Genomic DNA, 57,201 nt, shown 5'->3' on the forward strand with positions numbered 1-57,201 from the left:
CGTGTGCTGACTGGTTCTACAAAGGCTGATCTTGTATCATTATCCACCCAGAGACAAGCGTAAGAACATAGTTCACCATTAGGATTCTGTATCATAACCTCAAATTGTTCATCAAACATAGGCGCCCTGGCGCGATTTTTATTTGCCTCCGTACAGGCTGTATTTTCTATTCCTTCCTGATCCGGATTAAATCCCCAGTGGGAAATATTCGTCTTCAGGACGATATCTTTAATTTCTGTTCCATAAACAAATCGGAATCCTTCCGGCAATGTGGGTTCCTGGATGTCTGTCATTGCGTGTTCCATTAAGTGTACATCACAGTCTGATCTTTCAAACTGTTGCGATTGTAAAATATCTATCAGTTCCCGCTGTACGTCACAAACCCAGAAGGTATGTTCCCTTCTGCCATGTTCCTCCACAAACATATTGTTTTTCGTCCATTCCACCATCTGAGGGTATAAAAACTCATACCCCTTTTTAACGTAAAAGAAATTTTCTCCTTTCCTCTCACCAACACAGAGTCCGACAATCGCACCGTCTTCTTCCCAAAGATGGACACACGGATGCCATGGTTCGCTACCCATACAGATATACATGGTGTTCAATCTGTATTCCATGTCTTCAAAACGCTGCGCTTTCCATCCCGGATAATGAGGGTCTGTCTCATACTCTCTGCGCAGAAATGAAAGGACTTTATCATAATCCTGTTCCTTCTGATAATTTCTGTCAATAATTTTCATCTCTCATAACCTTCCTTATCTAAACATTATCTAAACATAAGTTGTAATCCATCCGCATATACAGCCTTCTTTTATATATAAACCATGCTTTGCAGTTTAGATCATAAAAGCCAGGGCTATTGCCAAATAAGAATATTTTGTATTTCGTTCAAGCAATATGTATATCTCTCCAAAAAGTATTGAAAACAGCATTGTAAAGATTCCTGTTTTGATACTGCCTTTACTCAGAATATGGACCATCCCCCAGGTACAGCACAGGAGCAGACCGCCCCACGGAACCGGACTCCTTTTCCTCATAAGGCTTTCCGCAAACTTCTGACCATATACCACGATCAAAAGCACCAGCATAACCTCAAAAATATAGTAGATATACTGAAAGGAAAAGAGGAGCAAATCCTTACTCCGCCATTCCCCTATCACCTTTAAGACTCCCCAGTCAAAAGCATTTGCCGTTATACAGGCGAACACAAGAACTCCGCTTAAAAGAATCCCCTTTCTTGACGGTCTTGTATTTGAAATAACTTGAAAATCTAATTTCGTCCTTCCACATCTCACAAGCATGTAGGTTATGGTCCCCCAGCACAGGATCGTCATCAGCCAATGGATAATGCTTTGCCCTGCCGTATAACTGCTAATGCTGATCTTGCCAAATAGCGCAGGTTCCACCAGGCCGATCAATACGATCTCTGCCCCCAGGCCCGCAAATGCATATAATGCATACCAAAAATATTCCCAGACAGATCTCTCCTTTTTCATCTCTCTTTCCCTCCTAAATTGAATTTCAAAATGAGACAGCATTGCTTTTCCCCATGATTCACAATTTAACACCCGCCTGAGCTAAAAAAGCCGTTCCTGCGTTGTACATCATGTCAATTATCTCTTTTTTATCGGCCTTCAACACACCTGACGCAATAAAAGAAGCCAAACCGTGCGTGTATACAATAAGATTCTGCAGATACAGACCTGCACACTCTTTATCAATATTAAAATTATCAGCCAGCTTATCAATAATAGCACGATTATCCGGGTCCATTGTCAGCGCTTCCAGCCCTCCCATCTGGTACCCACTGTGGTCTCCCATGAATAGAAACTTAAATAAATTAGGCTCATCAAAAGCAATCTCTATATATGCCCTGCCCATTTCTTTAAAAGCCTCCCTGCCATCAGGCGCAGAAGGGGTCAGTTTTTCAAATGCGTAAGACAAAGCGAAATCCGCCAATTCCTTTCGGAATCCCTCCATATTTCCAAAGTGCCGGGAAATCGGCTGCGTGGAACAGTGTAACTCCTCCGCCAGCGCTTTAATATTTAAGGCAGAATATCCGTCACGAATCAGCATCGTCAGTGCTGCATTTAAAATCATTTCTTTTGGTATCTTTGGACTACTTGGCATATCTATCTCCTCACATAATACAGTAAATACATTTATAATAAATTAGTTTACAATAAACTTATTTACATTATATCTTACACTCATGTTCCTGTCAACATCTATATAAACAATCCATTTTACTGCAATCGTTTCAATTTTATGCTTTAGCTGCGGATGATGACCAGCATTACATACCCTTCCCTGCATCACCAAACACCTGGCTTGCGGAAGCAAACCTTTAAGTTTGTCACCTGCTGCCGTCCTTTGCCCGTTTAGGTCTCTAACTAAAAAAACGCCGCTTGCCATATGCCTTTCGGCTGACAAACGACTTTTTTCCACTAAATGCCTTTCGCAAATGGCAAGCTCTCTGTATGGCCAGGATATTTACTGGCTTTTGTGTTTCAATATCGTAACTATTCAGCAGGTCTGTGCATTCACTGCGCTGACCGTAAGAAAGTGTACCACGGCCAAGCTAAAATCCCATCGCCAAAGGTGATTTTGCATAGATTTTTGCCTGTAACTGTGAGGATACTGAACCGTTACTCAATATCATATATATCCCATCACATCTTTAATATTACCCACTCCGATCAAAGCGATTTTAAATTTTCCCTGCAATCCTTCCAGGTTTGCTTTAGGCATTATGCAGGTTGTAAATCCCATTTTTTCCGCCTCTTTCACCCTCTGCTGTGCCTGACTGACTCCCCGCACTTCGCCGGACAGACCCACTTCACCAAAAATCAGGGTATCCGGGTCCACGGTTCTATTCCTATAGCTGGATATAATGGCAGCCACAATGCCCAGATCAATAGCCGGTTCCCCCAGCTTCATACCGCCCGCAAGGTTGACGTACGCATCACAGTTTCCCAGTGCCAGGCCTGCACGCTTTTCCAAAACTGCCATAAGTAAATTAACCCGGTTATAATCAATACCGACAGAGGTTCTCCTCGGCAAACCAAAATTTGTCTTTGTGACCAAAGCCTGGATCTCAATCAAAATCGGGCGTGTCCCCTCTAATGAACACACCACCACAGTCCCTGACGCATCCGTGGGGCGGCCGTTTAACATAACCTGGGAGGGGTTTTTTACCTCCACAAGCCCGCACTCCTGCATCTCAAATACACCAATCTCATTGGTGGAGCCAAAACGGTTCTTCACACTTCTGAGAATTCTGTAGGACGCATGTCTGTCCCCCTCAAAATACAGTACCGTATCCACCATATGTTCCAGTACACGGGGGCCTGCCACACTTCCATCCTTGGTCACATGGCCCACTATGAAGACCGATATTCCCATTCCTTTTGCGATCTTCATCAAGATACCTGTGGATTCCCGGACCTGGGAAACACTGCCCGGTGCTGAGGACACCTCCTCATTATACATGGTCTGGATAGAGTCGATAATGACCGCCTCCGGCTTTTCATTTTCTATTGTTGTGCTGATGATCTCCAGGTTCGTCTCGCAGAGAAGGCGCAGATTTTCATTGAACTCCCCGATACGCTGCGCCCGCATTTTAATCTGCTGCAGGGATTCCTCTCCTGATATATATAGGATTTTATGGCCTGCATCAGAAAGCAGTTTACATACCTGCAGAAGAAGGGTGGATTTTCCAATCCCGGGATCACCCCCGACCAGCACCATGGAGCCCTGGACCACACCGCCGCCCAGGACCCGGTCTAATTCCTCCATACTGGTCTTGATCCGGTTATCCTCCCTGATATCTATTTGAGAGAGCATCATAGGTTTGCCTGCACGGCCGCCCGCTGCACTTCCTGCTGCCTGTCCTGGGCCTTTTTTGGCACCCTGGGAAACAGTCTCCTCCACAAATGAATTCCACTCCCGGCATCCGGGACACTGCCCCATCCATTTTGCAGATTCATATCCACAGTTCTGACAGAAAAATACTGTCTTTTTCGCCTTTGCCATATGTTTGTCCTTTCCTTTGCAAAGATAAAACGGGCCGGAGCACCACACTCCGACCCGCTGCTTTTAGCTAAACCACTGCCTGCCCGGCTGCATCCTTGCTTACAGCTTCTTAATATTTACAGATACCTGCTCGGACTGCTCAAGCTCAACGCTGAAGGACAGCTTGCCGCCCAGATTCGTCTTCATCTGACCTGCATTTACTTCATCTATGGTAATCGCATATTCTGTATCTTCTTCCAGTTCTACGGTAATCTGCGCATCCTTTGGGCCTTCCACCACAAAGCTCATGCCGTCCTCCACTACATCAAGATCCAGAACTGCAGTCCCCGGAACAGACTCATACACAAACATACCGTTGCGCTCCAGCTTTGTAATTTCATTATATGTCTTTACTTTATACATGTCTCCGTCATGCTCAAAGTCGGAAAGTTTGGATTTTGCCGCCAATTCATAATTTCCAAAGCTGATCTTACCGTTTTCCTCTGTTCGTATTAACTCTTTTACTACTGACATCTCAATGTCCTCCCACTTATGTCTTTCACCGGGGCCGGAAAGACTTCCTGGCCTTCCGGTGTCTTTGGTTATATTTCTCAATGGAAACCTTATATGCATGTTACCATAATTCGTAATCTTTTTCTAGTCATTCGAGGGATTTACCACAAATTTTATTCCCTGTTTAGAAATTCCGAGAGTGACTTCATCCCCCTCCTTGATCTTCCCTTCCAGGATCTCCTCCGCCATGGCATCCTCGATCTTACTTTGGATCGCCCGTTTCAGCGGCCTTGCCCCGTATTTTGGATCAAACCCTTCTTTGGCTATGAGTTCTTTCACGCTGTCACGCACCTTTAAGTTAATGTTCATCTGGTCCTTGCAGCGTTTGATCAGGTCCTTCATCAGGATTCCGACTATCTTCTTGATCTCCTCTTTGTTGAGGGTGTGGAAGACAATGATCTCATCGATCCGGTTCAGGAATTCCGGCTTAAACATACGTTTTACCTCTTCCATGACCCCTTCCTTCATCCTCTTATAATCCTGCTTTTCATCTTCCACGGCCCCGAATCCCAGCTTTTTAGGAGCTATAATGGCCTGTGCGCCGGCATTGGAGGTCATGATGATAATGGTCTCCTTGAAATCCACTTTTCTTCCCTGTGCATCTGTAATATGCCCGTCATCCAACACCTGGAGCAGGATATTGAACACATCGGGATGTGCCTTCTCGATCTCATCAAAAAGGATCACGCTGTAAGGGTTCCTGCGTACCTTTTCACTGAACTGGCCGCCCTCCTCATACCCCACATATCCCGGCGGTGAACCGATCAGTTTGGATACACTGTGCTTTTCCATATACTCGGACATATCCACCCGTATCATGGACTGCTCGCTGCCGAATACAGCCTCCGCCAGCGCTTTGGAAAGTTCTGTCTTACCCACACCTGTAGGTCCTAACAGCAGGAAGGAACCAATGGGGCGTTTGGGGTCTTTGAGTCCCACACGTCCCCTCTTGACCGCTTTTGCCACTGCGGATACCGCTTCTTCCTGGCCCACGACACGTTTGTGAAGGATCTGTTCCAGGCGTGCAAGGCGTTTGGACTCTCCCTCAGCCAGTTTCTTCACAGGTATTTTTGTCCATTCGGAAACCACCTCTGCAATGTCCTCTGCCTTTACCACCAGTTTTTTGCTGCGGCACTGTTTCTCATAACGCTCACGGGCTTTCGTAAGCTCTCCCTCAGCTTTTTCCTGCTCTGCCTGAAGTTCCTTCGCCAAATCAAAATCCTGGGATTTTACGGCCTCCTCCTTGGCTGCATAAATGCGGCGGAGATGGTTCTCCGTCTGCACAATGCCTTCCGGTGTCTTATAACCTGCCAGCTGTACCTTGGATGCTGCTTCATCCAGAAGATCGATCGCCTTATCCGGCAGAAATCTGTCGTTGATGTACCGGATCCCCATGGTTACGGCTGCCTCTATGGCTGACTCCTCGATCACTGCCCCGTGATGTTTTTCATAGTAAGGCGCAAGGCCTTTTAATATTTCCACTGCTTCCTCTTTGGAGGGTTCTTCTACCATGACAGGCTGGAATCTACGCTCCAGTGCCGCATCTTTTTCTATATATTTTCTGTATTCATCTATGGTTGTAGCACCGATAAGCTGGATCTCTCCTCTGGAGAGAGATGGCTTCAGGATATTGGACGCATCCAGAGCGCCCTCCGCACCGCCTGCACCGATAATGGTGTGCAGTTCATCTATGAACAGAAGGATACCCTTGTTGTTCATGACTTCCTGTACCACTTTTTTAATCCTCTCTTCAAACTCGCCTCTGTATTTGCTGCCTGCTACCATGCCGGACAAATCCAGGACCACCACACGCTTATCCAGCATATTCTCCGGTACAAGCCCCCACACAATCCTCTGTGCAAGCCCTTCCGTGATGGCCGTCTTGCCAACTCCCGGCTCACCGATCAGACAGGGATTATTCTTACTTCTTCTGCTCAGGATCTGGATGATACGTGAGATTTCCTTCTCCCTGCCGATAACAGGGTCCAGTTTTCCATCCGCTGCCATTTTGGTAAGGTCGCGGCTGTACTGGTCCAGAGTGGGGGTCTGGCTTCCTGTGGACGCTTTCATCAGATTGCCGCTCTGCAGGTCCTCCTTGGGAATCATCTTATCTTTTCCCATGGCTTTCAGCACATCCAGATAAAGCTGCTGTATGTTGATTCCCAGCGTATGGAGAAGTCTGGTCCCCACGCAGTCATATTCTTTGAGCATGGCGATCAGGATATGTTCTGTGCCTATGACACCGCCGCCTAGATTACCTGACTCCTCTCTGGCTTTATCTAAGACCCTCTGGGCCCTCGGTGTATATCCCTGGGGATTTTCCAGCACCACATCCCCCTGTGGGGCAATCAGTTTATCAATCAACGCCAGCAGTTTTTTTTCTTCCACACCGGCTTCTGCCAGGACCAGCCCTGCTGTCCCCGACGTTTCTTTCAGCAGCCCCGCGAGCAGGTGCTCTGTGCCCACATAATTATGGCTGCGTCCCTCGGCAGTTTTCTCAGCGGCTTTCAGCGCACTTACTGCCTGCTTTGAATAACGTTCTTTCATGCAAGTCTCCTTAACTACTCATATTCTTCATAGATTTCATCTATCAGCTGATGGACCTCTGCTCTGGAAATATTCCGGCAGCTTCCTTTTGCCAAAAGAACTCTCAGTTCTTCTTTCATCTCTTCCAGGGCACGTATCTTATCCGCATCTATGGAAATAACGGCGCCTCTCCTCCTGTCGATCGTGACAAAGCCTTCCTGCTTTAAAACAGAATAGGCTTTATTTACCGTATGCATATTAATGCCTATGGTGTCAGCCAGCTGTCTCACAGAAGGAAGATTTTCACCCTCCTGAAGCTTGGAGGTGGCAATTCCCAATATGATCTGATTACACAGTTGAATATAAATTGCTTCTTCACTGTTGAAATCAATTTCTATCAACATCCTTCCACCTGCTTTCTCTTTTGGAATTTGTTATATATAGGATAGCACAAATAAGCTATTTGTTCAAGTGTGTGGCAAAAAAAGGAAACGCCCGGCGTCTGCGGCGTTTCCTTTTCTTTGGTATCCATCAAATTCTTTTTATGCCTCGTCGATTGCTTTACCGATATCATTGCGCATGTATTTGTTGTCAAAGGAAATCCATTCGACTGCCTTATACGCATTGGTGCGGGCCTCTTTCAAGTCTGTTCCCTTTGCCGTCACACCCAGGACACGGCCTCCGTTTGTAACGATCCGGCCATCTTTGAAGGCAGTTCCCGCGTGGAATACATAGTAGCCGTCCTTGTCCTTAAAGGTCTCCAGACCCTTGATCGGAAATCCTTTTTCATAGGATACCGGGTATCCGTCAGAAGCCAGGACTACACAGACCGCCGCATTATCCTCAAACTGCAGGTCTATTTCGTCCAGTCTGCCGTCCACACATGCCTCAAACACTTCCACAATGTCATTTTTCAGTCTCGGGATCACCACCTGCGCTTCCGGGTCGCCAAAGCGCGCGTTATATTCCAAAACCTTTGGCCCTTTCTCCGTGAGCATAAGCCCAAAGAAAATAATTCCCTTAAACTCTCTTCCCTCTGAAGCCATGGCATCCACGGTTGCCTGATAAATGTATTTTTCACAGAAATCATCCACCTCTTTGGTGTAGAAAGGGCTTGGGGAGAAAGTTCCCATACCGCCGGTATTCAGGCCCTGGTCTCCGTCTTTTGCGCGTTTATGGTCCTGCGCGGAAGTCATAGTCTTAATTGTCTTTCCATCCACAAAGGAGAGCACAGAAACCTCACGGCCTGTCATGAATTCCTCCACGACCAGCATATTGCCTGCGGAACCGAATTTCTTGTCCAGCATGATGGTTTTAACACCTTCCTCGGCCTCCTCCAGGGTACTGCAGATTAAAACGCCTTTTCCAAGCGCAAGGCCATCTGCCTTCAGCACAATGGGGAACTCAGCCTTTTCGCGGAGATACGCCAAAGCTGCCTCTGCATCCTCAAAGTTCTCATAGGCTGCCGTGGGGATATTATATTTTTTCATCAGGTCTTTGGAAAATGCTTTGGAGCCTTCCAAAATAGCAGCATTTTTTCTCGGTCCGAATACACGCAGACCCTCTTTCTCAAAAACATCCACAACGCCCCCTACCAGCGGGTCATCCATGCCCACAACAGTAAGGTCAATGGCATTTTCCTTTGCAAATGCAGCAAGCTTTTCAAATTCCATGGCTTTTATATCCACACACTGGGCATACTCCGCGATTCCCGCATTCCCCGGTGCGCAGTAAATCTTATCCACTTTCGGGCTCTGTGCCACTTTCCATGCAATGGCATGCTCTCTTCCGCCGCTTCCGATAATTAATACTTTCATATTACGCCTCTTCCTTCCATTTATTCTTTCGTTTGTAACGGTTCAGTACCCTCACAGTTACAGGCAAAGATCCAGGCAGAATCGCCTTTGGCGATGGGATTTTTGCTTGGCTGTGGTACACTTTCTTACGGTCAGCGCAGTGAATGCGCAGACCTACTGAATCGTTACGTTCGTTTTTACAATACCGTCTTCCACTGTTATCCTGTCATTTGCGATCAGATCAATGGCTTGGGGCATGATGACCCACTCTGCTTCCTCCATCACTCTTAACTGAAGGATTTCCGGGGTATCCCCTTCTTTTACTTCCACTGCTTTCTGCAGGATGATCGGGCCGGTATCTGTGCCCTCATCCACAAAGTGTACGGTAGCTCCGGTCACTTTCGCCCCTCTTTTCAACACAGCCTCATGGACCTTGAGCCCGTAATAGCCGGTTCCGCAGAAGGCAGGGATCAGTGCCGGGTGGATGTTGATGATTTTATTGGGAAACGCTCTTACCATGATCTCCGGAATCACCACAAGGCAGCCCGCAAGCACGATCAGATCCGGGTCATAGGACTGCAGGGTTTCAAGAAGAGCCTGATTAAAAGCTGCCCTGTTCTCATAGTTTTTCGGGGATACGCAAACAGCGTCTATTCCACGTTTTTTCGCGCGTTCCAGCGCATAGGCGCCGGGGTTGTTGCTGATCACCACGGAAATCTCCGCATTCGTAATTGTTTTATTGTCAATGGCGTCTATTATGGCCTGCAGGTTTGTGCCGCCGCCGGACACCAGAACTGCCAGTCTCAGCATCGTGTACCCACCTTTCTCTTTCTCAATGAGCGGAAAGCCCGCAGACTGCCTGTATATGCAGGAATCTGCGGGAACTTATTATTGTAACTATTCAGTCAACTGAATGGTTGCCTTATATCGTACTACACTAATTTAACGTCTTTGTCACCAGCTTCGATGCGGCCGATGACATACGGCGTCTCACCTGCTGCCTTCACGGCTTCCATGGTCTTCTCCACGTCCGCCTCATCCACAGCCATCACCATGCCGATGCCCATGTTGTAAGTGTTGTACATCATTTTTGCGTCGATCTCACCTTTTTTTGCCATCAGAGTGAAGATCGGAGGAATGGGATAGCTGTCCTTCTCAATCACTGCACATACGCCGTCTTTCAGCATTCTCGGCACGTTCTCATAGAAGCCGCCGCCTGTAATATGGCTGCAGCCTTTGATGCGGACACCGGCTTCTTTTACGCTCCTCAATGCCTTTACATAGATCTTAGTGGGCGCGATCAGTGCCTCTCCCAGCGTTTTTCCAAGCTCATCATAGTAAGTGTCCAGAGACTCTTTTGTCATGTCAAACACTTTTCTGACAAGGGAAAATCCATTGCTGTGTACACCGGAGGACGCCATGCCTACAAGTACATCGCCGTCTTTTAACTCTTTGCCTGTGATCAGGTCTTTTTCGTCCACTACACCTACAGCAAATCCTGCCAGGTCATATTCGTCCTCCGGATAAAACCCGGGCATCTCTGCTGTCTCACCGCCGATAAGCGCTGCATTTGACTGCTCACAGCCTGCTGCCACGCCTTTGACGATCTCAGCAATCTTTTCCGGATAGTTCTTGCCGCAGGCAATGTAATCCAGGAAAAACAGAGGCTCTCCGCCTGCACATGCAATATCATTCACGCACATTGCCACACAGTCAATCCCTACTGTGTCATGCTTGTCCATGATAAAAGCCAGTTTCAGCTTGGTACCTACACCGTCTGTTCCTGATACCAGAGTCGGTTTCTCCATGTTCTTGAATGCATCCATGGAAAATGCACCGGAGAATCCACCGATATTGGTGAGCACTTCCGGTCTCATGGTCTTTTTAATGTGTTCCTTCATCAACTCTACTGATTTGTAGCCTGCTTCAATATCTACACCGGCATTCTTGTAATCCATTTTCATCCTCCAAAATTTTCTGTATTAATACTCTTTATATCCAACTTCCTGCAGTCTTGCGTCTTTTGCAACGACCTGGTCTTTCAGCTCTTCTTTGTAGTCTTTTAACTTCTGAAGAAGTGCCGGGTCCGAAGTTGCTAAAATCTTGGCTGCCAGAATACCGGCATTGGCTCCTCCGTTGATTGCAACTGTTGCAACCGGAATTCCGGACGGCATCTGTACGATGGAATACAGGGAGTCTCTTCCTCCTAATGATGTGGTGTGCATGGGGATACCGATGACCGGCATAGGGAAGATCGCTGCACACATGCCTGGAAGGTGAGCTGCCATTCCTGCACCTGCAATGATGACTTTGAAATCTTTTTCCTCCGCTGTCTTCGCATACTCAAAGAATACGTCCGGTTCTCTGTGGGCTGAGATGATCTTCATCTCATACTCGATTCCAAACTTTTCCAACATGTCTGCCGCTTTTTTCATAACAGGCATATCAGAGTCACTTCCCATAACAATTCCAACTTTTGCCATGACTTATCTCCTTTATAATTATCTCTATCCTCATTCCAAATCCAAAAAGCAAATTCAGAATGGGTGCCGCAGCTCTTCTGCTGCTTCTTCTTTACAGAACAATTTTACATAGAGTTCTAAACATTGTCAACCTCATATCTCATTTTTGATGGCAGCTTATGAAGAAAAATGGCAGTTTTTCACGGAAAAAGGAAGCCGTTTTTCTTCGGCTTCCCCAAATAATGTATGGTTCCTTTTACAATCTTGTCAGTGAGTAATAGCCGCACTGTCAAAATTCATCAAATCCCCATCATAAGTGACAGTAACGGTATTGCAAGCGCAGTGGCTATCATCCGTTTCCTCATAAAAATACTTCCTTTCTCCCGGTGTAATTCTGTATGATTACATATCCTTTACTATATTCTAACTAATTATAGCGTTTACAGAGCGCACCGGGCTAAAAAGTACATAATTGTCGGGATTTCTGACATAATCGTAATAAATCCTTTGCCCAAAAGCAAACCGCCGTACCATAACGGCACAGCGGCTGCAAATATTCTATGATTCTTCCAATACCCGGTTCAGTTCCTCTGTTCCCTTCAGTACGAACCGGCTGTCTTTTATGATCGGTATCAGACTTCCGTCTTTTTTCACAGCAGTGATCTCCCCCAGCTCCTCATAGGGGATGGTAATATCTGTATGGCATCCGAAATAGGCTCTGCTCGGGTCAATCCTTCTGAGGATAGACACTTCATTATCCCTGGCAATTATCTCTTTTCCGTCAGGATTATACACCGCCGTATCTTCAGACCAGCTGTAGCAGGTATCACCCACCGCAAAATGGGGGCCCATCTTCTCCGCAATGAGAATGGGCAGGATATCCTCAATATGATATTTCTTTGCCATCACATACGCCGTGGTGTTGGTGCCTATGGCAAATTCCCCCAGGGGCAGCATATCATGGTGGAACAGGATATTTTCTTTCATATAATCCCTGTTTTCCTCCTCCGTGGAAAAATTGCTGCAAATATAGTCTGATATTTTTCCATCCCGGAAAGTCATCTTCAAGTCCTTGTAGTACAGGCCGTCCAAATACACTCCCGACACGTGAAGCACGCCGTTGGTGCCCCCAAGGACAGGGCTTGTGAAGACCTCACCCACAGGAATGTTCACGTCTGCCACACAATTTTCAAAGTTTGTCTGCTTTTCCGGATCTTCCAGTTCGTGCAGACGCACCGTCATATCGGTCTGGTTAGACCCTCTGCCTTTTATCCTGACCTCACACCCTTCGTCCAGGGCATTGATAAGCTTCTGCTGGATATCCTGATAAAGATGATAGTCAAGAGTATTCAGGCGCACGGTTTCCCGGAATATATCCTTAAACCGTGGACCTATTTCGCACACCGGATATGCAATTATGGTGAAACTGCGCTCTTCCCCCTTGATATAGCGGTTCACGATCTGTCCTGCCTCATTGTCGTAACTCACTTGCAGTTTCTGCTGGTGCGGCGTCAGGGAGAAAGCTTCTTTCTTGCTGACAGGTGTAAAAGGTTTCTCACCGAAGGTCTCAATCACAGCCGGACCTCCGTGGGTATTGGCAAGCTCTTTCACCTGCTCATAGGCCACCTGCATGACCCGCAGCTTCCGCTGCACAAATTCCTGGTCCAGATAAAGGGCTGAGTCATCCTTATGGTCATAATCCAGCTGCTTGTTGGGGATTGCCCCGTAATAGCCGATCCTGTGGTGTTGTTTTTTGTTCACCGCATGGACCGCGCTCCGGTAGATCACAGGCTTTAACCCCATCTCTTCAAACTGGCAGACAGCCTCCTTTATCATGCGCTCAAAGCCAAGCTGATAGCGGATATTCACACTGTTCTTTTTGGAGATATCTTTTCTTCCGTTGATGAATCCAATTCTGTAGCCTTCCGTAAATGTGCGGGCCATAGCCTTTATTTCTTCTTCGGTAAGGTCATTCAGGTATTCTGCCATGGAAATCTCGTTCTCTGTCACGTATTCCCCATACTTATATAAATACCTTATATCCGTAAGGTCACTTCCGCAGATTATGCGCACAGCAAAGTCAAGAGAAGGGTCCACAGCTTCCCGGATTCTTCTCCCAACCATCTCCTCACTGTAATCACTCACATACCAGTACAGTGTATCTTTTATCTCCTGTGCCGGCACAGTGGGTTCCTCCAGCAGATTGTAAATCTGTACATACAGCTCCATGAGCACCGTCATATCAAAAAGACGGTCCTCATACGCATAGACCACGATCCCGCGCACCTCCGCTGCCAGAAAGGATAGGAGCCTGCCATAATCTTCTGAAAGCATACGCACCGCATAAGCCGGATTTGTATAGGATGACTCATAGGCACCGGGCAGTATACCTGCGTAAAGTTCTTCATTGTTTTTTTGCAGCTCCGAAAGGGCGGCATGTTCCAGCCACCCCTCCCTGATCTTCTCGTGAAGGGTCAGCACATAGTTCAGGTATGTAGTCATTTCTTTAAAAAAACCGCAAAACCGCTCCGGGACATCCATGTCCTGCTGCATCTCCCGGATCCTTCCTTTTACCAGTTCAAACCGTTCCTCCAAAAAAGTATCTCTACTCATCTTTCAGGTTTCCTTTATCCACATTTTTGTCAAGGATCCCGTTCACATACTCCATCAGTTTTTCAGAACCCTGAGCTGTTTTCGCGTTTCTTTTCATGACCTGTGATTTTTTTATTTCATGCTCTCTCCAGGACTTGCCGTCTGTGGCATCATTGAGCATCAGGGGCTGCACGCAGTCAAGAGAGTGGGCAAATTTTGCCTCCGGGGTCTCAAATGTCTCAAACTCCTCCCACAGATCCATCATTTTTTCCGCCTGGTCTCTTGGCAGAAGCCCGAAGATGCGGTTCGCCGCTTTGAGTTCACGCTCCCGCTTATCCATATGGCCGGCATCGTCATAGGCATAAGTATCCCCTGCGTCTATCTCTACAATATCATGGATCAGAACCATAAGCATGGTCCTGGCCACATCTATGGACTCATTGGCATGTTCTGACAAAAGGGCTGCCATCAGTGCCAGATGCCAGGAGTGCTCCGCATCGTTCTCCCTGCGGATCCCGTCTGATAAATAAGTCTGGCGGCGTACAAATTTACTCTTGTCCACCTCCAGCATAAATTCCATTTGTTTTTTCAGTCTATCTTCCATGTTATCCTCCTTATGAGATGTTACAGTCCACAGCTCTGCAAGACGCAGTTCTGTGATCGACAACTATGAGATCCCTACCAGAAAAAGTGCGATCCAAATGACCATCAGCACACCGTTGGCCACAGAGCCAACCTTGCTGTATAGAAATGCACGGTTCTGTTCGGAAAAACTTTTCAGTCCCAGAATAAACCCAAACACAGACAAACCGAGAGCCAGGATTCCAAGTGCTCCCAGATACATGCCTCCCTGTCCGTTCAGTGCAAGGGCACAGATGGCTGCTCCCAAAAACAGCAGGCCGGACACCAGCGCCAGGATAGAGGATTCCACTCCGCCTCTGGTATGTCTTTTTTTCGTAAATGAATATTTATAGCGTTTCTTTGCCATGCTGTTTCCTCCTGTTTTTTCTATATATAAAATGGCTGACAGCAAAAAGAATATATCCAAATGCCGCGCCAGTTGTATTCAAAATCATATCATCCACATCAAAGCATCCCAGCTTTGTGATAAGCTGTATGGTTTCCACGCAAAGGCTCAGTGCAAAACCGGAAAAAGTGATAAAAAAGAATCCCCTTGCATTTCTGCAAATGATGGGAAGGATCAGGCCAAAAGGAACAAAACCTACTACATTACCAAACAGATTAGATACCACTGCAAAAACTCCAAGCTGCTCTTTGTATATCCAAAATCTTCTGATTTCCTGAAACGGAGTCAAGTTGTAGTGGTATTCCCTCTGGGCAAACTCCACACCGCTGAACCGCTCCGCAAAAAACAGGAAATAAATAAGCGCGAGTATATAAATCAGGAACAAGACAGTTCCTGCCGCTTTAATTTTCCTTTTTGTTTTATTTTTCAATGTTCTAAACTCCTATTGCATAGTCTCTCCTATGTATGAAGAAGAGGGCCGCCTAAAAACGCCCTCTTCTCTATCCTTGATAACAGAAAGTGTGTTTCGCGCCCTTTCTATTGTTCTGGTGTTATTCTGTCCGGCTAGAATGTGATTTCACTTCTCTTTTTTAAAAGTCTGGTTCCGTTTATAATAAGCATAACTCCGCTTACAATACTTGTAACCATAACGACGATTCCCAGCACCAGAGAGGTAACTCCGGCACATGACATAGTCTTGTAAATCTTTTCGTTCATCCAGCACACTTCCTTCCGTCCCGACAAAGTCCGATGATTGTCTTATTCTTTTACGCCATATTTCTCATAATATGCATCAATGGCTGCTTTCATCTTATCATCAATGATAATACTTCCTTTGTACTCTTTGTTGTACAGATGCTCCACAACCTCCTCCATGGTTACAATGGCAGTTGTTGCAAGGCCGTACTTCTCTTCGATTTCTTTGAGTGCGCTCTTCTCGCCCTGTCCCCGCTCCATGCGGTCCACAGATACCACAAGGCCGATGGGGCTTACATTGCCCTGTGCCTTGATAATGGGAAGTGTCTCAGCGATGGAGGTCCCTGCGGTTGTCACGTCCTCGATGATGACTACCTTATCGCCGTCTGAAATGGGGCTTCCCAGAAGGATCCCCTTGTCCCCATGGTCCTTAACTTCCTTCCTGTTGGAACAGTAACGGATATCCTTACCGTAAAACTCACTGATCGCCATGGTCGCAGCCACCGTCAGCGGTATTCCTTTGTAAGCCGGTCCGAACAGTACATCAAAGTCAAGTCCGAACTTGTCTGCAATGGCTCTGGCATAGTATTCTCCCAGCTTGCGAAGCTGTGCTCCTGTTCTATAAAATCCGGTGTTTACGAAAAACGGGGTATTCCGTCCGCTCTTTGTGACGAAGTCTCCGAATTTCAGCACCTGGCAGTCCACCATAAATTCAATAAATTCCTGTTTGTACGCTTCCATCGAATTTCCTCCTAGTTTTCTCTTCCCGTTTATTCTACCACACCGATCAGGGATTGAATATCCTCAATTTTATTTTTCTTCATATAATCTTCAATCCCCTGCACAGTCTCCACCGTTGCATATGGGTTGGTGAAGTTGGCAGTTCCTATGGACACGGCTGTGGCACCGGCCAAAATGAATTCCAGGGCATCCTCCGCATTACAGATACCGCCCATACCGATAATGGGCAGTTTCACCGCGCGGGCCACCTGATAGACCATGCGGACAGCAACCGGTTTTAAACAAGGTCCCGACATACCGCCGGTCTTGTTTGCCAGAGCAAAGGTTCTCTTATTGATATCTATCTTCATGCCTGTCAGGGTATTGATCAGGGATAGCACATCCGCGCCGCCTGCCTGGGCTGCTCTTGCCATCTCCGTAATATCCGTAACATTCGGACTAAGCTTCATGATGATGGGCTGTTTGGCGTATTTCTTAACTTCTCTTGTGATCGCCTCCACTGCTTTGGGATCCTGTCCGAACGCAATGCCGCCCTCTTTTACATTAGGACAGGAAATATTGATCTCCAGCATATCCACTTCTTCATCAGCCAGGCGCTCCACTACTTCACAGTATTCCTCTGTGCTCTTGCCGCATACATTGACAATGATCTTTGTATCATATTTTTTCAGAAAAGGAATGTCTCTCCGGCAGAATACATCAATCCCGGGATTCTGCAGTCCAATGGCGTTTAACATTCCGCAGGAAGTCTCCGCGATACGCGGTGTGGGGTTTCCGGGCCAGGGCACACTGGCAACGCCTTTCGTCACAACAGCGCCCAGGCGGCTCAGATCTACAAACTCACTGTATTCCGCCCCGGAGCCAAAGGTTCCGGATGCTGTCATAACCGGATTTTTCAGTTCCACACCAGCCAGATTTACTTTTGTATTCATCAAAGCTCTACCTCCGTGCTCAAAAATACCGGGCCATCCTTGCAGATTCGTTTATTATGCACATGGGAATGCCCGTCCACTTCCTTTGACTGACAGACACATGCCAGACAGGCACCGATTCCGCATGCCATCTTCTCTTCAAGAGAAATGTAGCATGTTATATTCTTCTCCTCCGCATAAGCCTTTACCGCCCGCAGCATGGGAGTAGGACCGCAGGCAAGGATAACATCCGGTTCTATTTTGTTCTCACGGATCGCATCCATGACATTTCCCTTGGTGCCCACGCTTCCATCCTCTGTTGCAATAAAAAGCCTGCCCGCTGCCTCCAATTCTTTCTCAAGAAAGAGGTCCGCATTCCGGTAACCGGATATAATGGTAACGTCCGCGTCGGCCTCCTTTGCTGTCTGCAGCATAGGAGGCACACCGATACCTCCGCCTATCATAAGCACATGTTTTCCCTTGATCTCTTCCATAGAAAAACCATTTCCCAGAGGGCCCAAGATATCCAGGGTATCGCCTGCACAGGCGTTTGAAAACTCTTCTGTCCCCTTTCCCACGGTTCTGTATACGATCCTGAGGCTTCCCGCCTCCCTGTCTATCTCACACAGACTGATGGGACGGGGGAGCATCCTGCTTTTGTCATTGCTGTAGATTGAGATAAACTGTCCCGGTACGGAAACTGCGGCAATCTCATCAGCCGCAAGCCACATACTGTACACACCTTCTGCCAGCTTTTCCTGTTTTAACACTGTACTTGTTATCTTTGCTTTTGCCATGGTCCTCTCCTTATTTTGCAGCCTGCAGGGCGCCGTCGATATCTGCGATCATATCTTCCACTGCCTTGCGGGAAGCATCTGCAAAGTTAGCCTCGCCTATCTGTGCATATTTTTCCTGCTTATAGGCAGCGATAATGCCCCGGGAGGAATTGACGATAGCGCCCAGACCGTCTTCATTAAAGAAGTGCACCAGGTCTTTTCCCTGTCCGCCCTGCGCACCGTATCCCGGCACCAGGATATAGGCTTTCGGCATAATGCGGCGGAGGATTTTTCCCATCTCCGGATAAGTGGCGCCTACCACAGCGCCGATATAGCTGTAGGTGTCACCCATGCATTCCTGTCCCCACTCTGCCACCTTCTCGCCGACCAGTTCGTAGAGAGGCCTTCCGTTTACAAGCTGATCCTGGAACTCACCGCTGGAAGGATTGGAGGTCTTCACCAGAATGAAAAGGCCCTTTTTCTCTTTCTTACACACATCAATGAACGGATTCACTCCATCGGAACCCAGATAAGGATTCACTGTCACAAAATCTTCGTCAAACCCGGCATATTCCTTGCTGCCCACCTGTACTTTGCCGATATGTCCGGCAGCGTAAGCCGCAGATGTGGAACCGATATCACCACGTTTGATGTCTCCGATCACCACCAGGTCTTTTTCCTTGCAGTAATCCACTGTCTTTTTGAAAGCCATAAGACCCGGAATGCCAAACTGTTCATACATGGCGATCTGTGGTTTTACCGCAGGGATCAGATCATAAGTAGCATCCACGATTTCCTTGTTGAACTGCCAGATCGCTTCGGCTGCCCCTTCCAGCGTCTCTCCACATGCTTTGAATGCTGCCTCCTGGATGTGTTTTGGAATATAATTAAGCATAGGATCCAGACCCACCACAATAGGTGCATGGGTCTTTCTGATTTTCTCTGTAAGTTTATTGATCATGGTTTTTCCTCCGTATTTCTCTTATAGATAATTCTTTGTTATCTGGTCATGCCATCCTGGATATAGGCGATCCTGCCGTCACAGATCGTGGCTTTTACCAGACCTTTGACCTTGCGTCCGTGGAATGGGGTGTTCTTTCCCTTTGACAAAAATGTCATAGAGTCAATGACATATTCCGCATCCGGGTCGATGATGGTCACATCCGCCGCTTTCCCCTCTTCCAGGGAGCCTCTGTCCAGTCCAATGATCTTGGCCGGATTGTAGCTCATTTTCTCAGCCATCTGCATAGGGGTCAGGATCCCTTTGTCCACCAGTTCCGTGATGGTAAGGGCAACGGATGTCTCCAGCCCTACAATACCAAACGGTGCTCTGGTGATAGGCATGGTTTTCTCCTCGCGGCTGTGGGGCGCATGGTCGGTGCTGATCACGTCCATGATATCATTCTTCAGGCCGCAGATCAGTGCATCCCTGTCCTCCTTGGTGCGCAGGGGCGGGTTCATTTTATAGTTGGCATCATTGGGGTCCACATCGTCAGAGGTCAGTGTAAAGTGGTGCGGGCAGACCTCACCCGTCACTTTGATTCCCTCTTTTTTTGCAAGTTCCACCATGCGGACGCTCTCCTTGGTGGAGCAGTGGCACAGATGCAGTTTTGCCCCTGTCTCCTTTGCCAGAATGATATCTCTTGCCGCGATGATGTCCTCCACCGCATTGCTGATCCCCGGCAGTCCCATCTCTCTGGAATGCTCGTCCTCATTGACGCAGCCTTTACCCACAATATTCCGGTCCTCACAGTGGGCAAACACCGGGACATCGTATTTCGCTGCGATCCCCATGGCATTCTTATATAATCTGGCATTCATAACGGACTTGCCGTCCTCGCTGATGGCAGGCACTCCCTGCTCGATCATCTCCTCAATATCCGCCAGTTCTTCACCTGCCTGGCCTTTTGTTATGGCACCGATCTGCATCACATGGATGGGTGACAATTCTTTTGCTTTATTCTGCACGTATTTCACACGGTCCGCACTATCGATGACCGGCTTGGTGTTGGGCATGGCAAGAATGGTGGTAAATCCGCCCCTGGCCGCTGCCTTGGAGCCGGATACAATATCTTCTTTGTATGTCAGCCCCGGGTCACGCAGATGTACATGCAGGTCAATGAGACCGGGCATCACATAACAGCCCGTAGCATCAATGACCTTATCTGTCTTGTCCTTAGGCTTTAAGCCCTTGCCTGTCTTTTTAACCTTGCCGCCCTCTATATAGAGGTCGCTTATCTCGTCTGTTTTTGTTGCCGGATCGATGATACGTCCGTTCCTGATCAAAATATTCATAAATTCTTCCTCCGGGACTTTACATCTTTTGATTTTAATAGTAACATACACAATTTCTTTCGTCAATTATACATTTTTACTTGACTTTTTTTCGATTTGCGAATATACTGAATTTGTTAAAGGAATATTGGATATAAATAATTGAAAGTGCATTTAATAAGCTTCCGGTTATCGTGATGTTAAGCGGTTTTTAGAGATTGTATTATTTCTTATTTATAATACCCTCTCTAAAGACCGCTTATTTTTCATAAATAATGGGAACTTTCCACGAAGCGTACTTCCTGTTTTCTTTATCCAATCCTAATTTTTATTTTTTTATTTTATGGAGGTAACACTATGAACAAGGGAACTGTAAAATGGTTTAATGCAGAAAAAGGCTACGGATTCATCACAGGTGAAGACGGACAGGATGTATTCGTACACTTCTCCGCTATCAATGGAGATGGTTTTAAATCCCTGGAAGAAGGACAGGCTGTATCTTATGATTTAACTGAAGGCGCTCGTGGAATGCAGGCAGCTAACGTAGAAAAATTATAATTTCCGGATAAACTGTACGAAAAACGCGGCTGGACAGAAGATTCTGTCCAGCCGTTTTTTGTTCTAAATGGAAGCCCTGCCGGCTTCCCTCTATTTTTATTCCCTGCTGCATTTTTTATTCTCATACATATTCTTGTCTGCCTGCTCGATCAGCTCGTGCAGCCACTTATCCGACTCCCCGGCTTTCCTGCCTGTGGCAAGTCCCGCCGCAATGGAAATTTTCACTTCATGCTCAGAATTATATTTTTCCTGGGCTTCTTTTAAATTCTCCTCCCAGGTCCGGATGCTCTGCAGGTGTCTCAGCAGGATCAAGAACTCATCTCCTCCGATTCTATATATCTCCCCAAAACCGCAGAATGCCTCCTGCAGACATTTCGCGCACCCCTTGATCATCTCATCCCCGGCTTTGTGCCCCAGGGTATCGTTCACTTTCTTCAGACCGTTTAAATCTGCCATGACTGCTGACAGCTCCTGTCCCAAAGACATGGTCTCCTGCAGTTTTTGCAGGCGCATCTCATAAGCGGAACGGTTTCCCAGCTTTGTCATAACATCCATATACGCCAGTTCTTCCAAAATCCTGTCCCCGGTCCTGTCCTCCAAAATTTCATTGACCTGCCGTATGGTCATGCAGATCAGTGCGCACATGAATCCCAGAAGTCCCAGCTGATAATACATGGCATATCTGCTCCCCACCCCTGTATAAAAAGAAAGCAGGGATACGGCTGCCATAAACATTAAAAAAAACACGCCGATAAAAAAGATTTTAGCATACTGGGCTTTGCTGCTCCTAAGCTCCTTAGCCATATAGAGAACTAAACAAACAATGGCTGCCCCATAGAGCACATGGGTAACCGGCAGCATATTCATCAGCTTACATATCCCGGTCAGATACAGAAGGCTCTGCACCAGCACATTGCAGACCAGAATCGTCTTCATCCAGTCAAGCATGACTGACTTTCTGCCGCATACTTCACTGATGAAGGAGAGCATGGGAATCGGGAACATATAAAACGCATAAAAGGATATGAGACAGATAAACCGTGGCCAAGAGACAAAAAATATCATAATTCTGGAATCCGTGAGAATCCACAGGGCTGATACCAGAATAAAAACCCACGCATGAAACACGCTGGATACCCGGACCTCTTCCCTGACCCTCAAAAGCAGCCATAAAAGAAAAAGACCCGCGCTCAACACCAGAAGCACCAAACAAAAAATCATTTTGGGCTGTTCCTGCATCCAGATATGCAAAAGCAGACTCTCCCTGCTGTCCAAATAGATGACAGGTATCTGCCAATGCAAACTCTTATTATAGCGGCCAAGCCTGATCGCTATGTCTTTTCCGCAATCTTCTTTGTTAATCTTTATCATGCACAGTGTATTACCCATCATACTGCGGAATAATCCCGTCTGTTCTTCTGTATACCGGTATCTGCTCTCACCATCAATAAAAACCTCTACCTGCTGATAGTGGTTCAAAAATCCCAGATACTTCTCCTCCTCCAAAAAGTCCGGAACCGTCTGCTGCAGGATAAATTCCCCTCCGCTGATTTTGATCCTGGAAGGTACCTGGCATATCTGTTTTGTACCATCCTCCGCATTATAATACCAGCCTGTATCCCATTTATGGAGGCCGCTGTTTTTTTCCGGAAGGTTCTCAGGCCCTGCCTGCAGTGCTGTAAGAACAAGCAGTACTACCACGGGCACAGCCGTAAAAATCAAAATCCAGCGCCAAATACCTCTGATTCCCTTTTCTCTCACCAGCATCCCTCCATCTAAACGCCCAAACACTACTGCGTATCTTCTCATATCATGAAAAAAGGAAATGCATCTCTGCATTTCCAATCCTGCTTTCCCTGTATGCTTATTCAGCCTCTTCTCCTGCAGAGAGCTCCTGGAGATAATCTGTCATGGCTGTAACATTCATTTCAGTTGTAACAGCCTCTCCCTCTGTGTCCTCTTTCGTTGCAAGGCTGTAAGCAGAATAGCCAATCCATCCCACGATCAGCAGACAAACTGCGGAAACGATCACTTTCTCCAGTAAAAGAGCCCGTGCTTCTTTTTTCTGGATCTTATCGCGGTTATTCTTATTCTTTTTATATTTATCGACTTTTTCCTGGCTCATGATGCTTCTCCTTATGTAAAGTAATGAGTATTCTCTGGTTTTTAATTATAACACATCTTTTTTTATTTTACCACTCTTTTGAAATTTCTTCTTCCCTGATGCCGTACTGCGTTACTGTTCACTCCGTGTCCAGTAACACGCTTCGCAATGCACAGATATTGAGCATTCTGCTTTATCGCGCTGGCTGCCTCGGGATTATCATGCTTTCAGCATGAAAACGCCTCCCGGCACAGTGGCCTGTGTACAGTAACCGTACTGCTCCATAAAATCCCTGAGTTCAGCCTGGCTTTTAATCAGGTACATATACTGGAATTCTCCTATTTTTAAATCTTTGAATCCTGCCAACTGCTCTCCGGTACAGATACTGGATCTAACTACAAGCTTCACAGCCACGCGGTCATAAGGAATAATGGATCCACTTCCTTTTCTCTTATACCAGTCCCAGGGTTTTTAATAAAAACAGCCATCCGGTCAGTGTAAACGCCGAAAAAAACGTAGTCAGCATAACTGTGCTGGAAGTCATCACGCCCTCATGCCCCATATTTTTCGCCATGACGAAGCAGCTCACGGTTGTGGCTGACCCCAGCATGACCAGTATGGCGATCAGGCGTTCCCCGGTATACCCGAGACGGACAGCAAGGGGAAGGAAAACGGCAGCCAGAACCACCAGTTTTATCACACTCGCCAGCACAGAGGGCCGGAGCTTTGCCAATGCCTTCTTTCCTTCAAAGGAAGCCCCCATCGCCATAAGGCCCAGAGGGGTTGCCAGGACCGCCACGTTCTTCACTGTTTTCTGCATGATCTCCGGCTGAGGGATTCGGAGTACAGACCATAGAATGCCGGCCAGGATACCCAGTATAATCGGATTGGTCACGATCCCCTTTGCTGTCTGAAGCAAAAGTTTTCTGTCAAGCTTCTTTCGTCCGGGCTTCATGAGGGACAACACCACCACCGCCGCCGCATTGTAAAGGGGAACCGTTCCCACGATCATAAGAGGCGCCATTCCGGAACTGCCATAGATATTCTGGATAAACGCAATACCCAAAATAGCGGCACTGCTTCTGTAGGATGCCTGCACAAACTCCCCCCGGATATCCTCCTCCACCAGAAACCTGGCGAGGAGGGTGATCACCGTAATACTTACAAGGGTAGCCAGAAAACAAAACAGGACAAATCCGCCGTCCCAGCTTTCCCGCACATCCACAGAAGAAATGTCCTGAAATACCAGCGCAGGTATGGCCGCCACAAAGACAAAACGGTTGAGCTTTGCCACAAAATCAGCACTCATCAGTCCCAGATACCGGAACAGAAGTCCCAGAAGCATAGTGAGAAAGATGGGCAGCGTGGCATTCAGGCTGAATATGAGATTTTCCAATGCTTTCAGCCTTCCTTCACCAGTACCTTCAAAACTTCTCCGATATACATGGTGTGATAGTCTTTTTCAGGATACCACTTTTCGTCATTTTCCGGTGCATCAAAATTTTCCGGGAAAATATCTCCGTGATACATTTTCTTGCAGACAAACACCAGACTGGCCTCCTCAAACGCGGGAGTGCCGTCCACAAAGCAGGCGGTCAGACCGGCCTCTGTGATCTTATCCCTGTCACGTCCGGACACGCTGCCGCAGAGACTCAGGGCTTTTTTGTACTCTTTAGGGAAGAAGGAGATGGTAAAGGTATCGTTTGCATCCACGAATTCCTTTGTGTACCGCTGAGGACGGATGTAAGCTGTCACCACATCTTTTCCCCAGATCACACCAACGCCGCCCCAGCTTGCAGTCATGGTATTGTATTTTTCCTCTGTTCCCGCTGTGATCAGCATCCACTCTTTTCCGATCTTGGTAAATGGATTGAACTGTAATTCCTCTGTTTTTACTTCTTTAAATGCCATAATGATTTCTTCCTTTCTACACTTATACCGCCACGCATTCATACGGCCGCACAGCCAATGCGCAGACCTGCTTAACTGCTGCTACAATCTGCCGTATAATTTTGTCATATGCCAGATCCTGCCTTTTAATTCGTCTGAAAATGCATTTTTTCCCATCCTCCACTTCCAGTTGTCCCCTAATGTGGAGGGGGTATTGATCCTTGCCTCACTGCCAAGGCCCAGATAATCCTGTACCGGTATGATGCAGGTGTCCGCCACGCTGCGCATGGCAAGGCTGATCAGATCCCAGTGCTGCTCCTCCTTTGGCGTATGGAAGCTGTTCATGTATCGGAGAGCAACATCCCTGTCCCAGTCTGTCAAGTGCTCATACCAGCCCATTGTAGTATCATTGTCATGGGTTCCTGTGTAGACCACACAGTTTCTGTCATATTTATAGGTGAGATAGTCACTGTTCTCACTGGTGTCAAAAGCAAACTGCAGCACTTTCATGCCCGGATACCCGCTGTCACGCAGCAGCTTATACACGGTCTCCGTGAGAAATCCCAAATCTTCCGCAATGATGTTCCGCTCTCCCAGCTCTTCTTTCATGGTATGGAACAAATCCATACCCGGCCCCTTTTCCCAATGGCCGTTTTGTGCCGTATCATCTCCGTAAGGGATGGAATAATACTCATCAAATCCCCTGAAATGGTCAATACGCACAATATCAAAGAGTTTAAAGCAGTGGCTGATCCTGCGCATCCACCAGCCATAGTGCATTCTCTTGTGGTAATCCCAGCGGTACAGGGGATTGCCCCAAAGCTGGCCTGTGGCAGAAAACCCGTCCGGCGGACATCCGGCCACTGCTATGGGCAGATTATTTTCATCCAGCTGGAACAGTTCCGGGTTCGCCCAGGTATCCGCGCTGTCAAAGGCCACATAGATCGGGATATCCCCAACGATCTGTATCCCCTTTTCATGGGCATAATTCTTCACATTTTTCCACTGTTCAAAAAATTCAAACTGCAGGTACTGATAAAAAATAATGTCCTCACGCAGCTCGTCCTGATATTTTTTCAGGGCAGCAGGCTCTCTCAGGCGCACTTCCTCATCCCACTCAATCCAGCTTTTGCCGCCAAATTTATTCTTCACAGCCATGTAGAGGGCATAATCATCCAACCAGTGGTTATTTTCCACACAAAAAGTGAGGAAATTGCCGTCGGAAAGAATCTTACTTCTCTCAAATGCTTTCCGAAGGAGAGGAAAACGGCTCTCGTATATTTTCCCATAGTCAATATAGGAGGGATGGTCTCCCCAGTCGCAGGCATCGCACTCTTCCTTTTTAAGCCATCCTTTTCCGATCAGGACATTCAAATCTATGAAATAGGGGTTGCCTGCAAAAGTGGAAAAGGACTGATAGGGGGAATCCCCGTAGCTGGTAGGTCCCAGCGGCAGTATCTGCCAGAGCTTCTGACCGGTATCCCTCAAAAGGTCAATAAACTCATATGCCTCCTTTGAAAATGCTCCAATGCCGTATGGAGACGGCAGACTGGCGATTGGCAGCAGCATTCCACTTCTTCTCATATCACTATTCCTCTTCCTTGCCGTTTTTATAGTCAATTTTTATCAGGGTAAGCCCCCGCGCCGGTGCGGTGGGGCCGGCTGCTTTCCTGTCTCTGGCAGCCAGTATCTCCCGGATTTTTTCAGGGGGATAGGCCCCGCCGCCGATCTCCATCAGCGTGCCTGCCAGAATCCGCACCATATTGTACAAGAATCCGCTGCCGGTAATGCGCATGGTGATCAGGTCGTTCTCACGTTCCACTGAAAACCCGTGAATGGTCCTGACCGTAGTCTTCACCTGCGCCCCGGAACCGCAGAAGCTTTTAAAATCATGTTCTCCCAGCAGATATTCCCCCGCCTTTCTCATCTTCTCTATATCCATGGGGATATAAGTAAAATGAGAATAAAACCGCTCTGTGGGCACAGGAAACCTTCTGTTCAGGATCCGGTACTCATAAGTCTTCTCACTGACCCGGTACCTGGGATGAAAATCTGCGCCTACCTCCTTTGACATCTGGATACGGATATCCTCAGGAAGGCGTTGGTTCAGTGCATAAGATATCTTTTCCCCGGGCATCCTGGCATTTGTGTCAAACACGGCCACATTGCCCAGGGCGTGTACGCCTGCATCGGTTCTGCTTGCCCCTATGGTCTCCACATGCTCATGCAGCAGCTCCGACAGATGGCGGTTTAAAACTTCCTGTACCGTAATTCCATTTGGCTGCACCTGCCAGCCGCAGTAGTTTGTGCCATCGTAAGCAACCTCCAGCATAATACGCTTCATACCGGCCCCTCCTAGACGAGCACACGGATCGCAATATCCGCGGCCAGATACAGGAAAATACACACATAGGCAGAGATATCCCTGCTGTGGTATTTGAGAGGCTTCATGGATGTCCGGTTCTCACCGCCGTGATAGCACCGCGCTTCCATGGCCATAGCCAGATCATCCGCTCTTCTGAAAGCGGAGATAAAAAGGGGCACCAGAAGCGGCAGCAGGTTCTTGGCTTTCTGGATCAGACTGCCCTTCTCAAAGTCAGCACCTCTGGCGATCTGGGCTTTCATGATCTTATCCGTCTCCTCCATGAGGATGGGGATGAATCTGAGGGCGATGGACATCATCATGGCAATCTCATGCACGGGGATCCTGATCTTATTCAGGGGCTTCATAAGCCTTTCCAAACCGTCTGTAAGCTGGTTCGGTGTTGTGGTCAGCGTCATGACCGAGGAGCCGATAACCAGGTAGATCAGCCGGATGCCGATCCTCACGGCCTGCAGGATACCTTCCTTTGTGATCTTTAATATCCAAAACTGCCAAAGTACCTTGCCAGGTACCAGAAACAAGTTGAACGCAACGGTGATCAAAAGTATGAAAAACAGCGGTTTCAGGCCTTTCAGCATGAATTTTACAGGAACCTTTGACATGACGATGATCGTCACCAAAAATGCGGTTGCCAGCAAATATCCCCAGAAGGAATCTGCCACGAAAAGGGATACCAGAAACATGATGGTTCCTACAAACTTTACACGGGGGTCCAGCCTGTGGAGAAGCGAATCCGCAGGGTAATATTGTCCGATCGTAATATCTCTTATCATTTGTCCAATCTCTCCAGTGCCTGTAATATACTTGCCTTTGCCTCTTCTACCGTGGTAGCCCGGGTGTCCACATGCAGCCCGCGTTCACCGAGCGCGTGCATGATATAGGTGATCTGGGGTGCAGCAAGCCCCATAGCCTCCAGCTCCTTGTAATGGGAAAAGACTTCTCTCGGTACACCGTCAAATGCCTTTTCCCCCTTATTCATCACGATCATGCGCTCCACATATTTCGCGATGTCCTCCATACTGTGGGATACCAGGATCACGGTGATTCCCCGCAGGCTGTGCAGGGATGCGATCTGATCCAGTATCTCATCACGGCCCTGAGGGTCCAGCCCTGCTGTAGGCTCATCCAGGATCAGCACTTCCGGCTCCATGGCCAGAACCCCTGCGATGGCCGCCCGCCGCTTCTGCCCGCCTGACAGTTCAAAAGGAGAACTTTTATAAAACTTTTCCGGTAATCCCGCCTGGGTCAGCGCTCTGACTGCCCTCTCCTCTGCTTCTTCTTTTGAGAACCCCAGATTCTTTGGCCCAAAGCAGACATCCTCCAGAACCTCTGCCTCAAAAAGCTGATGTTCCGGGTACTGGAATACCAGCCCCACCTTGCTTCGCTGCTCCTGCCTGTCATATTTATCTGCCCAGATATCCTGGCCATTATAGAAAACAGTGCCTGATGTAGGTTTCATAAGGCCGTTAAAATGCTGTATCAGTGTAGATTTTCCGCTTCCCGTGTGACCGATAATGCCCATGAACTGACCGTCGGGGATTTCCATATCCACATCCTTTAAGGCATGCATTTCATAGACGGTTCCCGGACTGTATGTGTATGTGATATGCTCTAATTTTATTGACATAATGCGTTCACCAATTCCTCTGTTGTCAGAATTCCTGCAGGCAGCTTCACTCCCGCCTGTTTCAGTTCATAGGCCAGAAGTGTCACCTGGGGTACATCCAGGCGGTAGGATTTCAACTCCTCCACCCTGGAAAACACCTCCCTAGGTGTTCCCTGCATCACTACTTTCCCCTGGTCCATAATGAAAACACGATCCGCGTTCACCACTTCCTCCATATAATGCGTGATCAGAACAACTGTGATGCCTTCTTTTTCGTTCAGTTCCTTTACTGCGCGGAGCACTTCTTTTCTGCCGTTTGGGTCCAACATGGCTGTGGGTTCATCCAGTATGATGCATTTGGGGTGCATAGCCATCACACCGGCTATGGCAACCCTCTGCTTCTGCCCGCCTGACAGTTTATTTGGCGAATGATGGCGGTAAGCGGTCATTCCCACTGCCTCCAGACTTTCATTCACCCTCTGCCAGATATGGTCTGTGGGGATTCCCATGTTCTCAGGGCCGAATCCCACATCCTCCTCCACCACAGTACCGATGATCTGATTGTCGGGATTCTGGAAAACCATTCCTGCTTTCTGGCGGATCTTCCAGATCTCCTCTTCCTCCATAGTGTTCATGCCGTCCAGCCACAGCGCGCCCTCCGTAGGAAACAAAAGGGCATTGATATGCTTTGCCAGAGTGGATTTACCGGAGCCGTTGTGTCCCAGAACAGCAATAAACTGTCCTGCTTCGATATCCAGCTCCACATTGTCAAGGGCCCTGTAGGTACCCTCCACATGGCCGCTTTCATCGTATTTATAATAGTCATGCACCAGTTTAATGGCTTTTACAATTCCCATTTTATATCCTTTCCATTGTACCTGATTTGTAACGATCCAGTCAACTGCATAATCACGGGTATTTACCCAATAAAATCACGCTCCGATGGGGGATCTCTGTTACTATTCACGGCTGTTGTCCCGCGAGGTGTTTTTATGCGCTTGCGCATGAAAATCCCGAGGCAGCCAGCGCGATATGGGGCAGAATGCTCCATATGTGCATCGCGAAGCGTGTTACTGTTTACAGAACTGCGTTTTTTGCAGGGCTGTGAATAGTAACGGATCTCTATTCACTGCAGGTATATCTGTAGACCTCCATATCCTCGCTGTCATCCTCCAAACGGTAGTCAATCTTAGAAAATCCCAGCTTGCGGGCCAGTTTTTTAGAGGCCAGATTGGCACTGCGTATCCTGCAGTACAGGTACACAGCCCCTCTTCTCTTTGCCTCCTCCAAAATACCCCGGCAGGCTTCATAGGCAAATCCTTTTCCTCTGTGTTTTTCATCAATGAGATAACCCAGTTCCACCACAGAGCTGTTGTGGTTCCATATTTTTGGCTCCACCCCTGCACGGCCCACGATCATCCCGCTCTCTTTCTCCTCCAGGACCCAGTAGCCCATATCACACATTTCATACATGTATTTGCGGTAGGAGGGAAAGGCCTCCAGTTCCTCCTCCAGGCTCTTTGCCATTCCTTCCGAGGTATCCGGGGTTCCCTGGCTGGTGATCTCCATCATTTTAGGAATATCCTGTTCCGTCATTTCCCGTATCCGCAGTCTTTTTGTCTCACACACCAATGCGGGAAGATGTCTGCCATGGCAGTATACTTTCTCTAAAAAAGCACCGTCAATCTCTTCATATCCCTCGATCACCACATCCGCGGGGCTTAGATCCTGCTTTCCGGAATCCGGGTTGAAGTAGGCGCAGCAGACGATCCCTGCCGCCTTTGCTGCCCTGCATCCGTTGCTGGAGTCCTCCAGGATCAGGCACTCCTCCGGGTCAAGTTTCATCTGCCTGGCGGCTTCCAAAAATACATCCGGTGCCGGTTTTGGGTTTTTCACCTGCTCCCCGCTCACAAGAAGTTCAAAATAACCGTCAATCCCCAGACTTGTCACCACCTGCCGGATATAGGCCAAAGGGGAGGAGGAGGCTATAGCCAGACGATATCCGCTGTCTTTGAGACGTCCGAGCAGCTGGGGCACACCCTCTATCATAGGAAAGCCTTCCTCTGCAATGACCTTCTTTTTTATCTGTTCCATAGTCTCAACCAGTTCTTTATCATCCCTGGAAATCCCATAATTATCATGCAGTATATCCATTAAAAAACCATTGGTGGAACCGATACATGGTTTGTAAATCTCATAATCAAGTTCAATCCCCCGCACTGCAAGCGCCTGTTTCCAGACTCTGTAGTGGACCGGCTCACTGTTGATCAACACGCCGTCCATATCGAAAATAATTCCTTTTAACATACTATCTCCCTTTTAACGGAACTTTACCCTGTGTTTTCCAAAAAAACGAGGGAGCGCCGCTGTCAAAGCGACACTCCCTCGTATCTCTACACGGTCCTACGCCGGCTCAAACAGCAAACTTTCCGCCAGCTCCCAGATTTCCTCTCTCCCCTGCTTTGTCTCAGCGGAGAATGGGATCACTCTTGTACCCGGACGCAGCGCAAGCCCTTCTTTTAAGGCTTTTACATGCTTCGGTACCTGGCTTCTCTTTAATTTGTCCACTTTTGTTGCTATGATAATCGGCTCATATCCGTTGTGCACAATCCAGTCATACATGGTTTTATCGTTGGCAGATGGGTCATGGCGGATATCGATCAGCAAAAATACTGCTTTCAATTCCTTTGTATTCTGCAGATATCTCTCTATCAGCTTTCCCCACTGTTCCTTTACCGCCTGGGCTACTTTTGCGTAGCCGTACCCCGGCAGGTCCACCAGATATAACGCATCATTCACATTATAAAAATTTATAGTCTGTGTCTTTCCGGGGGATGCGCTGGTCCTTGCCAGGGATTTCCTGTTCATAAGCGCATTGATCAGGGAAGATTTCCCTACGTTTGATTTCCCCGCAAATGCGATGTGCGGCAGCTCCGTCACGGGAAGCGTGCTTGTGACACCGCAGACAATATCCAGTGATACATTTTTAATTACCATCATTCATCCTCCGAATTTGGTTTCAGACAAAAGCCTGTGCCAGCACTTCTTCCATGGTGCTGACAAATACAATGGTCATGCCGTCTGTGATCTCTTTTTCCATCTCTTCAATATCCGGCCTGTTCTCCCCCGGAACCAGCACAGTTTCAATCCCTGCACTCTTAGCTGCCAGAAGCTTTTCCTTCAGGCCCCCGATCGGCAGTACCCGTCCTCTTAAGGTGATCTCACCGGTCATGGCAAGATCTGCCTTCACCGGTGTTCCGGTCACTGCGGAGAGCATGGCGGTGGCCATGGTGATTCCCGCGGACGGACCGTCCTTAGGTACCGCTCCCTCAGGAATGTGGATATGTAAATCATGTTCCTGGAAAAATTCAGGTTTGATATTATATTTATCCGCTATGGAACGGATGAAACTCACCCCGGTCTGTGCTGACTCTTTCATCACATCCCCCAGCTGTCCGGTGAGCATGAATTCGCCTTTTCCGGGCATGAGGTTTACTTCGATCTGCAGGGTATCACCACCCACGCTGGTCCACGCAAGCCCGCGTACGATTCCAATCTCATCCGTGTTGTTCTTCCTCTGGTAGGTGAACTTGGCACGGCCTAAAAACGCCTCCAGATTCTCTTTCTGCACTGTGACGGATTCCTGCTTATCCTCCAGGATCCGCCTTGCGGTCTTCCTGCAGATTTCACCGATCTTCCGCTCCAATTCCCTGACTCCGGCTTCCTTTGTATAGCCGGTGATCATTTCCCGCAGAACCTCATCCTCCAGAACGAGCTGTCCCTCTTTCAGGCCATGGATCTTCATCTGCTTCGGAACGAGATGTTCTTTGCCGATGTGCCATTTTTCATTTTCCGTATAGCTGCTCACCTCAATGATCTCCATACGGTCCAGAAGCGGCCTTGGTATCGTCTGCAGGTCATTGGCTGTGGCAATGAACAGCACCTCTGACAGATCCAGCGGGATCTCCACATAATGGTCCCTGAACTTGTTATTCTGCTCAGAATCCAGCACTTCCAGAAGTGCGGAAGACGTGTCCCCTTTATAATCGCTGCTGACTTTGTCTATCTCATCCAGAAGCATCAGGGGATTTTTCACACCTGCCTGTATCAGCCCATTGGCGATCCTGCCGGGCATGGCGCCGATATAGGTTCTTCTGTGTCCCCGGATCTCAGCCTCATCCCGTACGCCGCCCAGACAGATGCGGACATATTCCTTGTGGAGCGCCCGCGCCACGGACTTGGCAATGGAGGTCTTTCCTGTTCCAGGAGGACCCACCAGACACAGAATGGGACTTTCACCTTTTTTGGTGAGTGTGCGCACCGCCAGAAATTCCATGATGCGTTCCTTCACCTTGTTAAGGCCGTAATGGTCTGTTTCCAGAACCTTGTTGGCCTCTTTTAAGTTCTTATTATCCCTGGTCATCTTATCCCAGGGAAGAGAGAGAAGTGTCTCAATATAACTGCGCATCACACTGGACTCTGCCTGACTGCCTGCCGTATTCTTAAATCGATCCACTTCTTTTATTATCTTGTCTTTCACTTCCCGGGAAGCTTTCAGCTTCCTGGCTTCCTCACGGAACTGGTCCGCCTCGGACCGGGTATCATCTTCGCCCAGCTCTTCCCGAATCAGTTTGAGCTGTTCTCTCAGGATATATTCCCTCTGATTCTTGTCCACCCGCTCTTTTACTTTACTCTGCAGTTCTGCACTGATTTCCAGGACCTCGATCTCATTGGTGAGAATGATTCCCAGTTCCTCATAGCGCTCTTCCAGAGATACCGCTTCCAGAACCTTCTGTCTGTCCTCATATTTCATGGGAAGATGTATGGATATCTGGTCAATGACCTTGCTCACATCATCCAGTTCCAGTATCTGGCCTGCCAGTTCTTTGCTCATCTTTGGATTCACATTGCAGTATTTGACAAAGATCTCTTTCATGCCGCGGAGCATGGCTTCCTCCACACTCTCCTCCACACTTTTCAGTTCTTCAACATCAAAGGTAGCTGCCTCGGCATTCAGATAGTATTCACTTTCCGTAAAACGGAGCAGTTCAGCCCGCTCCATTCCCTCTACCAGGACTCGGACAATATTCTTGGGCAGTTTTACAAGCTGCTTTATCTCCGCAACGGTTCCAATTTTATATAAATCTTCCTGGCCCGGGTCCTCCACTGCAGGATCCTTCTGGGTGATCAAAAGCACCCTCTGATCCTGCATCATGGCCTTCTCAATGGCCTGTATGGATTTTTCCCTGCTCACATCAAAATGGACGATCATGTCAGGAAGGATGGTTGTACCTCTAAGGGCGATGGCCGGCAGATTATAGATTATGTCACTCATTCCCGCGCCTCCTTAATCGTTATGCATATTTATGCAGTTTCTGGTGTTCCCCTCTTGCGTCCACCCTTGTTTCTCCTTGTGGGCGGCTGCATTTCCCCATGTTCAATTAAGGCCTGCCCCTTACCTTCTACCAAGTCTTTTGTGATCTTACAGGAGCGGATCGTCTCGTCAGAAGGCGCTGTATACATAAGGTCCATCATGGTAGACTCCATAATAGCCCGCAGTCCTCTGGCTCCTGTCTTTCTGTCCATGGATTTCTTGGCGATCGCCACCAGGGCATCATCGTCAAAATCCAAGTCCACGCCGTCAATTTCAAAAAGCCTTTTATACTGTCTGATCAGAGAGTTTCTCGGCTCTTTCAGGATCTTCACCAACGCCTCCTCGTCCAGGGCATCCAGGGATACCACCACGGGAACACGGCCTACAAACTCGGGGATCATACCGAATTTTACCAGGTCCTGAGGCATTACCTCTTTGAGGATCTCTCCCACGTTTTTTTCTTTCTTATCTGTCACCACAGCATTGAAACCAATGGCTTTTGTATCCATTCTGTTTTCAATGAGCTTATTCAGCCCCTCAAAAGCACCGCCGCAGATAAAGAGAATATTGGTGGTATCGATCTGCAGGAATTCCTGATGCGGATGCTTTCTTCCTCCCTGGGGCGGAACACTGGCAACTGTGCCCTCCAGGATCTTCAGAAGTGCCTGCTGTACACCCTCCCCTGAAACATCTCTGGTGATCGACGCATTTTCCGATTTTCTTGTTATCTTGTCAATCTCATCAATGTATATGATACCGTACTGCGCACGATCTATATCGTAATCCGCGGCCTGAATGATCTTCAGCAGGATATTTTCCACATCCTCACCTACATATCCGGCCTCTGTCAGAGTTGTGGCATCTGCAATGGCAAAAGGCACATTCAACAGTCTGGCCAGTGTCTGAGCCAGCAGCGTCTTACCGGAGCCGGTTGGTCCCAGCATCAAAATATTACTTTTCTGAAGTTCAATGTCGGAATCTTTTCCGGCCATAACTCGCTTATAGTGATTGTAAACGGCTACAGACAGCACTTTTTTCGCCTCATCCTGCCCGATCACATAGTCATCCAGAAATGTTTTGATCTCCTGTGGTTTCAGCAGATTGATCTCTCCGTTGCTGTCCTCCGTGTAACCTGCGCTGTCCTCATCTATGATCTCTGCACAGATCTCCACACATTCATCACAGATATAAGTACCGCTGGGTCCTGCAATCAGTTTCCGTACCTGTTCTTCTGTCTTTCCGCAGAAAGAGCAGCGGATCTTTGGCTCGTTTCCTTTTATCGCCATTCTTCTATTCCTTTCTTGTTTACCGTATTAATGCCGAAAGACCCCCGCAGCTTAACCGCAGGAGTCTTATCATTCGTTCTTATCTGTGCTCAATTACACTGTCAATCAGACCATAAGCCTTTGCCTCTTCTGCGGACATATAATTATCTCTTTCCGTGTCTCTGGCAATGACTTCAAAAGGCTGACCTGTGTTGGCGGCCAGAGTCTCATTCAGTTTCTTCCTGGTCTTCAAGATCATGTCGGCAACAATCTGAATTTCCGTAGCCTGTCCCTTTGCACCGCCGGACGGCTGATGGATCATGATCTCCGCGTTGGGAAGCGCGAATCTCTTTCCTTTTGTACCGCCTGCCAGCAGGAATGCACCCATGCTTGCAGCCATACCGATGCAGATTGTGGACACATCACATTTAATGTAATGCATGGTATCATAAATAGCCCATCCTGCTGTCACAGAACCGCCCGGACTGTTGATATACAGATGAATATCCTTTCCCGGGTCTTCTGATTCCAGGAACAGAAGCTGTGCCACGATCAGGCTTGCTGTTGTGTCATTCACTTCTTCTCCCAGAAAAATGATTCTATCCTTCAACAGCCTGGAGTAGATATCGTAACTTCTCTCTCCTCTGCTGGTCTGTTCAATGACGTATGGTACTAAACTCATGAAACTCCTCCTATTCTGTCACGCGGGCGTAAGAAACGAACTGTCTGTCCGTTACTCTTCTGTCTTCTCCACTACTTCTGTCACTTTTGCAGCGTCAGCTACTAAGGTAACAGCTTCCTGAACAGCGATATCTTTCTTCATCTGCTCTTTCTCGTAGTCGCCCATTAATTCTTTTAATTTGTCGGCTTCCATTTTGTACATTTCAGCCATCTTTGCGATCTCTTCATCTACTTTTTCATCGGTAACCTGGATGTTCTCTACTTCTGCAACTTTCTCCAGTACCAGACGGCTCTGGATCCTCTTCATGGCCTGAGGTCTCATCTGCTCCTGGATCTTAGCATTATCAAGACCTGTAAACTGATAGTACTGGTCAATGGATAATCCCTGAGACTGCAGTCTTCTTACAAAATCATCCACTAACTGACGGATCTGGTTCTGGATCATTGCTTCCGGAATATCCATCTGTGCGTTTTCGATGATCGCATCTACTACTTTATCTTCTTTTTCACGTTTTGCAACGTCTTCTTTGCGCTCTTTCAGCTTCTGCGCAATGTCTTTTTTGTATTCTTCCAGAGTATCAAACTCAGAGACATCTTTTGCAAATTCGTCATCCAGTTCAGGAAGTTCTTTCACTTTGATGGCTTTTACATTGCATTTGAACACTGCTGCTTTTCCAGCCAGGTCACTGGCCTGGTAGTCTTCCGGGAAAGTCACATTGACTTCTTTTTCCTCGCCAATCACAGCGCCCACTAACTGATCTTCAAATCCCGGGATAAAGGAGTTGGAACCGATTGTCAGAGGATAGTCTGTGCCTTTGCCGCCTTCAAATGCCTCTCCGTCCACGAATCCTTCAAAATCAAGAGTGATCATATCGCCGTTTTCAACTGCTCTGTCATCCACGTCGATGGTTCTGGAGTTATTCTCCTGCTCTTTCTTCAGTTCTCCTGCAATTTCTTCTTCTGTCACTTCTGCTTTGGCAACTTCCACTTCTACACCTTTGTAGTCACCCAGGGTCACTTCAGGTTTTACAGCTACTTCTGCTGTGAAGATGAACGGTTTGCCTTTTTCAATCTGTACCACATCAATTTCCGGCTGGGAAACGATATCCAGGCCGCAATCATCTGCTGCCTTCGGATATTCAGACTGGATCAGCGCATTGGCTGCATCTTCATAGAAGATACCTGCTCCATACATTTTTTCAATCATCACACGGGGTGCTTTTCCTTTACGGAATCCCGGGATGGTGATCTTGTTTTTGTTTTTCTGGTAAGCAGCCTGTACTGCTTTTTCAAAATCTTCAGCGGAAGCCTCAATAGTAAGCTTCGCCATGTTCTTCTCTAAGTTTTCTACCTGTACGCTCATTTTAAATGATTCCTCCTTGAATTCTATATGTATTCATGCATTTTGAGTATTCATGCATTCCTGCCCAAAACGGACACTTTATCATACTTACAGTCATTATCACAGTATAGCACAAGGAGTTTAAAAACACCAGCATTTTTTTATGAAACAATGGATTTTTTAATCTGACGGGCTTTCACTTCTCCCTCCAGCTGTGAAATCAGCTCCAGTGCAAAGGGGATCGCTGTTCCCACGCCTCTGCTGGTGGTGATATTTCCATCTTTTACCACCGGATCTGTAAAGACTACGGCCTCCTCCAGCTTCTCCTCAAATCCGGGATAGCAGGCAGCCTTTCTGCCTTTTAAAATCCCAAGACCGCCCAGTACGCTGGGAGCTGCACAGATTGCCGCCACCATTTTATCTGATGCAGCAAAGCTCTTTAACAGGGCTGCAAGCCCCTGATGCTCTCCCAGATGCCGTGTGCCCGGCATACCGCCCGGCAGTACCAGCATATCCACGGTGCTGTAGTCCACATCATCGAAGAAGACATCTGCTTTTATCTCAATCCCATGGGAACCTGTCACACTCAGATTATCGGAGATGGATACCATGAGCACTTCTTCCCCGGCTCTCCTCAAAAGATCCACCACAGTCAGACCTTCCACTTCTTCAAAACCATCTGCGGTAAATACACAAACTTTTGCCATATGAGTCCCTCCCTTACTTTAAATAAAACGAGTATAAAATCCTGCATACCTACTTATTATACCATAGGATCACCTGATATTTCTAAAACTTCCGTTTCTTTTTTATAAAAATTATGTTATACCATATAAAGAGGCAGCATTTACTGCTGCATGAATTGAAGGGTGCTCAATAGGCTATATCTTAATAATATGCACCACTCGCTGCCGGATGATTTGCGGGGTGCCCAAATAAAGTTTACCTTAATAATATGCACCACTCACTGCTGCATGATTTGTGGGGTGCCCAATAGGGTATACCTTAATAATATGCACCTCTCACTGCTGCATGATTTGTGGGGTGTCCAATAGGGTATACCTTAATAATATGCACCTCTCACTGCTGCATGATTTGTGGGGTGCCCAATAGGGTATACCTTAATAATATGCACCTCTCACTGCTGCATGATTTGCGGGGTGCCCAATAGGGTATACCTTAATAATATGCACCTCTCACTGCTGCATGATTTGCGGAGTGCCCAATAAGGTATACCTTAATAATATGCACCACTCGCTGCTGTATATCTTACGGGGTGCCCTTCAGAGTGTACCTATCATATAGAAAAAGGAGGTTCTGCACAGCAATGGAAATAGAAAGAAAGTTTCTTATTAAAGAGCTGCCCGCTGATCTGGCAAGCTTCCCCTGTCACAAAATAGAGCAGGCTTATCTGAACACCAACCCGGTTGTCCGCATCCGCAGGCAGGATGACGCTTATTTTCTCACCTACAAAGGGGAGGGACATATGGTGCGGGAGGAGTATAACCTGCCTCTCAACGAACCATCCTATTGTCACCTGAAAGAAAAGGCAGACGGCATCATTCTTACAAAAACCAGATATCTGCTTCCTCTTGAAGGAGGACTTACCATTGAGCTGGATGTATTTGGAGCGCCCTACGAGGGACTCTTTCTGGCGGAGGTGGAATTTCCGGATGTAGAGTCCGCCAATTCCTTTACGCCGCCCCACTGGTTCGGCGAGGATGTAACCTTCTCATCCAGATACCACAACAGCACGCTCTCCGCAGGAAAGGACAGACCGCAGTAATGCAGGCCTGTCCTTTCCTCTGAGTCATTCTTCACCGAGGCTTTTCATGATACTGTGCCAGGTGGCTTCCCGGCGTTTCTCAATCTCCTCCTCTAAAAGTTCGTCTCCTTTTCTGGTTTTCTCCAGTCTTTTCGTATATGCTCTGGGAATCTTATAGAGCAGCTTTCCCCAAAACCGCAGAAACGCATTGCCGCTGTCCAGCAACCACACACTGATTTCAAAAATTCGATCCATGATATGACCTCTTTTGTCTCGGCTAAAGCAGCACATATGCGCTTTTTTGCCTTTTCTTTTATTTTAACAGCAGTTTGCATTTCTTGCAATGAGAAATATTGCTAATCCCTGTCAAGACATTGCCTGTTTTACAGTTCTCTTGTCTTCTTCACACATGCACGGATACATTCTGTCACAGCACTCCTCATGCCCTTCTTTTCCAGAACTCCCACCCCTTCAATCGTAGTTCCCGCAGGTGAACACACCATATCCTTGAGTTCTCCGGGATGCATCCCTGTCTCCAGAACCATTTTGGCACTTCCTAATACAGCCTGTGCCGCAAATTCATATGCCTTTTTCCTTGGCATTCCCTCCGCCACCGCGCCATCGGCCATGGCCTCAATGAACATGAAAACAAATGCCGGAGAACTTCCGCTGACAGCTCCCACCACATCCAGCATGGGTTCTGTCACAACCTCCGCTCTTCCAAAAGAACGGAGCAGCACCAAAGCCTCCTCCAGCTCTTTTTCTTCCACAAGAGCGTTTTTGCAGACACCTGTGATCCCCTCTCCTACCAATGCAGGCGTATTGGGCATGGTACGGATTATCTTCCTGTCCTCCCCGATACGCTCCTCCAGCCAGCTCATAGTCTTACCTGCAGCGATGGAGATGATCACCTTTTCTTTGCCCAGCACATCCTTGATCTCTGCGATCACCTCTTCCAGAAACTGCGGCTTCACAGCCAGAAACACCACATCCGATATTTTCGCAGTCTCCCTGTTATCTGTACTACAGGCAATCCCCAGTTTTTCCTTTATCTTAGCAGCAGATTCCTGCGACTTTGTTGAAGCCGTAATATCCCCCCTGCTTACGATCTCTTTTTCCAAAATACCGCCAATAATAGCAGAAGCCATATTACCGCATCCGATAAATCCAAGTTTCATCTGTAATCCTCCTCGTTATACTTGTCCTGTGACTGTTCAGTCCCTTCGCAGCCTTTTCCTATTCATTATCCTCCGTTCCCCTTATTTTTTCAAGAGTGATACAAATATTTTTTCAATACACTGCATACTTTTAAACATAATGCATGTTAAATCCCCGGAGGTCTGTTTATGCAGCAATCTTATAAGGTTTTTACGGTAATTGGCATTCTATTTACGATCCTGCTTGGTTCCCTATCACACTTTTTTTATGAATGGTCCGGCAATTTTTTTCTGGTAGGGTTATTCAGTCCTGTTAATGAGAGCGTGTGGGAACACCTGAAACTGCTCTTCTTCCCGGCTCTCCTCTTCATGCTGTTGGAACAGCGCCTTCTGTCTTACCGCTGCCCTGACCTTCTCTGCAAAAACCTGACAGGACTGTACGCCGGGCTTCTCTCCATGCCTCTTTTCTTCTACAGTTACACTCGATTCACCAAAAAAAGCTATCTGTGGGTCGATATCGCAATTTTCATACTCAGTGTTCTCATCACATACCTGCTCTCCTACGCCCTCCGAAAAAAGAAACTCCCTGACCCCCTATGCCGCCTCAATCAGGCCACCCTCTATATCCTTTTGGCCGTCTTCACCGTCATTTCCATCTTTTTTATGATATAAGTCTCTGTTTTATCTGCCAGATCACATGCCGTTTGCAAAAACCAGGAAGCGGATGGGAGGACACTCACGCCCCGGCCTCCCATCCACTTCCGTCCGCCGCCCTTCCCCCAAAAAGCTCACTTTCCCCCTATACATTTTTTCCTTCTTGTATTATGATAATATTATTCTGACAAAGGAGACAAAACCATGACCAACGAAATATTTTCTGTGTATCATTGCAAATCCTGCAATAAAATAGAAGTGACACAGTACATATCTCCCCAGCAGATGGAGGAATTCGGTCTGACCGCTGAGGAGCTTCTTCCCATCTGTCCTGTCACCGGAAACTCCGACCTGGAAGAACTGGGACAGATGACAGAAAAAGAGCTGCGTCACTTTGCCTACAGCGATGTAGATGGCGTAAAAGCATATCTGAACAACAGAGAAAAGAAAATCCCCAGGCTTTAAATTCCGGAATCTTTTTTCTGTCTTCACAGTTACGGACAACTATCCCGGCAGAACTCCCTTTAGTGTTGGGATTTTCCTTGGCTGCAGAGAGGGGCCGCACGCATGAATACCATGCGGCGGCCCCTCTTTTTTTATCTAACACTCATGACCCAGTTTTCGGGAACTCATTAGCTTCCAGGTTTTATATTTCTTAACTCTATGGACAATATGCCGGGTATTTCCGCATTTCATACACTGTCCTAAAAATTCGTATACCAGCACATCCTCTTGCTTCAGCTTCAGACCATATGTCTCATTCAGGCATGACCTGCAGTATCCCAGTGCATGTATTCTCTCATTTCTTGTCATATTCACTCCCGCTCCCTGTATTTTAATAATATCTTAATGAATCTAATATTTCTTTTTATAATATCAGATACAATACGATATTTCAAGACATATCACGTATCAAAAACGACATTTCGGGACATAGTATCATGTACAATGTCATATAATAGGTGGTGAAAAATATGCACAGTGAGAATACTTTTGAAGAAAACAGCTATGAAGATTTGTTTTATAACCGTCTGACGCAGCTTAGGTCAGCGAAGAAGGTTTCTGCAAGAGATATGAGTCTTTCCATTGGACAAAATCCGGGTTATATTAATGGACTGGAAAACAAAAAAGGGCTTCCCTCCATGACAGTATTTTTTTATATCTGTGATTACCTGAATGTCACACCGAAAGAATTTTTTGACGAAAGTATTATTTGTCCTGAACAATTCAAGAATCTTTGTCAGGACATGAAAGAGCTGAGACACGATGACCTTCAGCTTTTATGGACTTTAACAAAACGTCTTCAAAAATAAGACCGCAAAAAGTGCCGCGAGCCGCAGTTATTTTACAATACTGCAGCCCGCGGCACTCTTTTCATTTTTCTTTCTGTACTGATTCGGTGACATGGATGTCATTCTACGGAAAGCCTGGGAGAAATAAGACTGGGAGGAGTATCCTACCATACCTGATATTTTTGTAACAGGATAATTGGTTGTCTCCAGAAGATGCATGGCCTCTGACAGCCGTTTCTCCGCAAGATAACTGATGGGAGATATACCCTTGTAGGCTTTGAAAGCATGTACCAGATAGTATTTGTTGATATGGGCCGTAAGGCTTAGTGTTTCCAGGGTGATCTCCTCCGCATAGTGCTCATTGATATACTGTTCCACAACCCGGCATTCCCTGGTTGCCTTATTGGGAGGTGCAGCCAGGATATTCTGGCGGGTATGTCTGGTAATATACAGAAGCAGCAGTTCCAAAAGCTTCTGGCAGACTGCCCCGCTGTCCTGTTCACCAATACGTGCCTCCCTTACCATCTGTGTCAGGCAATCCCCTATCTCCTTACGGCTCTGCCCCAGAAAGTGGACACTGTAATCATAAGGTCCACTGTCCTCCCGGGAATGGAACTGCAGTCCTTCAATGCCCAGGGCAATGTATTCCCAGGGGCTTTTTTTATTTCCCAGCTCTGTATGTGAGACGCCGGGGTTTACTAAAACCAGGTCATTTTCCCGCACAGGAACTCTTTCATTGTCAATGATAAAACAGCCCTCCCCTTTTGTGATAAAGAAGAGTTCCGCAAAATAATGGGAATGTTCCATGCTGTGCCAGTCCTTATCCGACCTGGCGCAGGTTACATACAAAAGCTGGACAGGCAATGACGCCGGAGGCGTCTCCATGGAATATCGCTGATTGCTCATATATCCTTCCTCCTGTTTTCTTTTCTATCCTCATTATAAATTTTTTGATCTGTGGGGACAAGTCAGTTTTTAAACAAATCCGCATCGGAACCTGTGGCAAGCCTTTTTCATATTGTATTTTATGGTAACTATTTAGCAGCCAGGCAAAAACCCTATCCCCAAAGGCGATTCTGCGTGGATTTTTGCTTGTACCTGTGAAGATACTGAACAGTTACATTATATGTTTCAAAACGTAGTACCAAAACAGGAGGGAACTATGAAAAAGATTTTATCCGTTTTACTCGCCGTGGCACTCTGTACTTCCATGTGCCTTACCGGCTGCCAAAAGTCAGATAAGAGTGAGAAAAATTCCAAAGATTCCAAAACAGAAAAAGAACTGGTGGATGTAAAATTAAATGAAGTTGCCCATTCCATTTTCTATGCACCTCAGTATGTGGCAATTGAAGAAGGGTATTTTACAAAAGAAGGGATCCGCTTAGAATGTGTGACCGGCTTTGGCGCAGACAAGACTATGACCGCCGTCCTTTCCGGCGATGCGGACATCGGCTTTATGGGCGCAGAGGCTTCCGTGTATGCTTACCAGGAAGGTGCCAATGACGCTGTTGTCAACTTTGCACAGCTTACACAGCGGGCAGGAAATTTCCTGGTAGCCAGAAAAGAGATGCCTGATTTCAAATGGAGCGACCTGAAAGGCAAAGATATTCTGGGCGGTCGGGCAGGTGTCTGCCTGCATATAATGTAAATTTCATATCATCCTCTCATCTTGTCTGCATCCGATCATTTTTCCCTGCTGTAAATCACAGAAGCTGATAGCCAAAACACACACCGCCTCCGCCGGATTTTTTCACCTGATACATAGACATATCTGCCTTGCGGAGAAGTTCCTCGGCTGTACACCCGTCTTCCGGAAAACATGCCACACCGATACTGGTATTACAGTGGATACTTCCTGCTTTTAGTATCCAGGGCTTCCTGAAACGGGCAAGAATAAAACGGGTGAGATTCTGGATATTCTCCTTTGTGATGGATTCACCCCCGATAATGGCCACAAATTCATCTCCGCCATTGCGGTAGATGCTGTCCTTCAACAGAGGAATACCCGAGAAAAATTTACCCAGCGCGATCAAAAGTTCATCGCCGGCATCGTGGCCAAAATTATCGTTAACATTTTTAAAACCGTCAATATCAAAAAACAGCAGATAACCTTTCTCCGTATCGCTGGCCAGATCAATGCGTTTCTTGCAGTCGTTTACCAGCATCCTGCGGTTGGGAAGATTTGTCAGGGAATCATAGTTTGCCATGTATTGGATCAGTGCTTCTTTCTCTTTGTTGTCGGTGATATCCGCACTGCTCACTACATGGGCCAGTCGGCCATCCACCCACTGGAAAGCCGCACTGAACACACGGAACCACGATCCGTCGAAGGGGCGCTGGTAATCCCAGGTGTATACCCTGGTAGGCTCTCCCTGGTCATCGATCAAATATTTTTCCGGACAAAAATCACAGGGGCCATTCTGCCCGGGAAAAAGGACTTCCCAGCATTTCCTTCCGAGGAACTGTCCCTGTCCCCCGTAAGGTTCCGCCATTGATCTATTTACATACAGGATATCATGCGTGTAAAAGTCATTGACGTAAATATCAATCCCTGTATTGTCCAGTATGTTTTCCAGTGAAGCCTGCGACCGGGAGAGCATGTACCGATACATCCTCACACCTATATACCTGACCAGCATTGGGAGCATAACAGACAATGTCTCTTGGGCAGCTTCCGTGCGTTTTTCTTCCGAAGCTGTGTCAAAGAAAACGATCAGGCCATAGATACAAAAGCTTTCATCTGTTATGGGCGCTATTACCAGTGAGGAGGCCGCGAACATGGTGAGCAGTTTTGTTTCACAAAGCGTATTATGTTCATTTCGGGTGATATAAGATACTGTTTTTTTAGTCAAATAACTGCACTGCTCCGTGGTCAGTTCTTTCACGGAAAATCTCTGGCGGAGAGCCGTTTGATTTAAAGTAACGTTTTCCATCAGATTAAAATGTTCAGAATTATCTGCCTCATATACGGCGCCGTATGTAAAAGAAAAGCTGTCACAAATCAGCTTCAAAGACTTGCTGACAGCCTCCGTGTCAAATTGGTTTCCTGCCAGGAGGACGGCTATATCCGAGAGAAGCATTTCGTATGAACCCTGCATCATCTTCCACTCCTTGTTCATATTATATGGTTTCATTTTACCATAATATGCAAAAAAAGTCGAACAATAATACTGCTGGCTGTTAACGCTGTGTCTCCCAGGCTCCTCCAAGCCAATCAGACTGAACTTTGAAGCCTGCGGCATAAGGGCAGATCAGCGTCAAACGAAGGCTGAAAAAAGACAGCATCCAAAAGGACACTGTCTCATATGTTAATCTCTACTCCTTTGGGAAGGAGGTCATCCATCTTGGGATGCCTTACATTACGCCCCTCCTTCACTACCATCTTCACGATCTTTGCTTCTCAGCCTTTTTCGTTCCAATTTTTCCATATATCAGGACAATAACCAATTGTTGCCAGCTTTCCATTCCGGACAATTGGTGTTTTCAATACCTTTTGATTTTCCAAGACCTTTTCGTCTTTCTCCTCGTCTGCGATATATTTTATCAATGCCAGAGCATCTTTGTCTTTACATTTTTTATCCAGCATGGCATCCAGACCGCCTACTGACTGCTTTACACTATTGTATTCGCCCTTGCTCATTCCTTTTACTTTCATATCTATAAACTGATATTTTATATTCCGCTCTTTGAAATAACGTATCGCTTTCTTAGTGTCAAAACATTTGCCCGTTCCGAAAATCTGTATATTCATTCCTGCACTCCTGACTTATATCTATTCTAATGGATAAACTATACCATATATCCGTAAAAAAAGCCATCTCCTCTGCAGCCGCAAACTGACACTGGGCCAAGCAGGAATTACTCCTTTGTTTCTTCTGATGTTTCCTCTTCACCGGCATCCACTGTCACTTCCCCGATATGGAAAATCTGCGCAGATTCAGGTGTGATCAGCTCTATCTCTTTCTTTTCGTCTAATTTCAGGTCTCTCACATAATAATTCTTGATCTCAGGCGGTATTTTTCCAAAATCTATCTCGATTGGTTCGAGAAGATTCGCCGGGTCTGCTTTGTAATGCACCTCTGTAAGCTCCTGACTTACAAACCCCTGTACTATATCCTCATTTGTAAAATGAATCTGTACCGACGTGGAAACCTTCTCGCCTGCCACGAGTGCCTGAAAGTCAAGGGCCTGTATCTGCTTTTTCAAGGGATCATACGCAATATTTTTTGTAATGGCACTGATCTTCTTTCCACCGATCTCCAATATAACCTGTGACCCTTCTTTGTTCCCTCTGATGAACTGCAGAGCTTCTTTCTCGGGATACTGAAGTGCAATGGTCTCTTTCATCCCCCTGCCGGACAGAGTACCTGTGGCGTACCCCTCACGTCTTAAGCGTTTTGCTTTTATTTCCGGGTTTCTTTTTTCTGCTTGTAATGTGGTCATGATCCAATACCTCCTATAAATTGCAGCGTCAATGCGTCCGGTGCACGGCAGTCACTTTCCGCTTTTTCAAACTATGAAAAAAAGAAGCCCCTCACTACGTGTAACGTGTAGTTAGGAGCTTTCTATATGGAAGTTCTGTATGCACTATATATATTATAACATGCCTGTCAACTCCTCCCTTTACGTCCGCCCTCATAGCGGACTAAGAAAAGTCGGTTTCAAGACACAGGAAATGCTGATCCGGAAATAAAGTAGGATGACCAAAGGTGCACACATTTTACGTTTTTACATATTTTACTCATAAGATGATCAAGTAAGAAGGTATCATTTTGAAGAAGCCAACCCACTACCTCTGGAAATCTGATTTTCAGACTCAGACCGATTATTTAAACACGAAAAGGAAATACACAGATCTGGGGTTTCGGGTCGTTACCTATCAAGACGGCCAGAAAGAGAATGATATCCATAAAGGATTAAAGGAATTGATCAAAAACCACTATGCTAACAAGACAAACTGACCTTTACTCAAAGCAGGTATGTCCGGTAAGCACATCGTAATAAGATTTTTGGGAGGGTTCATTATGAATGCTGGGTATGTCAGACTGTCAAGGGATGACGACAAACGTAACTACATTTCAATAGAAAATCAGAAACTTATAATTAAACAGTATGCAGCTTCTCAAAATACCGTAATTGACCGTTGGTACGAGGATGATGGCGTTTCCGGTTACAAATTTGACCGTCCTGGCTTTCAGCAGCTCATGGAAGATTTAGATAAGGATATTGATACTGTGTTTGTCAAAGATTTCTCTCGGCTTGGCCGCCATAATGCAAAAGTGCTCTTACTTTTGGATGAATTTCAAGAACGCGGAAAACGCTTGGTTGTCATTGACGATAATTATGATTCCTTATCACCTGATGATGATGTGATTGGTATTAAGACTTGGTACAACGAAAAATATGTAAAAGATACCAGCAAGAAGATCCGGCGTGTCCTCGGTGCCCGTCAAAAAGAGGGAACGCTTCTGACACATGTCCCTTTTGGGTATAAAAGAAATACTAAGGATAAGAGTATCATAGAAATTGTACCGGAAGAGGCCAGACAGATCAAGAGGATATATGAGCTTTATATCCAGGGCTGCGGCTATCGCAAAATTGCAGCATACCTAACGAAACAGCATATCCCTACACCATCAGCAATCCGCCATGAACGGGAACTTGCAGAAGGCAGACTGAGTAAAAGAAAGGTTGCTGCAGAATGGTCTGATAATACGGTAAAAGAAATTCTGGACAATGATTTTTATATTGGAACTTACCGCTTACATAAAAGGGCAAGAGCAACCGTACACGGTAAAGACAGGCGGGTACCAAAAGAGGAACAAAATATTTTTGAGAATCATCATCCTGCTGTCATTGATAAGTTTACATTTGAACTTGTACAGGAAATGAAAGAAAAGCGTGTAAAGACAAATTATCATGGAAACCACGGGCAGTGGGCAGAGACAAACATCCCGAATCCATTCGGAAGCTGCCTGTTTTGTAAAGACTGTAAAAAACGTTTAACACCTATTGTCCGTAAAACCACCTGCGGAGTGCGCAAATATTATATCTGCAGCACCTACAATACAAAGGGGAAACGATATTGCCCCAAGGCGCACTTAACGGAAGAAAATGACTTAATGGATGATGTAATGAACTATATCCGCCTATGCCGAAATACCTTATCTGAAAGGATAGCTGCATATGATCTGAAGGATTTTGAATCCGGTGAAAAAACTATAGAAGAAAAATGTCAGGAAATCCGGGAATCCATTGAGATTCAAAAAAAGCAGTTAAAATCTCTGCTTACCCAAAAAGTAAAGGACTTAGCAGAAAATGCTGACAGCTATGACCTGATCCATGAAAGCTATCATGATTTACAGAATGACTTTTTAACCCGTATCCACGCTCTGGAACTGCATCTTAACACCTTGCAGGATACCTGTCTGAAAACACCGGATGCCAAACAAAACTTACCGACAGCCCTCGATGTTGTAGATGAAATCATTAAAAGCGGAACATTAGATAGGAAAGATATGGAGCTTCTGATCGAAAGAATTGAAGTAGATGAAAACGGTTTGCCTGAAATTGAGCTAAAATATGGTCTTTCGGGCTTAATCCCTTATAGCCCTTCAGAAGAATTAAACAGATCAGAAAAGGAAATAATGCTGGCTGCCATGAAGCTCATTTCTGAAAATGATCGTAATTTTACCTCTGCTAATTATCTCTCAGAAAAACTGACTGCCATCGGATATCAATTTTCCAAACAATCCGTTTTGCCATATATTCATCTGATGATAGACAGAGGACTGATAGAACCGGCGGAAAATCCGCGGAAACCTTATGCTGTCATTAAAACAAAAGAGGAGATAGAAAAAATAATAGGGAATTTTCAAGAAAATGTGATGCCTTATCCCGATTGCACTTCTCATTTACATGGTAATGAGACGAACAGGTGGTATGCCGGAAATGGTATTTGAATATATCCTGAAACAAAACGGACTTGACCCGCAGAAGGATATGAATATTGACCAGAGTATTGATTTCGGTTCCACTGCTGCTGCTTTTTCTGGTGGTCAGGGTGACTTTACTGTTGAATTTGAACCAAGCGCCACCGCCCTTGAAAAAGAAGGAGCCGGTTATGTTGTGGCCTCCTGCGGCGTTGATTCCGGTTATGTTCCTTACACAGCCTACAGTGCCAAAAAAAGTTTTATAGAGAAAAATCCGGAGATCATTCAGGGCTTTGTCAATGCCATGCAAAAAGGTATGGACTATGTAAACTCCCACACAGCCGAGGAGATTGCCAAGATCATAAAACCTCAGTTCAAGGAAAACGACTTAGATACCATCACAACCATTGTAAAACGTTATAAAGACCAGGATACCTGGAAAGATAACCTTGTCTTTGAAAAAGACAGTTTTGAACTTCTCCAGGATATTCTGGACAGTGCAGGTGAATTGAAAGCCCGAGTGGATTACTCTAACCTTGTCGTTACCGATTACGCAGAGAACGCAAAAAAATAAGGGACATCAGTTTTAATCTGACATCTCAATTCACACAAAAATATCATTCCCGATAAACCATGGGTTTTTTCACATTTTTTCACACCAATCTCTTGCAATATCGTTTTTAATCTGATATCATATATAATATATCACTTCTTATACTTGAAACACATAAAAAGTGATGTAAAATCCTTTGAACTTCTTGCTGTAAAAAGCAGTTGTCCTGTCAGCATCTTCACTGACAGAACAGCTGCTTTTTCGCTTTGTTGATATAATAGAGATTCCGCCGCTCTGCGCAAAGCAGTTTTTTTTGCGCCAACGACTGTTTCTGTGTTCTTTGAATCTGTTATGATAAAGGTACGGCTGGCGGCAGATACCTTTAAGATTACAGAAAGTTGGGAGAAATATGACGAAAAACGAAAAGATCCATGAACTGGAGTACTGCAGAAAGTGTTTGAATCAAGTATATCACCTAAACCTAAAAAGAAATGACGTGATGGTATATGAGTATCTGGGTACATGTAAGCATTGTAACAAAACCAGTAAAATCGTGCACAGAGTAAAGCGGAATAAACTGTGGAAGATCATGTTTTCCCGTAAATTAAAAGGTGATTAACGAAAAGAAAAGTTCCTGTCGGCAGCTTCGCAGACAGGAACTCTTCTTTTTCGCTTCGGCTTTTAATTAAATTTCATACCAGATAATCTCATTGGCATCCAGATGCAGTTCAAAGCTGCTTCCATCCCCTTTATATACCACTGTATCCTGAGGCTCATAAGTATTGTTGACCACACAGTATTTTCCATTTTTCACATATGCATGGACTTCTACGTTATAATTTGAGGAGAACCATTTATGCAGGTTTTCTTCATCATGGGATGACCAGAGGATGGCTCTGTAGAGAAGTCTGCTGTTCTCAAAGCTGTAAGGAAGGCCGCTGATATATACACTTCTCCCATCTCCGAAATCATTGGCAGCAAGCTGTACTTCCTTATCTACCTGCTTGATGATGGTGGTTTCCGGAAGGGCAAAAATACTCTTCTGGCCCTCGCCAAAATCTACTTCCCCTGTGCAGTCCTCCGTGATAAAGTGTTCATGTTCTTCCCAGTTGTATTTGTCCACATTCAGAGTGAAACCATTCTCTTTCTCCACTCCCATAACACCGGAGAGCTGGATGTAACGTCCCTCTCTCTGGCAGGCGGTAGGCTCACCCACGCCGATAAATCCGCCGCCTTCATATACAAAACGTTTCACTGCTGTAAGGATTTTCTCATCTGCCCAGTTCTCGCCTCCTGAATACGCGGTGTAGGCACCGCCCACATTGAGAATAACGTCAATATCTTTTAAGATATCCGGATTGTCTCTGATGTCATCAAAACTGATGAATCTCACATCAAAGGGCGCGCCGCTCAGTGACTCAATAATACCTGCATAAGAATAATTCTGTTTGTAGTAAATGGCATGGTGTACCATATGATTGCCCCAGGCACGCATTTTGCCCCAGCTGTTCAGCACAGCTACACGTTTTACACAATACGGTGTGGTTCCCTTGATATTGTTATACAGGGTCCTGAATTCCCGGCAAACGCTCTCCACATAGTCAATAAAATCCGGGAACTGCATAGCCAGCTTCAGATATCCGCCGTAGCCGATACGGTCGATCGGTTTTCTCAAAATAGCTCTTCTGGCTGTTACCCAGTTTACTTTTGCCTCTTTCACCGGGTCACCGCCCTCGTGGAATGTATCCGGGAAGAAGTAGGGGAGAAAACGTCCCTCTGTATAATCCACACCTTCAATATCACTGATCAGACGCAGGGTAGAACCATTTCCCACACTTCCCACAACAGCGTCCAGACCTATGGATTTGAATTCATCCATAAATGGCTCGGTTCCAATCCAGTGGTCACCTAAGAACATCATGGCTTCCTTGCCGCACTCATGTGTGATATCCACCATCTCTTTCGCCAGTTTGGCAACCTCACGTCTCTGGAATCTCTGGAAATCCTGGAATTCCTTTGACGGAATGCGGTAGGTATTGTTCATATAGCCCTGGTCAATAATGTATTCCGGACGGAATTTATACCCCGCCTCAGCCTCAAACTGTTCCAGAATGTATGGGCTTACGGAAGCGGAATACCCGTACCAATCCACATATTTTTCTCTTGCCAGTTCATCAAAGATCAGAGTGAACTGGTGGAAAAAAGTTGTATAACGAATCACATCAATGTGAGGATTGTCCTGTATGTATTTGCGCAGCCTCTCCATGGAAAATTTGCGGGTCTTTGGCTGGCGGACATCAAAAGTGATCTGCTTTTCCACATCTTTCCAGTCATTGGTCACTGCATTATACATATGTACCGGGTCCCACATAATATAGGCCAGAAAACTGACTGTATAATCATGGAATGCTTTGGCATCATGGATGGTCACATTTCCTGTCTCGTCACTGTACTCCCACTGTTCAGGGGAAACCACCTCACCGGTTGTACGGTCAATCACTTCCCACCAGCGGGTGATATCATCCCTGGAATTAACCTTGAGCATGTCCGGATACAAATGGTTCATCAGATGAATGGACAGCTCACTTTCAGCTGCATTATAGAAAGGTGTCATGATATACATCTGCTGAATCTCATCCGGGTTTGCTTTTGCCCATGTATTGTCTTTTCTGGTTGTATAATAAGTGGAGTAAACCTTGGCATCCACATGGCGCAGCTCCTCAGGATAGTCTGTTCCGTCACAGTCGCGGATAGCGTCTGCGCCCCACCGTTTCACAAGCTCCAGTGTCTCCGGAACCACATCCACATCTGTAGGAATTGTAACCCGCCCCTTCATTTCCGCTCTTTCACTCATAAGAATCTCCTTTCATCCGGTAAAAAATCTCAACTTTTTTCTCCTTTGCAGACTGCTGCCGCACTCTGCCGGAACTTTCGTCTTACTATCTATAGCATACGCAAATTTTCCTCATAAGTCTATCTTCTTCTTGCTCACAATATTAGATATATTGCTTTTTTACAATCCATTCCAACAATATAGATGAGTTATCAGACTGTTCCAGACCCCGAAAGTTTTTCCCGTACAGCTCAAACCGGCACAAAAAAGGTGTGCAGCACCTTGACAAAAGGTCTGCACACCTGTTTCTGCCCAATCCTTAGGAAAGAGGCCTGTTCTGTATTTTTATTACAACCAGCACCACCAGCATGAGAAGAATCGCTATAGGAAGCGCGATCCATGCAGTCTGCACAAATCCTGCAATAATGTAGGAAACAAAGCTGACCGCTGCCGCTGTGACCGCATAAGGAAGCTGCGTGGAAACATGGTTTACATGGTCACACTGGGCTCCCGCTGACGCCATAATTGTAGTGTCTGATATGGGAGAGCAGTGGTCACCGCATACAGCCCCTGCCATACAGGCAGAAATGGAAATGATCATTAGCTGCGGATTGGTGTTGGAAAATGCGGAAACTACAATGGGGATCAGGATACCAAAGGTTCCCCATGAAGTACCGGTGGCAAATGCCAGACCGCATCCAACTAAAAAGATAATAGCAGGAAGCAGGTTCATAAATCCGCTTGCTCCTGATTTCACCAGGACTTCCACATACTCTGCTGCACCCAGGCTGTCCGTCATGGCTTTCAGTGTCCAGGCAAAGGTCAGGATAAGGATGGCCGGAACCATGGCTTTAAATCCCTCCGGTATACATGCCATACAATCCCTGAAAGAGAGAACCCGACGGGCAATATACAGGACCACTGTGATCACCAGACCAAAAAAGCTGCCCAGTGCAAGGCCTACGGATGCATCACTCTGGGAGAATGCCTCTACAAACCCAGCCCCGTCGAAAAATCCTCCTGTATAGATCATGCCGATGACACAACACACTACCAGACACAAAATAGGGATGACAAGGTCAATCACTTTCCCCTTCATGTTCTCTCTCTGTGTCTCTGCACTGGCATAAGGGCGGCCCGGAGTGGTATACAGATCACCCTGCATTGCATTCTTCTCATGCACTGCCATGGAGCCGAACTCTACCTTCATCAGTACCATTCCCACCATCATGACAATGGTAAGAAGGGCATAAAAATTATAAGGAATGGCCCGCACAAAAAGGGAAAGCCCGTCCTCCCCCTCCACAAATCCGCTGACTGCAGCAGCCCATGAGGAAATAGGAGCTATAATACAGACCGGAGCAGCCGTGGCATCAATAAGATAGGCCAGCTTTGCCCTGGAAACCTGCTGCTTGTCCGTCACCGGACGCATAACACTGCCCACGGTGAGACAGTTGAAATAGTCGTCAATAAAAATCAGCACACCCAGCAGGATCGTGGCAAGCTGCGCGCCCACACGGCTCTTAATATGCTCGCCTGCCCAGCGTCCAAAAGCTGCGGAACCTCCTGCATTGTTCATGAGACACACCATAATGCCCAGAATGACCAGGAATACAAGGATCCCTACATTGTAGCCATCGGAAAGCACGCTGATTATGCCTCCCTGAAAAATCTGTGTTACCGTTCCCTCGAAGGAAAAGTTGGAGTAAAATAAAGCTCCCACCAGAATTCCAATAAACAGAGAACTATAAACTTCCTTTGTGATCAGTGCCAGCGCGATCGCCACAACCGGCGGCACAAGCGCCCAGAAGGTCGCGTACATTTTAGGTTCATATGCCGTCTCGCCCTCCCCGGCAAATACTTTGACTGCACACAGCAGCACCATAAGCGCTGCGGACACCCACATGACCCATCTTCTTTTCCTGCTTCCCATAGAAACATCCTCTCTTTCTTTTCCCGGTTTCTGCCCTGTACTGCAGTGCTTTCTATTATTCCGGACAATAAAAAGCCATGAACGGCAATCCCTTACGGGAACGCGTTCATGGCAGCAAAATTTCTTTCTCTGTCCAAGATGATAGCGCTCCACTTCCAGTGACAGTACGACGCATCTTATGCGGCGTCCCAGAAACAGACACCCGGGCAGGTATCCATCCCTTCGGCAGCTTCCCCTTTCTTTCCGGCGGCCGCCCGGCCTTTTCTGCGGAAATACTCTTGAAACCTGCACCTCTATCATTCTGCCGTTCCTGACACATTGTCAGAAACCGTTTTTTATTTCTATGTTATCATAACATTATCCTGTCAGAAATCCAAGTATTTTTGACACATTTCTTCCTAAAATTCATTTCATCTGTTATGATCCGCAAATTTCTCCCTTTATGGCAGTTCTCGCTTTCAGGGTGCTAACTACGATGGAATGCATTTCGGTATTGGCTGTCTCATGCTTTAGCTGCGCAGCGCGCTGAATTACTGCTTTTAATTTTCTATATATATAGAATACTTTCAGATAATATGGTATAATGATTGAAAGAATAATAGATAACGGACACCCGATCGTTACCCACAGTTTTATACAAGGAGGGATGGATATGGCTAACCGCATCATTACGATCAACCGAATGTATGGCAGCAATGGAAGGCTTATCGGAAAAGCACTTGCAGAGAGACTTGATATTCCGTTTTATGACAAAGAGCTCATCACCCTGGCAAGCCAGGAAAATGATATTCCCCTGGAGGAACTGAAAAAAGTAGATGAAACGCGGGCAAACCAATGGCATCTTCCGGTGAAAGACGCCATGCAGATGGAACCCCAGTATCATTTTCAGCCCATGAACGACGTGCTCTTTGGGTCCCAGTCTAAAATCATTCATGACCTGGCAGAAAAGGGAGACTGCATTATTGCAGGACGCTGTGCTGACCAGATTCTGGAGAACAAATGCAAAAGTATTTTCATTTTTGCCCCCTTTGAGTACAGGGTAAAAAACATTATGGAACGTATCGGCAGGGAAGAGCGAAGCGCCCGCTCTCTGGTCAAAAAAATGGATAAGAGAAGACGTTCCTACTATGAATACTTCACAGATGCCAAATGGCTGGATATGACCCACTATGACCTCTGTTTAGACAGCAGTAAATTTTCCCAGAAGCACATTCTGGATATGCTGGAGGCGGTTTACAGAGATATGTAAATGACCGGATCGAGTACTAGGGACATCCACGGATGTCCCTTTTTTCACAGCCTGACAGAAACATAAGTTCCGTCCTGCGCTGTGACGTTTATGATCTCCAGGCCTTTATACTGCCGCAGAACCTGATAGCATTCACGGCAGGCCTGACGGAGAAATTTTTTGTTGATATCTTTTCCGTAAGGAGCAGGCAGAGCATTCTGCATTTCCCGGACAGCACGCTCCGGGATGCAGGCTATAGCTAATCCCGCAAGCCGCAGAGGTACCGGAATGAAAAGTCGTACATCCTTGGAGCGTATAATGATCCTCATCTTCTCTCCCCTTGCTTAACCGATGTAGATTTTTACAACATCACCGGCTTTAGATACTACATTCACAATATCACCGATCGCCTCCGCATCCAGACAGTCCACAACGGTATCCAGAATCTCCGTGAGTTCAATACCCTGCATATTTTCACTGACAACAGGAAGTTTTCCTGTGACTTTGAGGATCTGGCGGATGGCTGTCACCGGAAGCTGCACGTTGACTTTATCCCCCTCACTGCTGTCGACCACAATGCGTACCATTCTTTTATCATAATCCATGTTGACCGGTTCGGTTTTTACTACTTCATAGGAAGCTGACCCAGCCTCCTTTTGTGGTGTCAGAGCTGCCAGAAGTTCCGATGCCTGCTCTGCTGTAATTTTGCCTTCCTCTAACATTTTCAAAATCCTTAACTGTTCTTCCATGATATTCTCCTTTTATTTTGATATTTTCATTTTTTTATTTTTATTTCATTTGCTCCAAAGCTTCCTCCGGGGTGATCTCTCCGCGTTCCAGGGCATCCAGTATTTCCTTTTTCTTATTGTCCGGAGCCGGAGCCGATTTGTACCCCAGCTTCTCTATCACCTCGTCCAGACGGGAACGGACTGTGGGATAAGAGATTTTCAGTTCTTTTTCTACTTCTTTGATGTTGCCGCGGCAGCGGATGAATGTTTCGGTGAAGAAAAGCTCCTGTTCGGACAGGTAGTCAAATTTGTTCAGGCGGAAATCATTTTCAATTACCGTATCACACTTGTCACATTTTAATTTGATCACTTTGAGCTGGCCGCCGCAGACCGGGCACTGACTGATTACTTTATACATTTGTTTTCCTCCTTATGTTTTATATAATATACCTACACTTCGTATATATCAATATGAATATTCATATTTTTAATGTCTATATTAATTATCTTAATTTTATTGTTAATTATATTGATT

Annotated in this window: 57 protein-coding genes, 2 pseudogenes and 1 riboswitch (1 of these 60 running past the window's edge); of the genes and pseudogenes, 10 read left to right on the plus strand and 49 right to left on the minus strand. The window is 46.5% G+C overall.

Annotation, left to right across the window (positions count from 1 at the left end; translation table 11 throughout):
• From CI595_RS00010 to CI595_RS00110, 21 genes are all read right to left on the minus strand, one after another.
• Positions 1–740 carry the 5' portion of a GNAT family N-acetyltransferase gene (locus CI595_RS00010; RefSeq protein ID WP_095170451.1) on the minus strand. The gene continues 187 nt to the left of window position 1, outside the view, so 740 of the gene's 927 nt are visible here — the first part of the coding sequence; it begins with the start codon at positions 738–740; the stop codon falls past the left edge of the window.
• Positions 741–836: 96 nt separating this feature from the next.
• Complete coding sequence (locus CI595_RS00015; RefSeq protein ID WP_095170453.1) at positions 837–1,496, minus strand: hypothetical protein; 660 nt, start codon at positions 1,494–1,496, stop codon at positions 837–839.
• A gap of 58 nt (positions 1,497–1,554) precedes the next feature.
• Positions 1,555–2,130 carry a TetR/AcrR family transcriptional regulator gene (locus tag CI595_RS00020; RefSeq protein ID WP_095170454.1) on the minus strand — a complete coding sequence of 192 codons (576 nt, stop codon included), beginning with the start codon at positions 2,128–2,130 and terminating at the stop codon, positions 1,555–1,557.
• 528 nt (positions 2,131–2,658) lie between these two features.
• Entirely contained in the window at positions 2,659–4,035 is a 1,377-nt protein-coding gene (radA, locus tag CI595_RS00030) for a DNA repair protein RadA (protein WP_095170458.1), read from the minus strand.
• A gap of 99 nt (positions 4,036–4,134) precedes the next feature.
• Positions 4,135–4,548 carry an endosialidase gene (locus CI595_RS00035; protein ID WP_095170460.1) on the minus strand — a complete coding sequence of 138 codons (414 nt, stop codon included), beginning with the start codon at positions 4,546–4,548 and terminating at the stop codon, positions 4,135–4,137.
• A 123-nt stretch (positions 4,549–4,671) separates the two neighbouring features.
• Positions 4,672–7,134: an ATP-dependent Clp protease ATP-binding subunit gene (locus CI595_RS00040; RefSeq protein ID WP_095170462.1), complete on the minus strand. Its 2,463-nt coding sequence runs from the start codon at positions 7,132–7,134 to the stop codon at positions 4,672–4,674.
• Positions 7,135–7,148: 14 nt separating this feature from the next.
• Entirely contained in the window at positions 7,149–7,517 is a 369-nt protein-coding gene (locus tag CI595_RS00045; RefSeq protein ID WP_065542406.1) for a GntR family transcriptional regulator, read from the minus strand.
• Positions 7,518–7,655: 138 nt separating this feature from the next.
• Positions 7,656–8,930, minus strand: a complete 1,275-nt coding sequence (gene purD, locus CI595_RS00050) for a phosphoribosylamine--glycine ligase (protein ID WP_095170464.1) — start codon at positions 8,928–8,930, stop codon at positions 7,656–7,658.
• Positions 8,931–9,083: 153 nt separating this feature from the next.
• On the minus strand, positions 9,084–9,719 hold the full coding sequence (purN, locus tag CI595_RS00055) for a phosphoribosylglycinamide formyltransferase (RefSeq protein WP_095170466.1): 636 nt from the start codon (positions 9,717–9,719) through the stop codon (positions 9,084–9,086).
• 122 nt (positions 9,720–9,841) lie between these two features.
• Complete coding sequence (gene purM / locus CI595_RS00060; protein ID WP_095170468.1) at positions 9,842–10,867, minus strand: phosphoribosylformylglycinamidine cyclo-ligase; 1,026 nt, start codon at positions 10,865–10,867, stop codon at positions 9,842–9,844.
• A gap of 24 nt (positions 10,868–10,891) precedes the next feature.
• Positions 10,892–11,392, minus strand: a complete 501-nt coding sequence (gene purE, locus CI595_RS00065; protein WP_065542410.1) for a 5-(carboxyamino)imidazole ribonucleotide mutase — start codon at positions 11,390–11,392, stop codon at positions 10,892–10,894.
• A gap of 537 nt (positions 11,393–11,929) precedes the next feature.
• Positions 11,930–13,984, minus strand: coding sequence for an aminopeptidase (locus CI595_RS00070; protein ID WP_095170471.1), 2,055 nt, complete (start codon positions 13,982–13,984; stop codon positions 11,930–11,932).
• Positions 13,977–14,567 carry an HD domain-containing protein gene (locus tag CI595_RS00075; RefSeq protein WP_095170473.1) on the minus strand — a complete coding sequence of 197 codons (591 nt, stop codon included), beginning with the start codon at positions 14,565–14,567 and terminating at the stop codon, positions 13,977–13,979. Before CI595_RS00075 ends, CI595_RS00070 begins: the two co-directional genes overlap by 8 nt.
• Before the next feature lie 63 nt (positions 14,568–14,630).
• Entirely contained in the window at positions 14,631–14,951 is a 321-nt protein-coding gene (locus CI595_RS00080) for a DUF6142 family protein (RefSeq protein ID WP_095170475.1), read from the minus strand.
• Positions 14,932–15,420, minus strand: a complete 489-nt coding sequence (locus tag CI595_RS00085; protein ID WP_095170477.1) for a VanZ family protein — start codon at positions 15,418–15,420, stop codon at positions 14,932–14,934. The genes CI595_RS00080 and CI595_RS00085 overlap by 20 nt, the downstream gene beginning before the upstream one ends.
• 134 nt (positions 15,421–15,554) lie before the next feature.
• Positions 15,555–15,707: a hypothetical protein gene (locus CI595_RS26305; RefSeq protein WP_167388438.1), complete on the minus strand. Its 153-nt coding sequence runs from the start codon at positions 15,705–15,707 to the stop codon at positions 15,555–15,557.
• Between the two features lie 42 nt (positions 15,708–15,749).
• Positions 15,750–16,427, minus strand: a complete 678-nt coding sequence (gene pyrE / locus CI595_RS00090; protein WP_095170479.1) for an orotate phosphoribosyltransferase — start codon at positions 16,425–16,427, stop codon at positions 15,750–15,752.
• Positions 16,428–16,456: 29 nt separating this feature from the next.
• Positions 16,457–17,359, minus strand: coding sequence for a dihydroorotate dehydrogenase (locus CI595_RS00095; protein ID WP_187143986.1), 903 nt, complete (start codon positions 17,357–17,359; stop codon positions 16,457–16,459).
• Positions 17,359–18,135, minus strand: a complete 777-nt coding sequence (locus tag CI595_RS00100) for a dihydroorotate dehydrogenase electron transfer subunit (protein WP_095170483.1) — start codon at positions 18,133–18,135, stop codon at positions 17,359–17,361. The genes CI595_RS00095 and CI595_RS00100 overlap by 1 nt, the downstream gene beginning before the upstream one ends.
• A gap of 10 nt (positions 18,136–18,145) precedes the next feature.
• On the minus strand, positions 18,146–19,075 hold the full coding sequence (gene pyrF / locus CI595_RS00105; RefSeq protein ID WP_095170485.1) for an orotidine-5'-phosphate decarboxylase: 930 nt from the start codon (positions 19,073–19,075) through the stop codon (positions 18,146–18,148).
• Positions 19,076–19,113: 38 nt separating this feature from the next.
• The gene (locus CI595_RS00110) at positions 19,114–20,409 is read right to left on the minus strand and encodes a dihydroorotase (RefSeq protein WP_095170487.1); all 1,296 of its coding nucleotides are present in this window, start codon (positions 20,407–20,409) and stop codon (positions 19,114–19,116) included.
• Between the two features lie 336 nt (positions 20,410–20,745).
• Between CI595_RS00110 and CI595_RS00115 the strand changes: the two genes are divergently transcribed.
• Positions 20,746–20,946 carry a cold-shock protein gene (locus tag CI595_RS00115; protein ID WP_018596689.1) on the plus strand — a complete coding sequence of 67 codons (201 nt, stop codon included), beginning with the start codon at positions 20,746–20,748 and terminating at the stop codon, positions 20,944–20,946.
• Between the two features lie 96 nt (positions 20,947–21,042).
• Here CI595_RS00115 and CI595_RS00120 read toward each other — a convergent pair whose 3' ends face one another.
• The 16 genes from CI595_RS00120 to CI595_RS00200 all read right to left on the minus strand — a co-directional run bounded on the left by CI595_RS00120 (position 21,043) and on the right by CI595_RS00200 (position 38,298).
• On the minus strand, positions 21,043–22,785 hold the full coding sequence (locus tag CI595_RS00120; protein ID WP_095170489.1) for a GGDEF domain-containing protein: 1,743 nt from the start codon (positions 22,783–22,785) through the stop codon (positions 21,043–21,045).
• A gap of 25 nt (positions 22,786–22,810) precedes the next feature.
• Entirely contained in the window at positions 22,811–23,071 is a 261-nt protein-coding gene (locus CI595_RS00125; RefSeq protein WP_095170491.1) for a hypothetical protein, read from the minus strand.
• A 430-nt stretch (positions 23,072–23,501) separates the two neighbouring features.
• Positions 23,502–24,446: an AEC family transporter gene (locus CI595_RS00135; protein ID WP_095170495.1), complete on the minus strand. Its 945-nt coding sequence runs from the start codon at positions 24,444–24,446 to the stop codon at positions 23,502–23,504.
• A 5-nt stretch (positions 24,447–24,451) separates the two neighbouring features.
• The gene (locus CI595_RS00140) at positions 24,452–24,961 is read right to left on the minus strand and encodes a flavin reductase family protein (RefSeq protein ID WP_095170497.1); all 510 of its coding nucleotides are present in this window, start codon (positions 24,959–24,961) and stop codon (positions 24,452–24,454) included.
• An 81-nt stretch (positions 24,962–25,042) separates the two neighbouring features.
• The gene (gene malQ, locus CI595_RS00145; protein ID WP_095170499.1) at positions 25,043–26,524 is read right to left on the minus strand and encodes a 4-alpha-glucanotransferase; all 1,482 of its coding nucleotides are present in this window, start codon (positions 26,522–26,524) and stop codon (positions 25,043–25,045) included.
• Positions 26,525–26,528: 4 nt separating this feature from the next.
• Positions 26,529–27,284: a tRNA pseudouridine(38-40) synthase TruA gene (truA, locus tag CI595_RS00150; protein WP_095170501.1), complete on the minus strand. Its 756-nt coding sequence runs from the start codon at positions 27,282–27,284 to the stop codon at positions 26,529–26,531.
• A gap of 11 nt (positions 27,285–27,295) precedes the next feature.
• A complete protein-coding gene (locus CI595_RS00155) occupies positions 27,296–28,096 on the minus strand; it encodes an energy-coupling factor transporter transmembrane component T family protein (protein WP_095170504.1) in 801 nt (266 codons plus the stop codon).
• Entirely contained in the window at positions 28,093–28,950 is an 858-nt protein-coding gene (locus CI595_RS00160; RefSeq protein WP_095170506.1) for an energy-coupling factor transporter ATPase, read from the minus strand. The genes CI595_RS00155 and CI595_RS00160 overlap by 4 nt, the downstream gene beginning before the upstream one ends.
• Positions 28,941–29,786, minus strand: a complete 846-nt coding sequence (locus CI595_RS00165; RefSeq protein ID WP_095170508.1) for an energy-coupling factor transporter ATPase — start codon at positions 29,784–29,786, stop codon at positions 28,941–28,943. Before CI595_RS00165 ends, CI595_RS00160 begins: the two co-directional genes overlap by 10 nt.
• A gap of 265 nt (positions 29,787–30,051) precedes the next feature.
• Positions 30,052–31,236, minus strand: coding sequence for a GNAT family N-acetyltransferase (locus CI595_RS00170; protein ID WP_095170510.1), 1,185 nt, complete (start codon positions 31,234–31,236; stop codon positions 30,052–30,054).
• 96 nt (positions 31,237–31,332) lie between these two features.
• Positions 31,333–31,926, minus strand: coding sequence for a ribosome biogenesis GTP-binding protein YihA/YsxC (gene yihA, locus CI595_RS00175; RefSeq protein WP_095170512.1), 594 nt, complete (start codon positions 31,924–31,926; stop codon positions 31,333–31,335).
• A gap of 22 nt (positions 31,927–31,948) precedes the next feature.
• The gene (gene lon, locus CI595_RS00180; protein WP_095170514.1) at positions 31,949–34,264 is read right to left on the minus strand and encodes an endopeptidase La; all 2,316 of its coding nucleotides are present in this window, start codon (positions 34,262–34,264) and stop codon (positions 31,949–31,951) included.
• A 29-nt stretch (positions 34,265–34,293) separates the two neighbouring features.
• Positions 34,294–35,589 carry an ATP-dependent Clp protease ATP-binding subunit ClpX gene (gene clpX / locus CI595_RS00185; RefSeq protein WP_095170516.1) on the minus strand — a complete coding sequence of 432 codons (1,296 nt, stop codon included), beginning with the start codon at positions 35,587–35,589 and terminating at the stop codon, positions 34,294–34,296.
• A gap of 79 nt (positions 35,590–35,668) precedes the next feature.
• Positions 35,669–36,250 (minus strand): ATP-dependent Clp endopeptidase proteolytic subunit ClpP, encoded by a 582-nt coding sequence (gene clpP / locus CI595_RS00190; RefSeq protein ID WP_065542433.1) that lies wholly within the window; start codon positions 36,248–36,250, stop codon positions 35,669–35,671.
• 51 nt (positions 36,251–36,301) lie between these two features.
• On the minus strand, positions 36,302–37,612 hold the full coding sequence (tig, locus tag CI595_RS00195) for a trigger factor (RefSeq protein ID WP_095170519.1): 1,311 nt from the start codon (positions 37,610–37,612) through the stop codon (positions 36,302–36,304).
• A 140-nt stretch (positions 37,613–37,752) separates the two neighbouring features.
• Complete coding sequence (locus CI595_RS00200; RefSeq protein ID WP_095170521.1) at positions 37,753–38,298, minus strand: DJ-1 family glyoxalase III; 546 nt, start codon at positions 38,296–38,298, stop codon at positions 37,753–37,755.
• A 620-nt stretch (positions 38,299–38,918) separates the two neighbouring features.
• Here CI595_RS00200 and CI595_RS00205 point away from each other — a divergent pair.
• Positions 38,919–39,377, plus strand: coding sequence for a CYTH domain-containing protein (locus CI595_RS00205; RefSeq protein ID WP_095170523.1), 459 nt, complete (start codon positions 38,919–38,921; stop codon positions 39,375–39,377).
• A gap of 24 nt (positions 39,378–39,401) precedes the next feature.
• Here CI595_RS00205 and CI595_RS00210 read toward each other — a convergent pair whose 3' ends face one another.
• Together CI595_RS00210 and proC are read right to left on the minus strand one after the other, a co-directional pair.
• Positions 39,402–39,611, minus strand: coding sequence for a hypothetical protein (locus CI595_RS00210; RefSeq protein WP_095170526.1), 210 nt, complete (start codon positions 39,609–39,611; stop codon positions 39,402–39,404).
• Between the two features lie 128 nt (positions 39,612–39,739).
• A complete protein-coding gene (gene proC / locus CI595_RS00215) occupies positions 39,740–40,534 on the minus strand; it encodes a pyrroline-5-carboxylate reductase (RefSeq protein WP_095170528.1) in 795 nt (264 codons plus the stop codon).
• Between the two features lie 168 nt (positions 40,535–40,702).
• Between proC and CI595_RS00220 the strand changes: the two genes are divergently transcribed.
• Together CI595_RS00220 and CI595_RS00225 are read left to right on the plus strand one after the other, a co-directional pair.
• Complete coding sequence (locus CI595_RS00220; RefSeq protein WP_095170530.1) at positions 40,703–41,185, plus strand: DUF6512 family protein; 483 nt, start codon at positions 40,703–40,705, stop codon at positions 41,183–41,185.
• Between the two features lie 186 nt (positions 41,186–41,371).
• A complete protein-coding gene (locus tag CI595_RS00225; RefSeq protein ID WP_095170532.1) occupies positions 41,372–41,632 on the plus strand; it encodes a toxin PIN in 261 nt (86 codons plus the stop codon).
• A gap of 135 nt (positions 41,633–41,767) precedes the next feature.
• Here the strand turns inward: CI595_RS00225 and CI595_RS00230 are convergent, their stop codons facing one another.
• The gene (locus tag CI595_RS00230; RefSeq protein WP_095170534.1) at positions 41,768–41,980 is read right to left on the minus strand and encodes a hypothetical protein; all 213 of its coding nucleotides are present in this window, start codon (positions 41,978–41,980) and stop codon (positions 41,768–41,770) included.
• 161 nt (positions 41,981–42,141) lie between these two features.
• On the opposite strand from CI595_RS00230, the gene CI595_RS00235 reads away from it, so the two are divergent.
• On the plus strand, positions 42,142–42,480 hold the full coding sequence (locus CI595_RS00235) for a helix-turn-helix domain-containing protein (RefSeq protein WP_065542442.1): 339 nt from the start codon (positions 42,142–42,144) through the stop codon (positions 42,478–42,480).
• Positions 42,481–42,507: 27 nt separating this feature from the next.
• Here CI595_RS00235 and CI595_RS00240 read toward each other — a convergent pair whose 3' ends face one another.
• A complete protein-coding gene (locus CI595_RS00240) occupies positions 42,508–43,365 on the minus strand; it encodes a helix-turn-helix domain-containing protein (protein WP_095170536.1) in 858 nt (285 codons plus the stop codon).
• 256 nt (positions 43,366–43,621) lie between these two features.
• Here CI595_RS00240 and CI595_RS00245 point away from each other — a divergent pair.
• Positions 43,622–44,086: pseudogene (locus CI595_RS00245) on the plus strand (ABC transporter substrate-binding protein); the annotation flags it as partial.
• Between the two features lie 76 nt (positions 44,087–44,162).
• On the opposite strand, the gene CI595_RS00250 reads toward CI595_RS00245, so the two are convergent.
• The 3 genes from CI595_RS00250 to CI595_RS00260 all read right to left on the minus strand — a co-directional run bounded on the left by CI595_RS00250 (position 44,163) and on the right by CI595_RS00260 (position 46,902).
• The gene (locus CI595_RS00250) at positions 44,163–45,560 is read right to left on the minus strand and encodes a sensor domain-containing diguanylate cyclase (RefSeq protein ID WP_095170540.1); all 1,398 of its coding nucleotides are present in this window, start codon (positions 45,558–45,560) and stop codon (positions 44,163–44,165) included.
• A gap of 299 nt (positions 45,561–45,859) precedes the next feature.
• Positions 45,860–46,210, minus strand: coding sequence for an arsenate reductase family protein (locus tag CI595_RS00255; RefSeq protein WP_095170543.1), 351 nt, complete (start codon positions 46,208–46,210; stop codon positions 45,860–45,862).
• A 107-nt stretch (positions 46,211–46,317) separates the two neighbouring features.
• Positions 46,318–46,902, minus strand: a complete 585-nt coding sequence (locus CI595_RS00260; RefSeq protein WP_095170545.1) for a 50S ribosomal protein L25/general stress protein Ctc — start codon at positions 46,900–46,902, stop codon at positions 46,318–46,320.
• A 329-nt stretch (positions 46,903–47,231) separates the two neighbouring features.
• Here CI595_RS00260 and CI595_RS00265 point away from each other — a divergent pair, with 329 nt between their 5' ends.
• The 3 genes and pseudogenes from CI595_RS00265 to CI595_RS00275 all read left to right on the plus strand — a co-directional run.
• Positions 47,232–47,420, plus strand: coding sequence for a hypothetical protein (locus CI595_RS00265; RefSeq protein ID WP_243135069.1), 189 nt, complete (start codon positions 47,232–47,234; stop codon positions 47,418–47,420).
• A 63-nt stretch (positions 47,421–47,483) separates the two neighbouring features.
• Entirely contained in the window at positions 47,484–49,421 is a 1,938-nt protein-coding gene (locus CI595_RS00270; protein WP_095170549.1) for a recombinase family protein, read from the plus strand.
• Positions 49,390–49,965: pseudogene (locus CI595_RS00275) on the plus strand (ABC transporter substrate-binding protein); the annotation flags it as partial. The gene CI595_RS00270 and the pseudogene CI595_RS00275, both read left to right, overlap by 32 nt.
• Positions 49,966–50,629: 664 nt before the next feature.
• Here the strand turns inward: CI595_RS00275 and gnpA are convergent.
• Together gnpA and CI595_RS00290 are read right to left on the minus strand one after the other, a co-directional pair.
• Positions 50,630–52,798, minus strand: coding sequence for a 1,3-beta-galactosyl-N-acetylhexosamine phosphorylase (gnpA, locus tag CI595_RS00285; RefSeq protein ID WP_187143987.1), 2,169 nt, complete (start codon positions 52,796–52,798; stop codon positions 50,630–50,632).
• 298 nt (positions 52,799–53,096) lie between these two features.
• Positions 53,097–54,683 carry a Na+/H+ antiporter NhaC family protein gene (locus CI595_RS00290; protein WP_408608174.1) on the minus strand — a complete coding sequence of 529 codons (1,587 nt, stop codon included), beginning with the start codon at positions 54,681–54,683 and terminating at the stop codon, positions 53,097–53,099.
• A gap of 161 nt (positions 54,684–54,844) precedes the next feature.
• Positions 54,845–55,014: riboswitch (Lysine riboswitch) on the minus strand.
• Between the two features lie 348 nt (positions 55,015–55,362).
• Between CI595_RS00290 and CI595_RS00295 the strand changes: the two genes are divergently transcribed.
• Positions 55,363–55,959, plus strand: a complete 597-nt coding sequence (locus CI595_RS00295; RefSeq protein WP_095170553.1) for a cytidylate kinase-like family protein — start codon at positions 55,363–55,365, stop codon at positions 55,957–55,959.
• Between the two features lie 44 nt (positions 55,960–56,003).
• Here CI595_RS00295 and CI595_RS00300 read toward each other — a convergent pair whose 3' ends face one another.
• The 3 genes from CI595_RS00300 to CI595_RS00310 are packed head-to-tail and all read right to left on the minus strand — an operon-like array spanning position 56,004 to position 57,084.
• Positions 56,004–56,267 carry a hypothetical protein gene (locus CI595_RS00300; protein ID WP_095170556.1) on the minus strand — a complete coding sequence of 88 codons (264 nt, stop codon included), beginning with the start codon at positions 56,265–56,267 and terminating at the stop codon, positions 56,004–56,006.
• Between the two features lie 15 nt (positions 56,268–56,282).
• Complete coding sequence (locus CI595_RS00305; protein WP_095170558.1) at positions 56,283–56,687, minus strand: SHOCT-like domain-containing protein; 405 nt, start codon at positions 56,685–56,687, stop codon at positions 56,283–56,285.
• A 40-nt stretch (positions 56,688–56,727) separates the two neighbouring features.
• On the minus strand, positions 56,728–57,084 hold the full coding sequence (locus CI595_RS00310) for a DUF2089 domain-containing protein (protein WP_065542492.1): 357 nt from the start codon (positions 57,082–57,084) through the stop codon (positions 56,728–56,730).
• Positions 57,085–57,201: the final 117 nt, after the last annotated feature.

This window comes from Blautia hominis (genome assembly GCA_002270465.1).
Lineage (GTDB): Bacteria > Bacillota > Clostridia > Lachnospirales > Lachnospiraceae > Blautia > Blautia hominis.

What these genes read in the sequence shown, in the direction of transcription:
- CI595_RS00095 (WP_187143986.1), bottom strand. Translation starts at nt 17,359, where the DNA reads ATGAATACAAAAGTAAATCTGGCTGGTGTGGAACTGAAAAATCCGGTT.
- CI595_RS00120 (WP_095170489.1), bottom strand. Translation starts at nt 22,785, where the DNA reads ATGCAGAGATGCATTTCCTTTTTTCATGATATGAGAAGATACGCAGTA.
- CI595_RS00140 (WP_095170497.1), bottom strand. Translation starts at nt 24,961, where the DNA reads ATGGCATTTAAAGAAGTAAAAACAGAGGAATTACAGTTCAATCCATTT.
- CI595_RS26305 (WP_167388438.1), bottom strand. Translation starts at nt 15,707, where the DNA reads ATGAACGAAAAGATTTACAAGACTATGTCATGTGCCGGAGTTACCTCT.
- CI595_RS00160 (WP_095170506.1), bottom strand. Translation starts at nt 28,950, where the DNA reads ATGTCAATAAAATTAGAGCATATCACATACACATACAGTCCGGGAACC.
- purE (WP_065542410.1), bottom strand. Translation starts at nt 11,392, where the DNA reads ATGGCAAAAGTTGGAATTGTTATGGGAAGTGACTCTGATATGCCTGTT.
- CI595_RS00200 (WP_095170521.1), bottom strand. Translation starts at nt 38,298, where the DNA reads ATGGCAAAAGTTTGTGTATTTACCGCAGATGGTTTTGAAGAAGTGGAA.
- CI595_RS00165 (WP_095170508.1), bottom strand. Translation starts at nt 29,786, where the DNA reads ATGGGAATTGTAAAAGCCATTAAACTGGTGCATGACTATTATAAATAC.
- malQ (WP_095170499.1), bottom strand. Translation starts at nt 26,524, where the DNA reads ATGAGAAGAAGTGGAATGCTGCTGCCAATCGCCAGTCTGCCGTCTCCA.
- CI595_RS00225 (WP_095170532.1), top strand. Translation starts at nt 41,372, where the DNA reads ATGACCAACGAAATATTTTCTGTGTATCATTGCAAATCCTGCAATAAA.
- pyrF (WP_095170485.1), bottom strand. Translation starts at nt 19,075, where the DNA reads ATGATCAATAAACTTACAGAGAAAATCAGAAAGACCCATGCACCTATT.
- CI595_RS00310 (WP_065542492.1), bottom strand. Translation starts at nt 57,084, where the DNA reads ATGTATAAAGTAATCAGTCAGTGCCCGGTCTGCGGCGGCCAGCTCAAA.
- CI595_RS00290 (WP_408608174.1), bottom strand. Translation starts at nt 54,683, where the DNA reads ATGTGGGTGTCCGCAGCGCTTATGGTGCTGCTGTGTGCAGTCAAAGTA.
- CI595_RS00070 (WP_095170471.1), bottom strand. Translation starts at nt 13,984, where the DNA reads ATGAGTAGAGATACTTTTTTGGAGGAACGGTTTGAACTGGTAAAAGGA.
- CI595_RS00125 (WP_095170491.1), bottom strand. Translation starts at nt 23,071, where the DNA reads ATGAGCCAGGAAAAAGTCGATAAATATAAAAAGAATAAGAATAACCGC.
- CI595_RS00110 (WP_095170487.1), bottom strand. Translation starts at nt 20,409, where the DNA reads ATGAATATTTTGATCAGGAACGGACGTATCATCGATCCGGCAACAAAA.
- purN (WP_095170466.1), bottom strand. Translation starts at nt 9,719, where the DNA reads ATGCTGAGACTGGCAGTTCTGGTGTCCGGCGGCGGCACAAACCTGCAG.
- CI595_RS00080 (WP_095170475.1), bottom strand. Translation starts at nt 14,951, where the DNA reads ATGGCAAAGAAACGCTATAAATATTCATTTACGAAAAAAAGACATACC.
- purD (WP_095170464.1), bottom strand. Translation starts at nt 8,930, where the DNA reads ATGAAAGTATTAATTATCGGAAGCGGCGGAAGAGAGCATGCCATTGCA.
- CI595_RS00255 (WP_095170543.1), bottom strand. Translation starts at nt 46,210, where the DNA reads ATGAATATACAGATTTTCGGAACGGGCAAATGTTTTGACACTAAGAAA.
- CI595_RS00115 (WP_018596689.1), top strand. Translation starts at nt 20,746, where the DNA reads ATGAACAAGGGAACTGTAAAATGGTTTAATGCAGAAAAAGGCTACGGA.
- CI595_RS00305 (WP_095170558.1), bottom strand. Translation starts at nt 56,687, where the DNA reads ATGGAAGAACAGTTAAGGATTTTGAAAATGTTAGAGGAAGGCAAAATT.
- CI595_RS00220 (WP_095170530.1), top strand. Translation starts at nt 40,703, where the DNA reads ATGCAGCAATCTTATAAGGTTTTTACGGTAATTGGCATTCTATTTACG.
- CI595_RS00295 (WP_095170553.1), top strand. Translation starts at nt 55,363, where the DNA reads ATGGCTAACCGCATCATTACGATCAACCGAATGTATGGCAGCAATGGA.
- CI595_RS00205 (WP_095170523.1), top strand. Translation starts at nt 38,919, where the DNA reads ATGGAAATAGAAAGAAAGTTTCTTATTAAAGAGCTGCCCGCTGATCTG.
- CI595_RS00155 (WP_095170504.1), bottom strand. Translation starts at nt 28,096, where the DNA reads ATGATAAGAGATATTACGATCGGACAATATTACCCTGCGGATTCGCTT.
- clpP (WP_065542433.1), bottom strand. Translation starts at nt 36,250, where the DNA reads ATGAGTTTAGTACCATACGTCATTGAACAGACCAGCAGAGGAGAGAGA.
- CI595_RS00235 (WP_065542442.1), top strand. Translation starts at nt 42,142, where the DNA reads ATGCACAGTGAGAATACTTTTGAAGAAAACAGCTATGAAGATTTGTTT.
- gnpA (WP_187143987.1), bottom strand. Translation starts at nt 52,798, where the DNA reads ATGAGTGAAAGAGCGGAAATGAAGGGGCGGGTTACAATTCCTACAGAT.
- CI595_RS00170 (WP_095170510.1), bottom strand. Translation starts at nt 31,236, where the DNA reads ATGTTAAAAGGAATTATTTTCGATATGGACGGCGTGTTGATCAACAGT.
- CI595_RS00250 (WP_095170540.1), bottom strand. Translation starts at nt 45,560, where the DNA reads ATGATGCAGGGTTCATACGAAATGCTTCTCTCGGATATAGCCGTCCTC.
- truA (WP_095170501.1), bottom strand. Translation starts at nt 27,284, where the DNA reads ATGAAGCGTATTATGCTGGAGGTTGCTTACGATGGCACAAACTACTGC.
- pyrE (WP_095170479.1), bottom strand. Translation starts at nt 16,427, where the DNA reads ATGGAAGCGTACAAACAGGAATTTATTGAATTTATGGTGGACTGCCAG.
- yihA (WP_095170512.1), bottom strand. Translation starts at nt 31,926, where the DNA reads ATGGTAATTAAAAATGTATCACTGGATATTGTCTGCGGTGTCACAAGC.
- CI595_RS00100 (WP_095170483.1), bottom strand. Translation starts at nt 18,135, where the DNA reads ATGGCAAAAGCAAAGATAACAAGTACAGTGTTAAAACAGGAAAAGCTG.
- CI595_RS00240 (WP_095170536.1), bottom strand. Translation starts at nt 43,365, where the DNA reads ATGAGCAATCAGCGATATTCCATGGAGACGCCTCCGGCGTCATTGCCT.
- tig (WP_095170519.1), bottom strand. Translation starts at nt 37,612, where the DNA reads ATGAGCGTACAGGTAGAAAACTTAGAGAAGAACATGGCGAAGCTTACT.
- CI595_RS00015 (WP_095170453.1), bottom strand. Translation starts at nt 1,496, where the DNA reads ATGAAAAAGGAGAGATCTGTCTGGGAATATTTTTGGTATGCATTATAT.
- proC (WP_095170528.1), bottom strand. Translation starts at nt 40,534, where the DNA reads ATGAAACTTGGATTTATCGGATGCGGTAATATGGCTTCTGCTATTATT.
- radA (WP_095170458.1), bottom strand. Translation starts at nt 4,035, where the DNA reads ATGGCAAAGGCGAAAAAGACAGTATTTTTCTGTCAGAACTGTGGATAT.
- CI595_RS00230 (WP_095170534.1), bottom strand. Translation starts at nt 41,980, where the DNA reads ATGACAAGAAATGAGAGAATACATGCACTGGGATACTGCAGGTCATGC.
- CI595_RS00260 (WP_095170545.1), bottom strand. Translation starts at nt 46,902, where the DNA reads ATGACCACATTACAAGCAGAAAAAAGAAACCCGGAAATAAAAGCAAAA.
- CI595_RS00045 (WP_065542406.1), bottom strand. Translation starts at nt 7,517, where the DNA reads ATGTTGATAGAAATTGATTTCAACAGTGAAGAAGCAATTTATATTCAA.
- CI595_RS00300 (WP_095170556.1), bottom strand. Translation starts at nt 56,267, where the DNA reads ATGAGGATCATTATACGCTCCAAGGATGTACGACTTTTCATTCCGGTA.
- CI595_RS00210 (WP_095170526.1), bottom strand. Translation starts at nt 39,611, where the DNA reads ATGGATCGAATTTTTGAAATCAGTGTGTGGTTGCTGGACAGCGGCAAT.
- CI595_RS00075 (WP_095170473.1), bottom strand. Translation starts at nt 14,567, where the DNA reads ATGGAAGATAGACTGAAAAAACAAATGGAATTTATGCTGGAGGTGGAC.
- purM (WP_095170468.1), bottom strand. Translation starts at nt 10,867, where the DNA reads ATGGATTACAAGAATGCCGGTGTAGATATTGAAGCAGGCTACAAATCA.
- lon (WP_095170514.1), bottom strand. Translation starts at nt 34,264, where the DNA reads ATGAGTGACATAATCTATAATCTGCCGGCCATCGCCCTTAGAGGTACA.
- CI595_RS00020 (WP_095170454.1), bottom strand. Translation starts at nt 2,130, where the DNA reads ATGCCAAGTAGTCCAAAGATACCAAAAGAAATGATTTTAAATGCAGCA.
- CI595_RS00040 (WP_095170462.1), bottom strand. Translation starts at nt 7,134, where the DNA reads ATGAAAGAACGTTATTCAAAGCAGGCAGTAAGTGCGCTGAAAGCCGCT.
- clpX (WP_095170516.1), bottom strand. Translation starts at nt 35,589, where the DNA reads ATGGCGATAAAAGGAAACGAGCCAAAGATCCGCTGCTCTTTCTGCGGA.
- CI595_RS00270 (WP_095170549.1), top strand. Translation starts at nt 47,484, where the DNA reads ATGAATGCTGGGTATGTCAGACTGTCAAGGGATGACGACAAACGTAAC.
- CI595_RS00035 (WP_095170460.1), bottom strand. Translation starts at nt 4,548, where the DNA reads ATGTCAGTAGTAAAAGAGTTAATACGAACAGAGGAAAACGGTAAGATC.